At 68.0% G+C, this 43,468-nt stretch carries 25 protein-coding genes and 8 pseudogenes; 16 read left to right on the top strand and 17 right to left on the bottom strand.

Annotated elements, in window-relative coordinates; translation table 11 throughout:
* Nucleotides 1–88: 88 nt before the first annotated feature.
* On the bottom strand, nt 89–442 hold the full coding sequence (locus tag ACWCPM_RS31010) for a hypothetical protein (RefSeq protein WP_450979575.1): 354 nt from the start codon (nt 440–442) through the stop codon (nt 89–91).
* Nucleotides 443–707: 265 nt separating this feature from the next.
* Between ACWCPM_RS31010 and ACWCPM_RS31005 the strand changes: the two genes are divergently transcribed.
* Both ACWCPM_RS31005 and ACWCPM_RS31000 read left to right on the top strand, forming a co-directional pair.
* Complete coding sequence (locus ACWCPM_RS31005; protein ID WP_450979574.1) at nt 708–1,019, top strand: hypothetical protein; 312 nt, start codon at nt 708–710, stop codon at nt 1,017–1,019.
* A 34-nt stretch (nt 1,020–1,053) separates the two neighbouring features.
* Complete coding sequence (locus ACWCPM_RS31000; protein WP_450979573.1) at nt 1,054–1,500, top strand: PASTA domain-containing protein; 447 nt, start codon at nt 1,054–1,056, stop codon at nt 1,498–1,500.
* 67 nt (nt 1,501–1,567) lie between these two features.
* Here the strand turns inward: ACWCPM_RS31000 and ACWCPM_RS30995 are convergent, their stop codons facing one another.
* Complete coding sequence (locus ACWCPM_RS30995; RefSeq protein WP_450979572.1) at nt 1,568–2,107, bottom strand: PH domain-containing protein; 540 nt, start codon at nt 2,105–2,107, stop codon at nt 1,568–1,570.
* A gap of 269 nt (nt 2,108–2,376) precedes the next feature.
* On the opposite strand from ACWCPM_RS30995, the gene ACWCPM_RS30990 reads away from it, so the two are divergent.
* Nucleotides 2,377–2,706, top strand: a complete 330-nt coding sequence (locus ACWCPM_RS30990; protein WP_450979571.1) for a hypothetical protein — start codon at nt 2,377–2,379, stop codon at nt 2,704–2,706.
* Between the two features lie 86 nt (nt 2,707–2,792).
* On the opposite strand, the gene ACWCPM_RS30985 is transcribed toward ACWCPM_RS30990, so the two are convergent.
* Nucleotides 2,793–3,548, bottom strand: coding sequence for a GntR family transcriptional regulator (locus ACWCPM_RS30985; RefSeq protein WP_450979570.1), 756 nt, complete (start codon nt 3,546–3,548; stop codon nt 2,793–2,795).
* A gap of 342 nt (nt 3,549–3,890) precedes the next feature.
* Nucleotides 3,891–4,664, bottom strand: coding sequence for an ISAs1 family transposase (locus ACWCPM_RS30980; RefSeq protein ID WP_450979569.1), 774 nt, complete (start codon nt 4,662–4,664; stop codon nt 3,891–3,893).
* Between the two features lie 44 nt (nt 4,665–4,708).
* Between ACWCPM_RS30980 and ACWCPM_RS30975 the strand changes: the two are divergent.
* Nucleotides 4,709–4,978: pseudogene (locus ACWCPM_RS30975) on the top strand (penicillin-binding transpeptidase domain-containing protein); the annotation flags it as partial.
* 74 nt (nt 4,979–5,052) lie between these two features.
* On the opposite strand, the gene ACWCPM_RS30970 reads toward ACWCPM_RS30975, so the two are convergent.
* Together ACWCPM_RS30970 and ACWCPM_RS30965 are read right to left on the bottom strand one after the other, a co-directional pair.
* Nucleotides 5,053–5,400, bottom strand: coding sequence for a hypothetical protein (locus ACWCPM_RS30970; protein ID WP_450979568.1), 348 nt, complete (start codon nt 5,398–5,400; stop codon nt 5,053–5,055).
* 22 nt (nt 5,401–5,422) lie between these two features.
* Nucleotides 5,423–13,018, bottom strand: a complete 7,596-nt coding sequence (locus ACWCPM_RS30965) for a ricin-type beta-trefoil lectin domain protein (RefSeq protein ID WP_450979578.1) — start codon at nt 13,016–13,018, stop codon at nt 5,423–5,425.
* An 852-nt stretch (nt 13,019–13,870) separates the two neighbouring features.
* Here ACWCPM_RS30965 and ACWCPM_RS30960 point away from each other — a divergent pair.
* Nucleotides 13,871–16,789, top strand: coding sequence for a DNRLRE domain-containing protein (locus tag ACWCPM_RS30960; protein WP_450979577.1), 2,919 nt, complete (start codon nt 13,871–13,873; stop codon nt 16,787–16,789).
* Between the two features lie 82 nt (nt 16,790–16,871).
* Here ACWCPM_RS30960 and ACWCPM_RS30955 read toward each other — a convergent pair.
* A pseudogene (locus ACWCPM_RS30955) lies at nt 16,872–17,092 on the bottom strand (aminobenzoate oxygenase); the annotation flags it as partial.
* On the opposite strand from ACWCPM_RS30955, the pseudogene ACWCPM_RS30950 reads away from it, so the two are divergent.
* The 6 genes and pseudogenes from ACWCPM_RS30950 to ACWCPM_RS30925 form a co-directional block, all read left to right on the top strand.
* Nucleotides 17,083–17,414: pseudogene (locus ACWCPM_RS30950) on the top strand (TSUP family transporter); the annotation flags it as partial. The pseudogenes ACWCPM_RS30955 and ACWCPM_RS30950 overlap by 10 nt on opposite strands.
* A 1,696-nt stretch (nt 17,415–19,110) precedes the next feature.
* Entirely contained in the window at nt 19,111–20,355 is a 1,245-nt protein-coding gene (locus ACWCPM_RS30945) for a DDE-type integrase/transposase/recombinase (RefSeq protein WP_450979567.1), read from the top strand.
* A 30-nt stretch (nt 20,356–20,385) separates the two neighbouring features.
* Nucleotides 20,386–21,189, top strand: a pseudogene (locus ACWCPM_RS30940) (ExeA family protein).
* A gap of 55 nt (nt 21,190–21,244) precedes the next feature.
* Nucleotides 21,245–21,895 (top strand): SMI1/KNR4 family protein, encoded by a 651-nt coding sequence (locus ACWCPM_RS30935; RefSeq protein ID WP_450979566.1) that lies wholly within the window; start codon nt 21,245–21,247, stop codon nt 21,893–21,895.
* Between the two features lie 72 nt (nt 21,896–21,967).
* Complete coding sequence (locus ACWCPM_RS30930) at nt 21,968–22,390, top strand: integrase core domain-containing protein (RefSeq protein ID WP_450979565.1); 423 nt, start codon at nt 21,968–21,970, stop codon at nt 22,388–22,390.
* A 9-nt stretch (nt 22,391–22,399) separates the two neighbouring features.
* Nucleotides 22,400–22,600, top strand: a pseudogene (locus ACWCPM_RS30925) (hypothetical protein); the annotation flags it as partial.
* Nucleotides 22,601–22,876: 276 nt separating this feature from the next.
* On the opposite strand, the gene ACWCPM_RS30920 reads toward ACWCPM_RS30925, so the two are convergent.
* The 3 genes and pseudogenes from ACWCPM_RS30920 to ACWCPM_RS30910 form a co-directional block, all read right to left on the bottom strand.
* Nucleotides 22,877–23,761, bottom strand: coding sequence for a hypothetical protein (locus ACWCPM_RS30920; protein ID WP_450979564.1), 885 nt, complete (start codon nt 23,759–23,761; stop codon nt 22,877–22,879).
* 143 nt (nt 23,762–23,904) lie between these two features.
* Nucleotides 23,905–24,861 carry an IS630 family transposase gene (locus tag ACWCPM_RS30915; RefSeq protein WP_450979576.1) on the bottom strand — a complete coding sequence of 319 codons (957 nt, stop codon included), beginning with the start codon at nt 24,859–24,861 and terminating at the stop codon, nt 23,905–23,907.
* Nucleotides 24,834–24,959 (bottom strand): annotated as a pseudogene (locus ACWCPM_RS30910) (helix-turn-helix domain-containing protein); the annotation flags it as partial. The pseudogene ACWCPM_RS30910 and the gene ACWCPM_RS30915, both read right to left, overlap by 28 nt.
* A gap of 179 nt (nt 24,960–25,138) precedes the next feature.
* On the opposite strand from ACWCPM_RS30910, the gene ACWCPM_RS30905 reads away from it, so the two are divergent.
* Nucleotides 25,139–25,471, top strand: coding sequence for a hypothetical protein (locus ACWCPM_RS30905; RefSeq protein WP_450979563.1), 333 nt, complete (start codon nt 25,139–25,141; stop codon nt 25,469–25,471).
* A gap of 89 nt (nt 25,472–25,560) precedes the next feature.
* Complete coding sequence (locus ACWCPM_RS30900) at nt 25,561–25,992, top strand: hypothetical protein (RefSeq protein WP_450979562.1); 432 nt, start codon at nt 25,561–25,563, stop codon at nt 25,990–25,992.
* Nucleotides 25,993–26,126: 134 nt separating this feature from the next.
* On the opposite strand, the pseudogene ACWCPM_RS30895 reads toward ACWCPM_RS30900, so the two are convergent.
* The 5 genes and pseudogenes from ACWCPM_RS30895 to ACWCPM_RS30875 form a co-directional block, all read right to left on the bottom strand.
* Nucleotides 26,127–27,508, bottom strand: a pseudogene (locus ACWCPM_RS30895) (SMI1/KNR4 family protein).
* Between the two features lie 65 nt (nt 27,509–27,573).
* Complete coding sequence (gene lepB / locus ACWCPM_RS30890; RefSeq protein ID WP_450979561.1) at nt 27,574–28,200, bottom strand: signal peptidase I; 627 nt, start codon at nt 28,198–28,200, stop codon at nt 27,574–27,576.
* Nucleotides 28,201–28,521: 321 nt separating this feature from the next.
* On the bottom strand, nt 28,522–29,442 hold the full coding sequence (locus ACWCPM_RS30885; protein ID WP_450979560.1) for a hypothetical protein: 921 nt from the start codon (nt 29,440–29,442) through the stop codon (nt 28,522–28,524).
* 161 nt (nt 29,443–29,603) lie between these two features.
* Nucleotides 29,604–31,871 (bottom strand): N-acetylmuramoyl-L-alanine amidase, encoded by a 2,268-nt coding sequence (locus ACWCPM_RS30880; RefSeq protein WP_450979559.1) that lies wholly within the window; start codon nt 31,869–31,871, stop codon nt 29,604–29,606.
* A gap of 279 nt (nt 31,872–32,150) precedes the next feature.
* A complete protein-coding gene (locus tag ACWCPM_RS30875) occupies nt 32,151–32,273 on the bottom strand; it encodes a hypothetical protein (RefSeq protein WP_450979558.1) in 123 nt (40 codons plus the stop codon).
* 1,568 nt (nt 32,274–33,841) lie between these two features.
* On the opposite strand from ACWCPM_RS30875, the gene ACWCPM_RS30870 reads away from it, so the two are divergent.
* A complete protein-coding gene (locus ACWCPM_RS30870; protein WP_450979557.1) occupies nt 33,842–34,474 on the top strand; it encodes an RNA polymerase sigma factor in 633 nt (210 codons plus the stop codon).
* A 1,271-nt stretch (nt 34,475–35,745) separates the two neighbouring features.
* Here the strand turns inward: ACWCPM_RS30870 and ACWCPM_RS30865 are convergent.
* Together ACWCPM_RS30865 and ACWCPM_RS30860 are read right to left on the bottom strand one after the other, a co-directional pair.
* Complete coding sequence (locus tag ACWCPM_RS30865) at nt 35,746–36,471, bottom strand: sigma factor (RefSeq protein ID WP_450979556.1); 726 nt, start codon at nt 36,469–36,471, stop codon at nt 35,746–35,748.
* Between the two features lie 152 nt (nt 36,472–36,623).
* On the bottom strand, nt 36,624–39,437 hold the full coding sequence (locus ACWCPM_RS30860) for an ATP-binding protein (RefSeq protein WP_450979555.1): 2,814 nt from the start codon (nt 39,435–39,437) through the stop codon (nt 36,624–36,626).
* A gap of 346 nt (nt 39,438–39,783) precedes the next feature.
* Here ACWCPM_RS30860 and ACWCPM_RS30855 point away from each other — a divergent pair.
* Nucleotides 39,784–41,480, top strand: a pseudogene (locus tag ACWCPM_RS30855) (FAD-binding protein).
* A 222-nt stretch (nt 41,481–41,702) separates the two neighbouring features.
* Nucleotides 41,703–43,109: an IS701 family transposase gene (locus tag ACWCPM_RS30850; protein ID WP_450979554.1), complete on the top strand. Its 1,407-nt coding sequence runs from the start codon at nt 41,703–41,705 to the stop codon at nt 43,107–43,109.
* The last annotated feature ends 359 nt before the right edge of the window (nt 43,110–43,468 follow it).

The raw sequence follows: 43,468 nt of genomic DNA, 5'->3' as shown, positions 1-43,468 counted from the left end.
TTGGAGAAGATCTTCACCCTCGGTGAGAGCTTTCCGCTGCTTGTGGCCTTGTACAGGTAGATGTCACCGGTGGTCGCCTGACGGGCGATCAGGTCTGCCCGTCCGTCACCGCTGATGTCTCCCGTTGAGGTGAGCACGTTGTACTGGTTCCAGCCCGTGCCCAGCGACGTGTGCTGGGCGTGCCGGACGCGTCGACGACCGTGTCGACGCCGTCGTAGGTCGTCCACAACCGGCCGCGCCCGTGCTCGTAGCGGAGGATCCCCGAGGGTCCCGCGCCCAGCAGGCTCGTCCGGGGAAGCAGGGCCGTGGTGGCCGGCACGGCCACGTCTGCGGTGACCGGTTCACCGTGCGCGCTGCCGACTGTCAGCGAGCCGAGGCCGACGGCGAGTATGAGGGAAACGGCGGCGGCGGTGGCGCCTCGTACGAGCGCACGTCTGCCCATGCAGGACATCTCCGGGACGGTAGACGAAGGTTCGGGGGGCTTATGCTGCGCGCCGTCGAGCCGCAGGTCATGAACCCGCGGCATATCCGATGGTCACACTTCCCCAGGCAAGTGGCCGGATCGTGGCAGTTGCCCTGTGCGTCACCGCGATCGCGGTCGGTGCCCACGTAGAGCCTGAGCCTTCCAGGTCTGCCCCACACCAGGCTGCCCCAAGCTCACCGAAGGCGGACCCTGCCCCGACTGCTTCGCCGTACACCATGCGGTAGTGACAGACCCCGCAGCATCACCGCATCCTGTGCCCCTGCCAGAGCATGTGCACCTCCTCGACGGAAAAGGCCGAGACCTGACGATCGAGGAGCTCAAGGAGTTCGTCGACCACGCCGGCAAGAACCCCGCAACCGCCAAGCGCAAGCTGCACATCGACCACGCAGGCAACAGCTCCCAAAAACTGGATCGACCTCTCAAGTCCAAACTGACCGGCGAGCACGACAGCCCCCGACCAGGCCCGATCGGTCAGGGGTTCGTCGTGTCACAGACACGTCACAGCATCTTCACCTCGCCCTCACATACCGCATGATGGCCCCTCAGTAACAAACCACTCAGGGGGGACCATGCGCACCCGAATCATCGTCGCCGCGATCGCAGCTGCCGCGGCGCTCACGCTCACCGCCTGCGAAGGCACCGACGACACCAGCTCCAGCAAGCCGGACACGGCCGGCCAGGACACCGTCGAGCAGCCGAAGACGGACCCGACACCGGAGACACCGGAGGCAGACGCCTCAGAGCCCGACACGGACGCGCCCGCCTCCGAGGCCAGCGCCGACGAGGCCGAGCCGGAGACCAGCGAGGTGCCCGACGTCGTCGGCATGAGCCACGCCGAGGCGCAGAGCCTGCTGCGCAGCAAGGGCTTCATGGTCAACGAGGAAGACGCGTCGCCCGAAGGTCGCTGGATCCTCGACAACAGCAACTGGAAGGTCTGCCGCCAAGACCCGGGGCCCGGCGCCACGGATGCCCTCCGCGTCGCCATCTACTCCGTCAAGCTCGACGAGTCCTGCTGAAATCCCACAAACACACAGCAAAGCCCCGGTCGCCGCTCACGTCCGGGGCTTCGTCGTGCAGTACGGACTACAGGCTGTCCAGGATCTTCCCCCGGCGATCCCGGTACTCCTCATCCGTAATCGCCCCCAACGCCCGCAGTTCGTCCAGCGTCCGCAGCCGTGACGCGACGTCCCGCGTCGAGCCCGCCTCGGGCTCCCCCGGCACAGCAGATCCCGCAACGTCGCCCGCCATCCGCTGACGCAGCAGGTCGGACATCGGTTTGCCCTGGGCCTTCGGCACCTGACTGATCTCAGCCTTGTTGCCCGATGCGAACACCGTCAACGTGCCCATCAGCATCCCGGCCGCCCACTGCACCGAGCTGATCCGGCTGTACTGAAAGTCCTCAACCTGCTGCGACAGCAGACCGTTGTAGTAGAAGACCAGCCGCTGATTCGTCATCGCCAGCAGTCCAGTGCCCTTGCCGTAGGTTCCCGTGGCGAGCATCTCCACCGTCTCGCCCTCCCACAACACCTCAGGCAGCCGCTCGATCTCCCGCTTCGCACCGAGCGTGCTCGCCAGCTTCGCAGCCGCTGCATCAATGTCCGGGCGCACATTGAACGTCGCCATGACGTCCCCCCTCCTGAATCAGTGGACGGATCGTATCCACGACGCCTGTATGCGGGGGTGGAAGTGGGCACCGACCGCAGCGAGCTGACCAGCTACCAGTGGCGCCGGCTCCGCGCCCGCACACTTGCCGCATCTGACATGTGCATCGTCTGCGGCCACGGTGCCGCCTGCACCGCCGACCATGTCGTCCCCGTCAGCAAGGGCGGCGTCCGCCTTGACCCCGACAACATCCCGCCCGCTACATCATCTACGCGGCGCAGAACCGGAACATGGCACGGCAGCACTGGGAGGACGAGTTCTGGGAGAAGATCTCAGACTTCGACCTGGCGAAGCGGGCGCGGATCCGGAATTCGAACGGCAACGAGGAGATCCTCTGGCCAAAAACCGGGTCGCGCATGGGGATCACCGCCAACACCGAGTCGGCTGTCCACGGTCCGATGCTGGATCTCGGGATCATCGACGAGACGTTCAAGCACGAGGACGACCGGTTGGAGCAGGCGTTCTCCCCGGCGATGACGACGCGTCCCATGGCGCACTCGTGCGCGAAGAGCACAGGGCATGTGCTCTCGCGGGGCGGCGGGAAGATCAGGCGTGGCTGAACAAGAAGCGGGCCATCGGACAGGCGCCGGACGCCTCCTGCACGGTCCCAGGTAGGCCGCGCAGGAGGCGTTCTGTCAGTCCAGGGTCAGTCGTCGAGGTCGATGCGGAAGTCGACGATGGTGGTGTCGCCGCGGCGCACGATCGGGTGGGCCACCTCGACGACCCGCCCGGTGTCGGCGATGTGCCGGCGCGTGTATCGCAGGACGGGCACGCCGGAGCCGATACCGAGCGTCGCCGCCTCCACCTCGGTGGGCATGGCTGCGGTGAACGACTCGGTGACCTGGGCGACTCGGATGCCGAGGCTGCCCAGTTGCGCGCGGGTGCCGCCGGGCCAAGGTTCGTTGATCGGGTCGGCGACGGGGGTTCCGGCGACGTCCGACCAGCGCACGTAGCTGGTGCTCGTCTGGGTCGGCTGGTCGTTGTCGTAGAAGACGAAGTGCCGGGCCAGCAGCCGCTCGCCCACCTCGCAGTCGAAGAGTGCCGCCAGTACGGCGTCGGCCTGGACCCGCTCGAACCGCTTGTCGAGCCGGTACTCGGACCAGCCGATCCTCTGGTCCCGGGTGTACGGGGTGGACTTGGTGCCGGGTGTGGAGCGGTAGCGGTCGGCGGCCATGCGGTGGATCGGTGGCCTCTGACGGACACGGGTTCCGGCACGAGCTCGGGACTCGACGAGGCCCTCGTTGCGGAGCAGGTCGAGCGCGTTGCGGACGGTGGTCTGCGACACGCGGTAGTACTCGCACAGCTCGGGGAGTGTCGGGATCTGGTCACCTGGGCCCCACTCGCCGACGGCGATGCGACGCCGCAGGTCGGCGGCGATCCGCAGGTACTCAGGCTGTGCCACCACGGCACCCCCATTCCGAGTGATCGCGTCAATCTGAGTACACATGCTCTGCCCTCCCACTTGACCAGCACCAAACGCTGGACAATCTGAGTACAGATAAGCGCTACCTGTACTCAGATAACCACTGGTGCCGGGGGACAGCTATGCCCGAGTCGGGTCACGCGTGGCAGAGGGCGTTCAAGGGCGAGCCGCTCGAGGCGGCTCACGTCCGACTGTGGACGGCCGGACGCGTGCACCACGCCGACGCCCCGCTCCTCGCGCACGAGCTGTACGTCGCCGTGCTCAGCTCCGGCACACCCGTCATCGAGATGACCCTGTCCACCGCCGGGAGTCGCGTCCGCATCACCGCGCTGGGCCAGGACCCCCTGCCCGTGTTGTCCGCGCACGGCCCCGCCTGGAGGTGCGGCGGAGGGCAGCGGCAATGTTGGTGTGGCCGTCCTGACGGTGGAGCCCGATGGCGAGGTTCCGCAGTCCGGCCATGACGCGGGGCAGGCCGGCGGTGCGGACCTTGGAGTCGTCCTCGCGGAAGGTGCGGTCGCGGACGTGGTGCAGAAGATTTTCGATCTTCCAGTGGCCTCTGATCCAGGCGGCGAGCTGGGCTCCGGTCGCGGCGCCGGGTGGCAGGCTGGTGATCAGGTAGACGCGCTCGATGGTGAGCTTGCCGGTGGTGAAGTCCGCTCTCCAGCGCACGACTTGTAGTGCCTGACGCGCGCCGGGGTAGTCGATGTGGGCGAACGCGGCGGTCTTCAAGCGCCGGATCTCCAGGCGGTGGTGGGCCCGGGTGCGGTCCTTGTGGTCGAGGTCGATGTCGCGCCAGGGCAGATGACGCACGCGGTCGAACAGGCCCGGGTGGTTGGCCTTGACCTGGGCAATGTAGTGGGCTCCGCGGGTTTGCAGGTAGGCGCCGTGGGCGTGTTGGGTGTGCAGCGCGTCGGCGGTGATCAGGGTGCCGGTCAGGTCGAGGCGGTCCAGCAGCGGCGCGAACGCGGGGATCTCGTTGCTCTTGTCGGCGATCTGCCGCTGGGCCAGGACCTCGCCGGTGTGGGTCATGGCCGCGAGCAGGGTCACGGCGGTGCGGGCACCGGAGCGCGAGCCGCGTACGGCCTTGCCGTCCACGGCGATCGGCCGCAGGGCGGACCCGGCGGCGATGGCGCCGGGCGTCGAGCGCCGCCATCCCGGGCGCCGTCGTCGGCGGCAAGACCAGCACCGCCCAGCACGGCTTCGGCAACACCGGCACCCCCTACGCCTGGTTCATCGCCTGGGCCCAGGCCCCCGACTCCGCCCAGCTGGCGGTCGCGGTTGCGGTGGTCGTGGAGGACGCGGAGGCCAGCCGCACCGACATCAGCGGGGGCGGGGACGCGGCGCCGATCGCTCGGGCGGTGATGGAGGAGGGGCTCAGGCTGGAGACGGAGGTACGGGGGCGGTCGTAGCGGAGAAAGCGGGAAGCCCCGCCCGGCAGTGCCTGGCGGGGCTTCCGTTGTGGTGCCGATCGGTCGAGGAGACGTCAGTGGGGCTTGTAGTCGTCCCAGAAGGAACCCGTCCGGCGCCTTTCGTACGAGGCTTCAGCCCTCGCCATCCAGGCGTCGATGTCGGCGACCATCGTGGGGAACTTCTCCTTGAGAGGTTCGGCCAGTTCGACCAGCTCCTCCCAGGAGTCGGCCAGATAGGTCAGGTTCTCCAGTCCGATCGCGACCGCGACCCGGAACGGGTCGTCCGACTTCAGCCACTCCTTCCCGGTCTCGAAGATCTGCGCCCCGTCCTTGGGATCGATGATCCAGGACATGGAGAGCAGCTGCTCCGCGACATACCCGGGGGTGACGTTCGGAGCCCTGTGGTCGACGAGGAAGCTCATGACGTCCTCAACCTTCACTGATCTACAACCTCCGGTACATGCGCCACGCGAACGCGCCCTCGTGCGGTGTGATGACTCGGCCGTCGGTGTACTTCATCGTCCCGAACATGTGGGAGGGGTGAACCCCGACCCCCTCTTCGAGCAGTTCGAAGCCTGACGCGGCCATCTCCTCTGCTGTGGCCTTCCCGAACTTGTTCCGCTTCGCGGCCGAGACGATCAGCAGACCACCTCGCTCCATGACGCGGGCCGTCTCCGCATTGACCGGGTTGAACCCGAACGGGTTGACAGCGTGGACCGTCCTGAAGGTTCCGTCCTCGAACGGCAGATCGCTGTCACTGCCCTGAATGACATCGGGGTGCCGCGGATCCAGGTCCGTGTTCGTCGCGCCGGGCATCGGGTTGTCACCCGCACCGACGTTGAGTGTACGGCCTTCGTCCGATCCGCCGTCCGCCTTGCCGGAACCGCCACCACCGCTGGAGCCGCCACCGCTGCGCGAGGAGCCGCCCGAGTTGCCGCCGGGCTTGGACCCGTCGCCGGAGGCCTTGCTGCCTCCGCCGCCGCCCTTGCCGGCACCGGTCTGGGTGGAGACCTTCGGGGCCGACTTGACCTGGGCGTTCTTCTGTGCGGCGCTACCGGTCTTCTTCTTCGCGGCGGCCGCCGCGTCGGCGAGCCTCTTGGCTTGTTCCGCTGCCTTCTTCTTGGCCCGTTGCGCGGCCTCCTTCTTGGCCTTCTCGATGGCGGCCTTCTTGGCCTTCAATGCCGCGGCCTCTGCGGCCTTGGCGGCCTTGAGGACCACCTCGGCGGCCGCCTTGGCCTTCTTGAACGCCTGGATGGCGTCGATCGTGCGGCTGACGGCCTTGAGGACGGACGGAATCTTGCCCAGCTTGGTCCACGGGATCGCCCCGACGATCATGCTGCCGCAAGACCACATGTCACCGCCGAAGCAGGCCATGGCATCGGTGAGACCGATGAAGTCGCTCAGGATGCCCCAGGCCGCCCCGAGGATCACCGACGTCAGCGACTTGCCCATGGTGGCCTGCGCCTGCGCGACCTGGGCCGCGGACAGGCCCGCGCCCTTGAGGGCCGCGGCCTTCTCGGAGGCGGTCAGCGTGATCGCCAGGCCCGAGGAGTCCGAGTAGGTGACCGGGTTGTTGTGGGAGTACGTGTACCCGTTGGACTGCAGCGGGTCGTTCACGTCCATGAGCGGGTCGGCGGACAGGAAGCGTCCGACCACCGGGTCGTACAGACGCGCGCCGAGCGGCTGGTAGCCGGAGGCGTCGTCCCGGGTGGCACCCAGGAAACCGGTGTGGGTCAGCAGGTTGGCTCCGACGGTACCGATGCCGCGCTGGTTGCCGAACGGGTCCTGCTTGCGGATCCGCACCGCCATGGTGCCGCTCATGGCGACCTCGGCGTAGGTGGATCCCTGGTGGTCGGCGGTGAGGCCGACCAGATTCTCCGTGCCAGTGCCGTGGGCGTAGCGCATGACCGCACCGCCGGGGGCGGAGTACGTGCGCTGGCTGTTGACCAGGACACCGCCCTGCTGGACGGTCACCTCGGTGTCGACGAGGTGCAGCGTGGCCTGCTTGCCCTTGATGGTCAGCAGACGCTCGCCGGAGGGGCCGTAGATGTGACGGGTCTCGTTCTGCGGCGCCCACAGCTGGGCCGCCGAGGCGCTGTCACAGGTGGCCAGGACGATCGGCGTGGAGTTCGCCGAGTTCGCACCCTGCACCGCCAGACACAGGTTCGACTGGCTGTGCGTGAGCTGACCGGCGGCGTTGCGCTTGATCTCCTGCGCGGCCGCCTGGGCGGCCGTGGTGCCGCACTTCTGGATCTGCAGCGCCGACCCGGCCGTGTTGGCGGCCGGCTGGAGGCACCAGTCGTCGTAGACGGAGAGCGTTCCCTTGTTGGGGTCGGTCTGCGTCCCGTCCACGGGCGCCGGTGCGGGGGTGAACTTCCAGCTCTGGGCCACCGAGCCGTTGCAGGCGTAGAGCTGGATCGGCTGGGACGCGGCAGCGAGGCCGGACTTGAGGTCGAGGCACTTGTCGGCCAGACCCACGTACGGGGTCTTGCCGCCGGTGCCCTGACCCGTGATCCGGTCGACCTGACCGTCCCAGTTCCAGCTCAGTGTCTGCTTGTCGCCGTTCTGGATCGAGGTGACCGACTTGGTCTCACCGGTCAGCTCGTACAGACGCTCGACCTCCGCCTTGACCTGCTTGCCCGCAGGGATGCTGAAGGAGGTCTTGGACACCTTGGTGAGGGTGTGCGGCTGGGAGCCGTCCACCTTGCCGTAGACGTAGTCGGTCGTGGCGTCCTTGCCCGTGTCGCCCGACAGGTCCTTCTCGACGAGCTTCTTCCGGTTGCCCAGCAGGTCGTACTCGTACTGCTGCCAGTAACCGGAGCTGTCCGCGCCGGCGGCGACGTTCAGGGTGCCGTCGGTGTTCTTCGGGGTGGTGCAGGCGGTCTGGTCCTTGGAGGTCCAGGCCTCCTTCAGCTGACCCAGCGGGTCGTACGCGAAGCACTGCCGCTCCTCGATCCCGGGGCCGTACTCACGGATGCCCGTGACGTTGCCGGACGGGTCGTAGGCGTACTCACGGTTCGAGACCAGGTTGTTGCCCGGAATCGTGGTCTGCTCGCGGAACACCTGCTGCTTCTGCAGCTCACCGGTCGACTCGTCGTACGAGTTCTGTGCCCACACCCGGTACGGCAGCGCGCCCAGGGTGGAGCGCATGATCTGGCCGTACGGCGAGTAGACGGTCTCGGAGCCGTACCAGTCCTTGCCGGAGATGGTGACCGGCTTGCCGTCCTTGTTGTAGCGGACGACGAGCTTCTCCTGGTCGAACCGTCCGGCCTTCGGAAGAGTCGCCTCTTCCAGCTGACCGGTGTCGGAGAAGCTGTAGTTGTAGGTGTAGTCCGGCAGCAGGCCCCAGGTGCTGGCCAGCGTCGGCGGCAGCGACAGCGTCGTCGACGTCGGCTGGTAGTCCTTGGTGTAGCCGTTGATCTTCTGCGTGTACGCCAGACCGTCCGTCCACCGGGTGGCGGAGGCGGGCAGCCCCTTGCCGCCGGCGACCGTGTCGTAGGCGAAGTCCGCCAGGACGGTGCCGTTGGCGTCGTTCAGGCGCTGCTGCTTCGGCCGGGACAGCTCGTCGTACGAGTTCCAGACGACGACGCCACGGGCGTTGGTGACGGTCTGGACGCGGTCGAACTGGTCGTACGTGGTCCGCGTGGTGCCCGTGTCCGGGTCCGTCGCGGTCTCCACCCGGCCACGCTTGTCGAACGTCCACGACCACGGGTGGGTCGGGTCCGTCGAGCTGATCGCCTTCGACATCTGGCCGGTCGCGTTGAATTCGTAACGCGTCGACGTGAAGCCACCGGGCGCCGCGGGGTTGAACGTGTCGGAGCGCACGGTGCGGCCCAGGGCGTCGGTGTAGACCCGGTAGGAGGACGTCCCCTGCGGGTGGATCACCTTCGACCAGTCGGCGCCGTACTCGTAGCGGGTCGCCTTCTCGGGGACCTCCTGCGAGATGGCCTCGGTCGTGCCCGTGAGCTTGACCTTGAGGACCGGCATCTCCTCGAGCACGCGGCCGAGGCCGTCGTACTTGTAGCGGGTGATGTTCGGGACGGTGGTGTCCGCCAGCGGGGTGAACAGCTGACCGCTCGGGTCGTCCTCGTTGAGGTAGGCGTTGTTGGTCTGGTAGATCTCACCGGCGTTGTTGTACAGCGTGTCGGTGATCAGACGGCCGCCGCCGTCCGCCTCCTCCTGCGACTGCCGCTCGCGGCCCAGACCGTCATAGATCGTGACGGACTTCTCGATCCGGTCCTCGTAGCCACGTGCGTACGTGGTGACGTACGCAGGCTTGCGGATCTTGCCGCCGTTCGGGTCGGTCGGGTCCGGCTCCTCGGCCGGGACGACGTACTCGGCCTTGAAGTCCGGCACACCCGAACCCGGGGTGCGGCCCGGGGCCCAGGCCTCGGCCAGACGGCCCAGCGGGTCGAACAGCGCCTCGCTCACGTGCCCATTGGTGTCCGTGGTCTTGACCGTGGTGGCGCGGCCCGGCTCCAGCTCCTGGATCTGGCTGTGGCCGAGCACATTGGTCGTGGTGACCTTGAAGATCTGGCCCTCGGCCGGTCCGATGGGCTCGTAGCTGATCGTGGAGGACTTCGGAAACGGCTTGGCCAGCTGCTCCGCATTGGTCTGCCGGATCACCCGGCCGATCTCGTCGAAACCGGTGGTGCCGTTGGTCTGGAAGTCGGTGCCGGTGCGGTTCAGCGACCACGACTCGGTGGCCAGGGCGCGGGTGGTGGAGATGAGCGACGTCTGGTTCGCGTCGAACGGCTGGCCGTCGTAGGCCGTACGCTGCGCCCCGCTGAGGGTGGACAGGTTGGTCCAGTTGGCGTTCGCGCAGGTCGTCGGGGACACCAGGACCTGCTTGGACAGACCGATCAGGTTTTTGTCCGTGCGGTGCAGGTACTCCAACTTGGTGCAGGACTCGTCACCGGTCTTGGTGGGATCGGCGTCCCCCAGGGACTCCACCAGCGTCGGCAGACCGTACGTCGACTCGTAGGTCGTGTGGGTCTTGACCGTCCGCAGCGTCCGCGTGTCGTCACCCGTACCCGAGGACTTCGTGTACGCGATCTCCTCGGGCTCCGTGACCCGCCAGGCCTTCAGCGGGGTGAGCCCGTCGCCGAGTTCGCGGCTGGCGAGCTCCGTCGCCTGCGGGATCGTGATGCTGCGGGTCAGCCAGTTGGTGTCCGCGTCCGTCGCCTTGGAGTAGGACAGCTCCTCGGCGATGCGGCCGGCGAAGGCCTCACGGTCGTACACGGGCTGGCCGTTGTACGTGATCGTGTTGCCGTGGATGTCCTTCACGGGGACGGTGTCGCCCATGCCGCGGTAGAAGCGGGTGACGGCCTTGGTCTTCGGGGCCTCGGCACCGGGGGCGTCCTCGGCGGGGTTGGTGCCCTCACCGTTGTCGGCCGCGGCCTTGCGCTCACCGGTGGTGACCGTGGTCTGCTCGAAGCCGGCGAACTGCGAGTAGGTCCGGGTCGACTTCTTGGTGAACTCGGCCTCGGCCAGCTTCCAGCCGGCGTTCTTGTAGTCGTACGCGGTCAGCGTGGAGAACGAGCCGTCGATATTCGGCAGCTCCTCGATCGAGTCGACCACGTACTTGTTGAACCAGTCGATGTCCTCGATCTCGGCGTCCGGGTGCCAGAACACCGGGTAGCAGAGCCGGGTGTTGGACTTCAGCGCGGCGGTCTCGGTCTTGCCGGGCAGGCCGGTGCTGTCGAGGCACTCGGGCGTGCGGGGCTTGTAGGTGACGGCCGTCTCGCCGCCGTACTCGTTGACGACACGGGCGATGCGCAGACGCGAGAAGCCGGGCCGCGGGTCCGTCGCCGGGCTGCCGCGGTAGACGCGGTTCGGCATGTCGTCGGAGTTCGACTCGAACCGCACCGCGTTCAGCTTCACCGAGGCGTCGGTGGAGCCGTTGCGGGCGTAGCCGGTGCGCTGGATCGATTCCAGCCACAGCGCCGTGTTGGCGCCGGTCTTCAGGACCGGGAAGCTCTGCTTGAGCTGGTACTCGTCGACGACCTGACGCGCGGTGGTGTCGGTACGCCGCTGCGCGGAGGTGGTGATCTTGTCCAGGCGCTTGCGGGTCCAGAACGTCGGACCTGCGTTCCAGCACTTGCGGGTGTACGTCGAGGTGACGGCCTTGCAGTTCAGATCGGCTGGGGTATCGTACCAGATGCGGTACTTGCCCGGGTCCTTGTCCGTGAAGTAGTCGGTCGTGTCGTTGGCGTCCGTGCAGGTCAGGCCGGCCTCGGGGAAGCAGCGCTCGGCGACGGTGAAGCCGATGCGCGCCGGGGCCTCCGCGGAGAAGAGCGAGTCCTTGCGCTGGCCGTAGTAGATGTGCTTCAGGTAGCCACCGCGGTGGTACTTGACCGGGCCCTTGAAGTAGAAGTTCTTCGCGTAGTAGTTCTGCTCGCGCGCCCAGAAGAGGGACATGGCGTTGCCGTGGATGTCCTCGACGTAGTCGAGGTTCCAGCGCCAGGCCTGGAGGCAGGAGGAGTTCTTCCAGTCGGCGGTCGTCGAGCCCGCGTAGCAGGGCTCACCCGAGTGGTTGCCGTACACCGGCACCGAGAGGACGGAGTCGGTGTACGGGTCGTCGGCGGCGGTGCCGTTGTCCGACCAGCCCGGGAGCTTGTTCAGACCGAAGTGGTAGCGGGTGCCGTCCTTGGTGGTGACGACCCAGTACTCGCCGTCCGCGTCCTTCAGGCCCGAGCGCGGGTCCTTGGACGTGTCCTTGATGCGCTCGATCTTCGAGCCGTCACCGTTGGCGGTGAACCACTGGCCGACGGGCTTACCGTCCGAGCCGAGCGGACCCTTGGTGTCGTCCCACACCAGCTCGGTGGTCATGCCGCCCAGGGACAGGGTGGCGTTCTCCGAGCCCCAGCACAGGTCGGCGGTCTTGTGGTCCTTGTTGTTGGCCCCGGCCCGCTTGGAGTCCTGGCGGCAGTTGTTGTACGTCCGGGTGATCGAGCCCGCGTTGTAGTCCCAACCGTCACCGATCCAGGAGGCCTGGTTGTTCGATGCCGAGGTGCGGCCGTCGACCGACTGGGAGTTGTACGACAGGTTGACCTTCGGCATCAGGCCGCCGGCGGTCTCCGGGGTCTGCACCTGGTACGAGTAGGTGAAGGCGCCGTTGGAGGAACCCGCGGCCCAGGAGCCGGAGGACAGCAGCGGCGAGGCGGTGAAGTCACCGGACGCCGAGGCGCCGGTGTCCATCGCGCCGACGACCTGGCGCCCGGAGGCGCCCACGTTGGACGAGAAGGCGGCCTTGCGCACCGAGGCGCCCGAGACCTTGGAGGTGTCCTTGTCCGGCAGCAGGTTCGCCACCGGGACCGTGCCGGAGAGGATCTGGCGGACCGCGGCGTTCTTGGTCTTGCCGGACGTGCCCTTCAGCTTGGTCTTGGCCGCCGGCACCTCCTTCACGGTGCTGCGCAGCCGCTCGACGTCGAGGTCCGGCTCGTTCTCGCCGGCCATGGTCTCGACGCCCGTGTCGGGCGCACAGTCGCCGGTATCCGGGGAGTCGACGACACAGCTCGGCAGCAGGACGAGGCCGAAGCGCTCGGCGGCCAGCTGGCCGTAGCGGTCCTCGAAGGCGGTGGTGTCGACGTCGACGAGCACCTGGGCCGCCGGGTCCGCCGTCGCCGGAGGCACGATCTCCATGATCATGCCGGGAACGCCGGTGTCCTCGGACGTGGTGGTCGCCTTGACGGCGACCTGCCAGTCACCGGCGATCGTCGCGGGGTCCTGACCCACGGGCACACCGACACCGACCGGCAGGAGCGCCTGGGTGGTCGTGTTCTTGACCTGGACCGTGGTGCCCGGCGTGGCCGTCGACGGGTTCGCCTGGCCGGCATCCGCCGCCCAGGGGTCCGTGGCGACCGGTGCGTACGGCGTGATCGGGTTCTCCGGCGCCGTGCTCAGCGTCTTCGGAGCCTGCGCATTGTCGGCGAGCGTGGTGCTCGGCGGAATGTCGGGGAGGTCGACCTCAGAGGTCGTCTCCTCACGGGACATCCCGGGCCCGGGCACCGCCAGGGCCTGCGAGCCCAGGCTGGTCACCGTCAACGTCGAGGACAGCAATAGGACGATCGCCGTGCGGCTTCGCCGACGGCGCCGTCGTTGTGACTCTGTCATGGCTGGGCGATGCCGCCCCAGCCATGACAGAGGACCTGAAGCACGCATACGCGTCGACTCCCACCCAGATGAACAAGACAACGGAGGTGCGGAAACACCAAAGAGCACGAGTCTGGATCAGGCGCGTGCGTGCGCACTCTCTGTGCTGTCCGCCGCAGATTCAAGATCGCCGAGAGCGGACCAGGGGGTCGGTAAGTGAGATTCACCACGGCGCATGTGCAAACAGACTGACGCACTGTCGGCTCACGTGGTAGATCGGGAATCAAGTGCAAATCAGATGTAACGTTCCGTCAAATCGTCGTAATGCAGGCGGCTTCACAAGGCAACGGGTTCTTGCATGAAGCTACATAACATATTCATAAATCCTTCAGATATGGACGGCACCTGACGATCGTGTGATCGTGTGCGCTCCCGTGCCCCGTGGTCTCTGCCACGGGGCTGTCTGTGCTGTCCGAAATCCTCTGGTTCTCACGGAAGTAGACCGCCGTGCCTGCGCCGCCTCGTCTTCTCAGCCCATTCGTGCGCACGCGCACACGGCTGAGCATCACTCTCGGCCTTGTCCTGGCCGCCCTCACCGCCGCGCTCCTGCCCTGGTGGCAGCCGAGCGGGCCCACGACCGCCGACGGCGGCACGTCCGCCACCGACGCCCGGCAGGCGTCGACCGGTCCGCGCGACGAGGCCGCTGCCGCGGCCGAGGCCAGGCGGACCGGGAAGAAGGTGCTCGTCGACACGGCGACCACCGAGAACCAGCTCATCTGGGCACTGCCGAACGGCAAGATGCGCACCCAGATCGACGCCCAGCCGCAGCGTGCGAAGAACGCCCAGGGCAAGTGGGCGCCGATCGACACCACGCTGCGCCGGACGAAGGGTGCCGGTGCGCTGAGCATCCGTCCGGTGAACGCGGTCGTGCCGGTGCGTTTCGCCGGCGGTACCCGGTCCGCGGACCGCGCCGACCGTTCGTACGTCCGCGCCCCGCTGGCCGGCGAGACCGTCCTCGCCGAGGTCGACCTGAACGGCCACACCGTCGCGTACACCTGGCCGGGCACCCTGCCCGAGCCGGTGCTCGACGGCCCGCGCGCCCTCTACCCCGAGGTGTTCCCGGGTGTCGACCTGCTGCTGGTCGTGCGCGCCGAGGGCGGCTTCGGCCAGCTCCTCATCGTCAAGGACGAGCAGGCCACGCAGAACAAGGACCTCGCGACCGTCTCGTACGGGCTGCGCTCGAAGACGGCCGTGTTCCGGCAGGACACGAAGGCCAACCGGATCCAGGTCCTCGGCAAGGACGGCAAGGAGGCCGGCAGCATCCCGACCCCGTTCGCCTGGGACTCGGCCGGCCGCGACCCCGAGCTGCCCCCGGGCACGCCGCAGCGCACCTCCGTGGCCACCACGGCCGACGTGCTGAAGCTGTCGGGCCTGACGGGCATCGAGCCGGGCGCGAAGTCCGCCCAGCTCCCCGTCGTCCTCGACGGTGACGGCACCGGCTCCGCGACGCTGAACCTGGACGTCGCGGCCACGGGCCTGTTCACCGACAAGGACACGCAGTTCCCGGTCTTCATCGACCCGCCGCTCAACAGCGACTGGCTCGCCTGGACCGTGGCGTACAAGAAGTACCCGAACTCCAGCTTCTGGAACGGTACGAACTTCTCCTCCGGCACCTCCGACGCCCGCGTGGGCTACGAGAGCGACACCGGCGGTCTGGCCCGCTCCTTCTGGCGGATGAGGTTCTCCACCAGCTACGAGGGCGCCAAGTTCGACTGGGCCACGTTCAAGATCGTGAACAACCACTCCTGGTCCTGCACCGACCGTCAGATGGAGTTCTGGCTGACGGGCGGCATCTCCTCGGGTACGACGTGGAACGCGCAGCCGAGCTGGTCGAGGGTGCTGCAGAAGAAGTCCTTCGCACACGGCTGGTCCTCGTCCTGCCCGGACGCGTGGGAGTCGTTCACCGTGACGTCGGCGGCCCAGGAGGCCGCGGACAAGGGCTGGTCGAACATCACCCTCGGCATGCGGGCCACGTCCGAGACCGACACCCAGACCTGGCGCAAGTTCGCCGCGACCGGTGCCCGGATCGAAGGCGAGTTCAACCGCGCGCCGAACCAGCCGACCTCCGGTACCTCCTCCCCGGGTGGCGCCTGTGTGGCCGGTCCGACGAACAGCATGCTGATCGGCCGGACGACCATCACGCTGAAGGCCAAGGGCTCCGACCCGGACGGCGCCGTTCCCAAGCTGCGGTTCCGTTTCTGGAAGTCGACGGACACCACCAAGAAGGAGTACGTCGCCACCGCGGACAGCACCACCGGGTACGGCCAGATGGTCATCCAGGCGACGGACCCGCTGCTGAGCGGCATCACCACGAACACCCTCTACAAGTGGGACGTGCGCTCCGAGGACTCCACGTACCCGGCCGCGGGCTCCACCTCGTCCTTCTTCCCGAACGGCAGCGAGCCGTGCCAGATCACCGTCGACCCGACCGCCCCGCCGCAGCCGGACATCACCAGCACGGTGTTCACGGAGGCCACCGACGACGGCAAGACGTGGGCATCGGTGAACTTCGGCAAGCCCGGTGACTTCACCTTCACCGCCGCCGGTGCGTCGAAGTTCCGGTACGCCTTCGAGGGCCAGGGCTACGTCGACGCGCCGCCCCCGGTGAACGGCAAGGTCACCATCACCGGTGTCACCCCGCCGCACGCCGGACCCGTCACGATCAACGTCTACGCCTACGACGCCAACGGCAACCAGAGCATCCGCGGCGACTACGGCTTCTACCTGCCGCCGCGTGACACCGCCGACGGCCCGATGGACACGGGCGGCGACAACATCGCCGACCTGCTCGTCCTCTACGCGGACGGCAGGCTGAAGAACTGTGTCGGCGCCCCCGCCGACCCGGCCGCCCCCGGCACCGGCGGTGAGCTGTACAACTGCCTCGCCGCGTCCTACGTCACCGCCGGCAAGAAGATCGACCCGGCGAACCACTGGATCAACGCCGCCGGCACGCCGTCGCTGATCGCGCACTACAACGACGCCTACCCGGGCGACGGGTCGACCGACCTGTTCGCCGTCACCCCGGACAAGCAGTTCTGGCTCTACCCGGGCGACGGCTACGGCACCTTCAACGTCGACCAGCGCATGAAGATCCGGCTGCCGTCCAACGCCCCGGCGCCGTCCACGTGGACACAGATCAAGGCGATCGGCGACATCACGGGTGACAAGCACCCGGACATCGCCCTGCGCGCGGGCACCGCGTTCTGGATCCTCTCCGGCTACACCGGTGGCAGCTTCCAGTCCGCCACGCTCATGGAGGGCACCGCCTGGGCCACCACCGCTCGCGACATCGTCAACATCGCGGACATGAACAAGGACAACACGCCCGACCTGCTGTGGCGGAACGTGTCCAACGGCAACATGTACGTCCGCCACGGCAAGCCCGGCCCGGTCGCCGGCAGCGTCGACCTGGAGTCGATCAAACTCGCGGCCAACTCGGTCAACGGTGACGTGTCGTTCGGCACCAACTGGACCGCGACCAACATCACCGCCGCGATCGGCATCCCCGACGTCAACAAGGACGGAGTGCCCGACATCTGGGCCCGCGACGGCGCCACCGGCAACATGAGGCTGTACAACCCGTCCACCACCAACACCAACGCACCCGTGAAGACGGTCCTGTCCGTCGACTGGAGCACCGTCAAGGCGTTCGGCTGATCCCGGCCGCCCACTGACGCACACCGAGCCCCGGTCGCCTGCCTCGCAGCAGGCGGTCGGGGCTCACCCCTTTCCGGTACGGCTACGAAGCCGCCGCCCCGCTCTCCGCGATCGCCTCCGCCACCCAGCGACCCGCTCCCGCTCCTCGGCTGCGAAGTGCTCCCGGTCCAGGGCCTCGGCGATCTCCTCGTCCTGGGTCATCAGCAGGTCCAGGTTGGAGTCGCCCAAGTCGAAGACGCCCATGTCGAAATATGTCTTCTGAAGGCGCTCGCCCCACGGGCCGATGTCCTTCACTGAACGGACTGCTTCTCGCGAGCGGGTGCGGCGACTACTTCGGCACCGCCCAAGGGATCATCTACCTCTCCTTGATGGGCCTGCTCCTCGACGAGGACCTGCAACGCGTCAACGCCGTCAAGAACATCCTCGGAGCCGTCGTCAACGGCATCGCCGCCTGCTTCTTCCTCTTCGTCGCCGAGTTCGACTGGACGGCGGTCCTGCTGATCGCCGTCGGCTCCGCCCTCGGCGGGCAGATCGGCGCCAACGTCGGCCGCCGCCTCCCGCCCACCACCCTTCGCGCCATCATCTCGTCGGCGTCATCGCGATCGTGCAGCTCCTGCTGCGCTGACTGCAATGCCGGAACATCATGGGAGTGGAATGCGCCCTCCCGGCGCCAACCGCAGGTCACGACGTTTCTGCTGGAGTGGGGCGGGTGGGACTCGAACCCAAACTGGTAACGCGTCTCACCTGCGGAAACGCCACAGAGACGGACATTCACATCCTGCTGGATCCCGCTGCATCCGCCTCGATCCCCGACATGCACGGTGCCGTGCGGTACGTACCGCACGGCTAAAGGGCGGTCTGGAGCATCGAGGCTGCCTGGCCGCGGCGGTTGCATCGCAGCCACCCGCTTCCAGCACCGCCAGGCGCAGACGGCGAGCACGGCGCTAGTGGCGAGGTCGAAGATCGCCGATGCAGTGTCGTTGCGTTCGATTGCGATCACGATGCCCCCAATGGCGAGCGCGGTAAGGAGCAGGGCGGTGAGTAGCCAGACGTACTTCACAGTCCCCCCAGGGTGCGGTGAGGGCGGCACTGTAGGCGGGGCTAGCGTCAACTCGTGTGCCGAATCCCGCTGGCGCTCGTAGGCCGGCATGCCCGCACCAGTCAGCCGTTGATCAGTTGTTGGCTACGTTAATGGTTACCTTGACCGTATCGGTCGCCCCTACTCCGTGATTTTTTACAGTCATCGTGCGCCCGTGACTACCACCCTCGACAACCTCCCTGGTTACCCCAGTAAGCGTGCCGTCGAGGTCAAGATTGTGGCACGACGACTCTTCGTACAAGCGGAGCGTAGGCGTGTACCTGACGTTTTCTGATGCGCGCAGTCGGAATGACACGTCGAGTATCCCTCGAGTCTCACCGCCTGCGCATCCCTCGACTCTGATGGAATTGCTCGTCGAACTGTGCGAGACGAAGGCCGTACGGTTGATGGAGAAGTCTCTCCTTTCGCTAGACGCGAAAATCCCACCACCGTTGTATACCATCATGGTTCCGGTGACTACGACACGGTGACGCGTGCTCGCCACGCTATTCTCCGTCACGCCTACGAACATGACGGGGGTTAATAGGACTGCGGCTGCCGCGACGTTTCGAAGTTTCATTTCAAGACCTCGACGATTTGGGGTGCCTGTCTGAGCGCGTAGCGCGACAAGGTGTACCCTTCGAATTCCCCCATAGCACCAGGATGCCACCGTGGCAATTCTCGTGCATCTCGGCCGGCGATTCCAAGGAAGGCGGAATGTCATTCATAGTTGAATGACGCAGAGTCCTCTCCGCGCGAGCGGAGGTGAGCTTCCCGCCCGCCCCGTACCGCGGGCCCAGCACACTGGCATCGGCCAGGTCCGCGTTCAACCGTCGTCGAGAATACCGGCGTCACCGGAGTGGGCGTCCTCTCCGCGCCCTTGGGTTGCTCCTGGCCTTCGACCAGGGCCCAGATGCTGGCAGCTGCCCGGCCGGCTCGGTTCGTGAAGCAGATGCGGGGCAGGGCGGGGTGCCAGGGTTGGTCCCGGGCCCCGCGTGTTCTACTCGTCGCCACCCGATGAGCCGGGACCGGCATACGCCGATTCCGCCCGATGCTTCCGCCGTGTGGTCTTCTGCTACGTAAGGTCACCACGTGCACCGTGATCGTTGGAGAGGATGGAAGCTCACGAATCCCGTTGCAGCGCAATGGAGCACGCGGCCATGGGTGCCGATCTCCCATCGCTCTTCAGGGTCCGACGCTGTCGCGGCGCCAACGCGGTGTGTTGGTGCGGGAGTTGGCGTCCATGCCCCATATCGACCCGGACGGACGGCCGGTGCGGATCACCCGGTGGACCCTGGACCGCTGGATCTACGAGTGGAAGCGGGCTGGGTTCGAGGCACTGGTGCCCTCGCCGCGGCAGTCCCGGCCCCGCACGCCGCAGGAGATCCTGGACCTGGCGGCGGCGCTGAAGAAGGAGAACCCCTCGCGGTCGGCGGCCCAGATCCGCCGGATCATCGGTGCTCAGCGGGGCTGGGCACCGGACGAACGCACCATCCAGCGGATGATCGTCCGCGAGGGACTGGACGCGCTGAAGGCTCCCACCGCAGCCGCGGTGTTCGGACGGTTCGAGGCCGACGGCCCCAACGAATTGTGGACCGGGGACGCCCTGCACGGGCCGATGGTCGCAGGCCGCAAGATGTACCTGTTCGCGTTCGTGGACGATCACTCGCGGGCTGTGATGGGGCACCGCTGGGGGTTCGCGGAGGACACTGTCCGTCTGGCCGCGGCTCTGCGTCCGGCCTTGGCCGCGCGGGGTGTCCCGCGTTACATCTACGTCGACAACGGGTCCGCGTTCGTGGACTCGTGGCTGCTTAGGGCCAGCGCGAAACTCGACATCAAGCTGGTCCACTCCACGCCCGGACGTCCCCAGGGCCGGGGCAAAATCGAGCGGTTCTTCCGCACCATGAACAGCGAGTTCGTCGTCGAGATCGCCTCCGGCGACGGCCAGGCGGGACGGCAGGTCGACAGCCTGCTGGAGATGAACCGGCTGTTCACGGCCTGGACCGAGAACGTCTACCACCGTCGGGTGCACTCCGAGACAGGAGCCGCCCCGCTGGCCCGCTGGATGGGCGACCGCCCCCTCGTGGTCCCCAACCCCGCCGACCTCGCGGAAGCCTTCCGCTGGTCCGAGCACCGCACCTTGTCCAAGACCGCGCTGGTGTCGCTGCACGGCAACCGCTACCAGGTCGACCCGTTGCTGGTCGGCCAGCGCGTCGAGCTGGTCTTCGACCCCTTCGACCTGTCCTTCCTGCGGGTCCGAGCGAACGGCCAGGATGCCGGCACCGCGCTGCCCTTCCAGGTCAGCCGTCACTCCCACCCCAAGGCCCGGCCCGAGACTCCCGCCGAGGAACCCAGGCCGACCACCGGCATCGACTACCTGGGCCTGATCGACACCGCTCACAAGGCCGAGCTCGCCGACAAGGTCAACTACGCCGCCCTGGGCGAACCCATGACGGCCGTCGACCTCACCGACCTGACCGGTGAATGATCCTGACCCCCAACTCTCGGGAGGAAAAGCATGATTGAGAAGCTCCAGGCCCACTACGGATTCAGCCGCATGCCCTTCGGCCGTGACCTCGCCCCCGGCATGCTGCACCGCCACGCGTCCCACAACGAAGCCGTCGCCCGCATCACCTGGTGCATCTCCGAACGCTCCATCGGCGTCGTCACCGGCGAGGTCGGCGCGGGCAAGACCGTCTCCGTCCGCACCGTCCTGCACGGCATCGACCCGTCGAAACACACCGTGATCTACCTGCCTAACCCCATGATCGGGGTCCGTGGGATCCACTAGGCGATCGTGACCGCCTTCGGCCAGCAGCCCTCCCACCTCGGCTCCCGTCTGACCGCCCAGACCGGCCTGGCGCTGGCCGCCGAACGCGAAGAACGCGGCCGCACCCCCGTTCTGGTCCTGGACGAGGCCCAGTCCTACGAACAGCTCGAAGCGATCCGGATGCTGACCAACACGGCCATGGACCAGGACTCGCCGCTGTCCCGCCTGCTGGTCGGCCAGCCAACCCTGCGGCGGACCATGAAACTCGCCGTCCTGGCCGCCCTCGAACAGCGGACCGCCCTGCGTTACACGATGCCCGGGATGACCTCGGCCGAGACCGCCAGCTACATCAAGCACCACCTCGGCCTCGCCGGCCGCAGCGACCAGCTCTTCACCGACGACGCCGTCACCCTCATCCACACCACATCCCGCGGCTTCCCCCGCGCGGTCAACAACCTCTGCCAGCAATCCCTCGTCGCCACGTTCGCCGCCGGCAAGTCCCTCGTCGACGAGAAAGCCGCCCAGTCCGCCGTCACCGAAGTCCTCGACTGACATTCCACACCCTCGAAACTCGATGTCGGTGGCGCCGGATACCTTGCATCAGTCGATGCGCACCACTGGAGGGGACATGCCGTCTCAAGGAACAGCTCTCGCCGCACTCACGGCGGTAATGCCGCCACATGACGGGGCCGATGAGCAGGTGGACTGGGATGCGATCAGGCAGGCTTGGGGGGTCGGCTTCCCCTCCGACTACATCGCCTTCATGAACACGTACGGAGCCGGCGGCATCGACGGCGCGCTGAGCGTCGTGCCCCCCGAAGCGAGCACGCGGCCGGCCGACAGCCCTGGCCTCGAGGGCATGGCGGCCGAGACAGCCAACATGCGGCACATGTGGGAGTCCGAAGGAGGACCGGACGAGGTCGATGCCGGACCTGATTCTGTCGTCGCTTGGGGTGTCAGCTGCGGAGCCGACATCCTTGGCTGGCTCACCGTTGACCACGACCCCGACAAGTGGCCTGTTGTCGTGTGGGAACGGCACGGCTGGCCCCACTGGAGAATCTACGACTGCGGAATGGCGGAGTTCCTTCGGCGCCTGTTCACCAAGGGCTTCGACGAGTGCCCGTTCAGCGACCTCTCCCGCTGGGGAGAGCCCTCTCCGCACTTCGTCCACTGGCGCGAGGAACGACGACGGTGGGAGGCCGGCGTCGACCCCTACACAGGCGAACCCGACCCGTACTTCGGCATGAAGTTCGACTGATTGTGCCTCGGCGCCTTGCCGACGACCGCGACACCTCGCCGACAAGCGCCCCGCTGGGACCACCCCATTGGGGTGATCTTGTTCTCGGTGATCGGCAGCTTCAGTGCCGGACCCGTCGGCATTTTCAGCGTCGGGCAACAGCAATCGCTGGTCACGATCGTCACCGACAACGGGGGACCGTTCCGCTCGGTCCGCTTCGAGGCATTCATCGTCGCCCGCCCCGAGCTGCGGCACGTCCGCACCCGTGTCCGAACGCCAGGGCAGAACGGCTCACGCGAGCGCGGCTTCGGCTCGCTGAAGTACGAGAAGCTGTTCCTCGAGGAGATACCCGACGCCCTTGACCTGGTCCGCCACGCCGAGGACTACCGGACCGAGTACAACACCGTCCGGCCCCACGAGGCACTCGCCTGGAACCGCTCCTACGACGTCCACACCGGCGGCGCCGACCCTCTCGTCCCCAACTTTCCAGAACCCGAAAACCTGCCAATTACTTGACGCGGGACAGACTTCGATGCCGATCAGCGAGCCTACTTTGGGCAGCCGGTCGGGGTGCGGATGCCGGACGGGCGGATCTGGAACCCACTGGGGAAGGTCCGTAACCGCTTCGAACTCGGGGGACCTGAAGAATCGCTGCAGACCTTCTATCTGACCATGCACGGTCGGGCCAGGCGAGTTATCACACGAGGAGAACCTCGACCGAGGTGATGGTCCTGTTCGCCACCGCACGGCATGGCGCGGGGCGCGGTGGTGCACGCAACGCCGGTGTCATGGTGACACGGTCGAGCACGGTACGACTGGCGGCTGGGGGAGCAGCGCCGCAAGCGTCTGCTGGTCAGAGGGCTGATCGCGGGCCTCGTCGTGGGGCGCTGGGTGGCGTGGCCGTCGCGGCGGCCAAGGGAGCGATCCCTTCGCCGTTCGGCGCCGGGACGGAGCCCGGTCCGGGCAGGCCGCAGCCGACGCAGAGCCGGACGCCGCAGGAGGCTAAGTGGTCGACTCCGCAAGTCCTTCGGGGGTTGACTCCGGAGCCGATGTCGTGCGTCGGGGCACGCGTATGTTGCCGTACTTGGGGTTCGGCTCCTCGTGTACCACCTCGGCCAGAGCGGGCCCGCTGATCTCTCCCGGGCACCCCTGCGGTGGGTGGCCGGGGATGTCGCGAAGCTTGTAGTAGACGCACACCAGCCGGTATTCGCTCGGCCCCCAGGATCCGCCGCCGTACGGCACCATCTGCTCACCGCAGACCGGGCACCGCGTCTGGGACCGCACGAACACCCTGGGTTCGGTGAAGACGTGTGGCAGGCGCCGGGCGGTGATGGCCTGCCGGGGCAGGGTCAGCCCGTAGTGCTCGCCCATGATCCGGTACACGTCCGCCATCGCCACCTCGTCGAACTCTTCTTCTCCGTCAATGTCGTCGGAGGACAGGACGAGTCCGGCCTCGGCGACCAGGCGGCGGGTGAGCGAGTGGTCCGTGTGGTCGGTGCTGTACTCCCAGAACATCCAGTCGTGCCTCCCAGCGACGTTAACGTTGATGATCGGCGGGTCCATGGTGCTGTCCCAGATGTTGACGACGGTGTGCTCGGACCACATGTCCCTGCCCGGGGCGAGCCGGTCGGCGCGATCGCGGGCTGCTGGGGACTCGATGGCGAACGCCCAGCCGTTGCTGGTGTTGCCCAGCATTGCGTAGTCCGGCAGGTCCCACGACCCGGGGGAGAGTTCCAGCATGTCGTGGGCGGTTTCGGGGTCCATGATGGTGCCTGGCTGCGCGCCTAGGTAGACGGCCAGTTCCTCGTAGCTGATGCCCGCCACCATCGTGAGGGAGAAGGCCCAGGCGCCCAGCTCATTGTCTATCCACTCGATTCCGTCACTCATGATCGGGACCCTAGAGGGTAGATACGACAGCAGCGCCGGGTGTTCTTGAGGGCCGTCCGGCAGGCCGCGGGATCGGCCCAGCCGCTGAGGTATCGACAGATGGGCCCTGAAGTGGTCGGCTCCGGGAGTCCTTCGGGGGTTGATCATGCTGTTGGTCGGGCGGAGGATTCTTCCTCGTGATCGGTGGTGTGCCGGTCGAGTCTGGCCAGCAGATCGTCCAGGTCGGAGGTGGTGAACTTCCACTGGAACGGCTGTGCTGTGGCGTTGTAGCGGTCTTCGAAGGCTCGGAGCCGGTCTCCGACCTGGGTCAGGCCGGTGAAGTCGTTGGGCGAGACGACCTTGCGCTGGACCACGGAGAAGTAGATCTCCACCTGGTTCAACCACGAGGCGTGGACTGGGGTGTGGACCATGACCGCGTTCGGGAACGCGCTGGCCAGCCGGTCGACGGCCTTCTGGCCGCGGCGGGAGGAGCCGTTGTCCACGATCCAGAAGACGCGTTTGGCGCTCGCGTAGGGCTCGGTGCTCATGACCTGGGTGACCAGGTTCATGAACGGGTCGATGCCGGTGCGCGGCTCGGTGCGGCCGACCACCTTCGCGTTGTGGACGTCGTAGGCGGCCAGGTAGGCCAGCGCGCCGCCGCGTCCGTAGGTGTGGTTGACGCGCATCGCTCTGGCCTGACCGGGGGCGAGGGTGGGGTGGCAGCGGCAGTGGGCCTGGATGGAGGTCTTCTCGTCGGCGCTGATGACGTACTCGTCCTCGCCTAGCGGTTCGCCCTGCCAGGTGCGGGCGTACAGGTCCAGCACACGATGGGCCTTGGGCCGGAACTGCGGGTCGGTGATGAAGATCCAGGAGCGGTGCTGCCAGGGCTTGAGCGCGTCCTCGGCCAGCCAGCGGCGCACGGTGGAGGCCGACACGAACGCGGCGAGGCCCCGCTCGATGGCCTCGCGGGCCAGCTCCGGGCACGACCAGCGGGCCAGCGGCATCCCGGTCTCGGCGGGCAACTGGCAGGCCAGCGCCTTGACCTGGGCGGTCTGCAACGCGGTGAACACGCGCGGGCGGACAGATCCGGCAGGCCCTGCTCGGCGAACCGGCCGCGCCAGGTGCGCACGGTGTCCAGGTGCAGTCCCGTCTCGCGGGCGATGCGCGCGTTGGAGCGTCCGCGCGCCGCGTGCAGCACGACCTGCGCGCGCAGGCGCATCCGGTACTCGGTCTTGTGGCCGTAGGCCATCCTCTTCAGCCGCTCGCGCTCGGCGGCGGTAGGGGCTATCGGGCGGGCCGGGGGAGCGGGCACGGGAGGCTGGCCGATCGGGAGAAGTGGATCACGACAGACCGCAGCCTGCCGTGCCCGCTCCCGGCCCTTTGGGCAGGATGGCCGTCATGCCCACACCTGCGGAATCGACGAGGCTCTCGCTGGAGCAGCAACTTGGCGAGCACGCCCGTACCGCCTGGCCGCAGCTGACGCGGCTGCACGTCCGCCACTGCGGCGCTTTCGCCTACGTGGCGGGAGAACTGGCCGACGGCGAACAGGTCAAGCTGATGCGCCTGCGCTACAACGGAACCGCCACCCGGTGGGGCTTCGCCCTCTACCTGGCCGGCAGTGACCGCTACGAAGACTCCATCCTGCCCACCGGCGGCTTCGCCGACAGCCCCGCAGACGCCCTCGACTGCGCCTGTGGGGTCCACCTCGCCGCAGCCGCACCCGACATCTGACGAGTCGACACGCACGACACAGATTCCGCAGTCAACCCCCGAAGGACTTCCGGAACGAACCACTACTGATCTTTTCGTAAGTTCGGTGGGTGTGGTGGGTGGATGGTCAGGCCGGTGTGGGCGATAAAGGACCATGGCAGTTGTGGGTTGTGGTTGATGCGGTGGATGCCTTGTTCGGTGGCGTCGGCGACATCGGCGGCCACGTCGCACGAGTCCCGGACGACGCCTACGACAATGTCGGCAGCACGAAGGCCTTCACCGAGCCCAAGGGCACGCTGACGACATCGGGTCTGACGCGGCGCCCCTCCTCGGACGGCAGCCAGTCGCCCGGTGGCGTGAGAGCCGACGGTCGCCGGTTCGTCGCCGGGACCGTACCCCTCGCCACTGACCCGCCGGGCTGGCCGTCGACGCCGGGCTGCGACAACGCCCTCGCCTGGAAGGTCCTGCTGGGACTCATACCGGCGACGCCCTTCGGATCACCGGCAAGGTCAAGGTCATCTGTAGCTGACGGCTCACGATGAGGGAGGGCGATCGTCCTGGCTGAACTTGGTGGGGCGGTGCTTCGCCGAGCTGACGAACTAGCAGATACGGTGAGGCGTCCCCCAATCAGTGCAAGCCTCGTGTCGCTCACGGCGGACGACGCCGAGTAGGGGGCTTACGCAACCGGCCCGAGATCGGCCTCGATGACCCTCCGGGTGATCGGGGGCCTGTTCCACAGCGCGAGGATCTCGTTGGCGAGTTCGATGACCGGCAGGGGGTTCCGCTCTCCCTGCACCTCGATCGCGGCAGCCGACAGGCCGCGCGGCACGGCGCCGGCGTCGAGCAGGACGCGCCAATCCTCCGGAGCGAGCTCCAGGAATTCGAGCCCGTCAAGGCGGGCGATCTCCAATGGGTCGGCGAGGGTGCCCGGGTAGGCGGTCAGGGTCCGCAGGCGCGGAAGCCCGACGAGGGAGCGAGGCTGAGCGGTTCGCCTTCCCACACACCGATGCTCAGGGCCTCCAGCCCTGGGTGAGCCGTAGCCGTCACGCTGGGGATGCCGCTCCTGTTCACCCACGCGACGAGCGGGGGCTGTTCCTCGCGATCCACACCCCGCCCCTCCTCGGGCCGCCGGTCGAGGACGAGGTCGGTGAGGGAGTCGGCGACCAGGCCCGCACCACAGTTCTCCTCGTGGCTCATCACGATGATCTGTCCGAGGTGTCCCCTCGGTCCTGGGGTCAGGTCGACGGCGATCCGGTCACCACCCCCCGTGTCACCGAAGACGATCCAGCCGGGCGATCCGACGAGGCCCTGCACGGCCGCGTCGGGCCCGGTCTCGACGGCGTCCATCGCGGCAAACTCCCAGGGCGCCGGACGGGACGCGGCATCGGCGACGTACACCTCGTCCAGCGCGAGAAGTTCACAGCCGACCGCTTTGGCCATGCGCGTTGCCGCGCTGTAGTCCTCGCCGAGATCCCTCCAGCGTCCCCGGGTGACCCGGTACAGCGCCTTCAACTCCTCGGGCAGCGTGACGCGCAGGCGGGTCTCTGCCGCGGCGAGCTCCTCCTCGGTGGCGCCGATCGCACCGGGCAGCCGTTCCCGGAGCGTCCGCTCCAGCAGGGCCGCGTCCGCTGTCGGGGCGGGCACCGCGTCCGGTGTTGGGTCCGGCAGCCGGCGCCAGGGCTCGGGGACGGCTCCCTCGACCAGGACGAGCGCGCCGAGGTGGTTGCCGACCCCCGACTCGACGGCGGGGCCGTTGTCGAAGAGATGGAGCAGGGCCTTGCCGGACGCCGGCGTCTCGAGCATGAAGGAGACCTCGTCGATGTCCGACTCCTCCAGGACGTCCCGTACGCGGCCGATCGCGTCCCACTCCGTCTGTATGTCACTGACCAGCGCGGCCCGCCCTGGCTGGAACGCCGGCCGGGCCGCGGGCACGCTCCAGCTGCCCCTGCCTATGTGGCCCGCCACATACCCGTCGGGTGCGGAGAGCCGCTCCGCATTGTCCTGGAGCAGGAGCCGCAGCAACGGCTCCCAGGTGGCGACGTCGTGGATCGAGGGCAACTCTTCCTCCGTCGTGTCGTGTGCTGAGCCGGAACCGGAGTGCCGCAGTGCGGCGGTCCGGGTCGTCATCGGATGGGGCGTCTCCTGCGCCCGGCGATCTCCGTCGCGAGCGCGCCAAGGAAGAGGACGAGCCCGAGCAGCGCCGTCAGCCCCGCCCCGACGAGGCCAGAGCGGTCGTCGAGTGCGCGTGCCAGGACCGCGCGCTCACTGACGGTGCCCTCCTGGTCGTCGAGGAAGTACCGGGAGTCGTTGGAGTTCGCCCGGTGGTCGCCGAGCAGGAAGAGCCGTCCCTCGGGGACCACCACGTCGTACGCGGTGGCCATGCCCGAGGGGTCGCCTTCCTTGACGTAGGGCTCGGCCAGCGGTTTTCCATTCACGGTCACCGGGTCTCCGGGCTGCTGCGCGACCCGGTCGCCGCCGATGCCGACGACCCGCTGGAGCACCGCCAGGCCGCCGTAACGGCGGGCGGTCCGCTGGAGCACCACATCGCCACGGCGGACGGATCCGGCCTCGATGCGCTCCAGGAGAACACGGTCGCCCGGCGTGTACGTGGGCCGCATGGCGTCGCTCGAGACCTCAGCGGTCGTGTACCCGGCGCCGACGTGCACGACCGCCCCTACCACCAGAACCAGCCCCAGGGCCGCCCCCAGCACCCGGAAGACCGTTCTCACTGTTCCCTCGCCCCGCCCCATGGTTCTTCCTTTCGCAACCCCAGAGACCCGTGTTCCTCGCCGGTCCTGAGGGATCGATCACCGCGCTCCTGCGCCGACTTCGGACGCAGTCGCGACGGATCTAGAGGTTCATCGCCGCACGCGCCGTCGGCCGCCTGTGTTCCAGGCGCGGCATCAGCACATCACCCACTTGCGAGCACCCCCACGGCGCTGCACTCTCCGACCGTCGCAGGGCTCGAGCGTGTTCGCCGTCCCCGGAAGCGATGGAAGGCGTGCCGGAGACCCTCCGGCTGACTGCGCTGGGCGGGCCCGGCCGCGTAGCGGCCGGGGGCCCTCCTGCGATCAGGACTTGACGAGGGTGATGTCGGCGCTAGGGAAGCCGGTGTCGACGGTGACGGGGTAGTCGTGGTCGTCGGCCCTGCCGACGCCCCGGAGCACGGCGTCGCCGGGCTGGAAGGAGGCGGTGGGGTCGATGTTGCTGGGGAAGGACACGGTCCACGGCACTGGGGCGCCGGGTTCGCAGACGACGACCAGATCCTCGTACGAGCCTGACGCGGTTCCGCGCTTCTGTGTTTGGTAGGCGCTGGCAGTGAGGGTGATGCGGGCCGACTTGTTGCAGGTCACCGAGCCGCCGACGGTGATCTGGCCGGTGCGGGTGTCGACCGTGCCCGTGGTGTTCAGGCCCATGCTGATGGCGAGCTCCGCCGGCGGCTCGGGCATGCGGGCGTGGAGCTGGCCGCGCACGGGCAGTGTGGAGCCGCTGCAGTAGCGCTCGAAGGTGGCGTCGATCTCGCGGATGTAGCCGTAGGGGCCGTAGGCGATGTGCGAGATGGTGAACGAGCCGGTGCCGCTCTCGCAGTACCGGTCGGTCACGCTGAACTGCAACTGGGGGTCTTCCGGCCCGGCGTCGGGCCAACTCGAGGCGTTGGTGTATGTCATGCCGGGGATCAGCTTCTGACCGTACGGGGCTTCCATGTGCAGGAACCAGCGCTCGCCCTCGGGTGTGACGATCGTTGCACCTACGGCTGACTGTGAGACAGGCCCCGAGATGTCGAACATCTCGGTCGTCTCCGGGGTGTAAGTGTGGGACTCACCGCCGGAGATGTATTCGCCCGGCTCACCGCTGAAGCTGAGTGATCCCGTCAACGCCTCGTGGGCCTGCGCCGTGCCCGTCAGTGGGACCGCCGTCACCGCCAGGGCGACTGCCGCCGTGAGGGCGGCCGCCGTACGGGCCAGGCAACGGCCCAGAACCCTGTTTCTCATCAAGCGTCTCCTTCATGGGAGCGGCCCCGGTCCCTGACGGACCAGGCTGAGTCACTGACATGGCCACCGAATCCGAGGTTCGGTCCGATCGGACTGGCACTCGGCGTGATGACGAGCCCTCATACGGCCTCGGGGCAGGTCCCCGAGGCCGCGGTGTGGGACTACTTGATGTAGACGAGGCCGTCGGTGGTGATGGTGGGGCGGCCGCTGGTACCGACGACCACGATCTTGACGGTGTGCTTGGCGCTGCTGGTCCAGGCCTTGGTCCAGATCGCCTGTCGGTAGAGCGTGGTGGAGGACTTCAGGTCGACTGTGCTGACCTTGACGCCGTCGACGTAGACATAGGCCTGACCCGAGGTGGAGGCCCGGGAAACCACCCAGGAGGCGGAGCGGCCGGTGAAGGTCCAGGTGAGGCTCGCACCCTTGGAGCCGCTGGAGTAGGACTTACCGCCGAGATAGCTGGTGGAGGACCGGGTCGTCCAGCTGCCGGACTTGGTGGCAGAGCTCTCTTGCAGGATCACGGGTGTGTAGGCGGGAGACGATGTGGTGTAGTTGCCGGCGAAGTCGTAGGCCCGCATCGACCAGGTGCCCGCGGTGCCGGACGCGGCGGTGCGGCTGGAGGTAGTGATAGTCGGGCCGAAGGTCGCCGTGGTCGGGGAGAGCAGCTTCACCTCGCGCAGCGCCTTCTCGTCAGCGGCCTTCCAGGTGAGGGTGGCCGGGACGGCGGTGGTGTTGACGGTTCCGGTTCGTAGGGCCAGCTTCGGTGTGGTGGTGAAGGTGGGCGCGGTGGCATCGGCCACAACGGTCAGCGCGGCAGTGGTTGTTGTCCTTCCGGACTGGTGCACGGCCCGCACTGCGACGGTGTGGCTGCCCACCGCCAGGGTCGCGTTCGCGGAGGTGGCCGTACCGGCGACGGTGGCCGCTACCTTGCCGTCGACCAGCACCTCGTACTTGGAGATGAGGGCGGCCGGGGTGGTCGCCGTCCAGCGCGGGGTGATGGCGCCCTTGGTGTAGTACGTGGAGCCCGACAGGCCCGCGCCGGTGATCGAGGTGACCTTCAGGCCCTGTACGGGGCCGGCCGCCCAGGCGCGGATGGTCGGCAGCTGGGGATAGAGGGAGTTGCCGGGGCACTCGGTGTTGAAGGCGTCGCGGTGGCCGGAAATACGGTTGAACGTGTACTTGGTGCCCGCGGTGAAGCTGGTGCCGGTGTAGTTCTTCTGGGTCGCCCCGGCGTTGAGCTGGACGGTGCCTGCCGGGTCGGCTCCGTACTGGCCGAGCTTCCAGGAAGCCACGCGGGCGACGGAGGCCAGGGCAGCGTTGGACGCGCCGATGGACGTGTGCTCGCCGAGTACCGCGATGCCGGTGGCCTCACGGTTCCAGCCGTAGGTGTGAGCACCGAGCACCGGCAGGTCCACGCCGCCCTTGCGGCCCTCGAAGACGGTTCCGCACTTGTCGACGATGAAGTTGTAGCCGACGTCGTTCCAGCCGCTGACCTGCGTGTGGTACGCGTAGATGCCCCGCACGAGGGACGCCGACTCGGCGCAGGAGTAGTCGTTGGCTCCGGTCGTGTGGTGGACGAAGACGGCCTTCACGTCGGCGTTGTACTCGGACGGGTCGGGGCTGAGCGACTCGTCCGCGCCCCAGCCGGCACGCGAGGTGATCGGCGGCCTGGGCACAGTCGACGGCGGTGCGGAAGGCGTGGTGGCCGACGGACTCGGGGACGCACTCGCCGAAGCCGACGGGGATGCCGAGTCGGTGGGTGTCGCCGTGGCCGTGTTGTCGGTCGGCTCCGGGGACGTGGGATCGCTCGGTGCCGGGGACGTGTCGGTCGGGCCGTCCGTCGGCGTCGCGGTCGCGCCATCGGACGGTGTGGCGGAATCGGCGGGAGTGGCCGCCGGACTGCTCCCCTCGGCGACGAACGCCGCCGGCTCGGTCGCACGCGCCTCGGCGTCGGTCACCACACCAGGGTCGACCAGGCTGACCTTCAGCCCCTTGGGCAGCGCGCCCGTGGTGCCGTCCTCGTGCACCACCCGGGCCTCGACACCGTTCGAGGGGCCGACCCACAGTGGCTCGGACGCGCCGCGCATTCCGGCCTCGGGGTCCTCCGGTGGGTCGACATTGACTTCGAGATCCCGCCAGGCACTCCACTCACCGCCGTCCAGACCACGCGTGCGGACCTGCGCCGTTCCGTCGAGCTGCTTGACGGCCCCCGTCCAGGAGACACCGACCAGAGAGAACTGCTCCGTGTCCGTACGCGGCAACTCCCGCTTGCCGCCCGCGGTCCCCTTCAGCGTGAGGTCGTAGACCTTCACGGGCCGCTTGGCCCGGCCCTGCGCACCGGGGTCCGAAGGGCTGGCGACGGCGTACGTCACCACACCCCCGCCCCCCACGACCACCGCTGCGAGCGTCAGCCACGTGCGCCGTTTCAAGCTCAGTGGTCTGTACGCATGCGACGTGCGACGACTCACGATGTATCCACCCCACAGAAGGCCCGCGAAGGCCACGGACGAACAAGTCACATGAGGCACACCCCTCACAGGCGGCCCGCATGTCCCAGCGCAACCCGACCGGCAAACATCACGCGGGAACCGGCTGCGGTGACGCAGATCACTTCGGCTGCGAGGTGTGGATGCCGCCTGTGCACGTCTGCCTGAGTGGCACAGCCAACGAACGCCAGCTGGTGCTCAAGCCAAGGATGTTGCTCCGGATCAGGGGTTGTGCTGCGTGACGGTGCGCGAGCGGACGGTCCGGCGCGGGCGGAAGGTCACGCTGAGCCCGTCGCACGACAACGCCGAGGCCAGGCCCATCGCGAGAGCATGATCCAGCGTCACGCTGAGACCGGACCAATCCGGGTGTGCGGCCCGATGAGAGCTCCGACGCGGCCCGCTGACCCGGGTCGGTCGCCGTCAGCCGCTTCTGGCCGGCTCACAGGGCTCTGATCTACGCAGTCGGCATGGGACGGCCGGACAGCTCGCCGATCCCTCGCACCTGGCCACCGCATGATCCCGAGTGACCGGCCGCGTTGGCGAGATACAGCCGCCGACGGCATGCGTCGAGGTGCGCCAGCAGTTGATCGAACATGTCGTTCAGAGCCACGACGGAGATCTGGCCGACCCACGCGAAGCCATGCCCGCGGTGTTCCTTCAACGCCCGCCCACCCCGAGCACTCATTGCACTACGACCCCTGGAGGTGTCGGACATTTTGCTACGAAACGGTGTCGTCGAGGGTCAGCGACTGCGTCACGTGTCTTGCCTTGCCTCTAGTATCACCAGCCATGTCATGGCAAGAGCAGGCCAACGGCGCGGCGCCGGGCACGCCAAAGGTGTACCGCCCGTCCGTCGAGACGGAGCCCGATTACCAGCGGTTTGCCGATCCGGCGGCCGCTCACGGCTGGGAGAACGCATACGACGAAACGCGTGAACTGCCAGTGATCCTTGGCGCCCATGATCCCAAGGGGCCTGATCAGGGGCGGGGGGCGCGGCGACGAGCACGGCCTGCGCGGGGCCCGCGGGTGCCCCGCCAGGCGGTCGCCGTCGGCGTTCTCGGGTCCGTGGGTCTTGCCGTCGCGCTCGCCGTGGGCCTCACCTCCGGTTCATCCGGGACTCAGGGAGGGGTCCAGGAGCCTGCGCAGCCGAACACGGCTCGGTCCGTGTCGCCAACAGAGGGAGGCGCTTCTTCCTCCGTCGCCGGCGAGCCGTCCGGCACCAGCGCCCCGGACCTCGGCGTCAAGGAGCCTCCCCCTGCAGGAGCACCCCGGAGTGACTCCCCCGCGGACAGCGGGACCTCGGCGCCCTCCTCCGCCTCATCCACGGCCCAGGAACCCACCGCAACCACGACCGGGCCGGGCAACATCAACGGAAAGCCCGCCCGGGGGCGCGGGGCGACCAAAGGCCCCAAGTAGGTGAACTGCCGGGCACCCGGCGCTGAAGGGCTGGTCCTGTGTACGTGTGCGCGAGGTGTCCTCCGGCCCGACGTAGGCGACGCGCCACTCCTCCCGTTTCGCTCGTCAAAGCGAGACGGCCGAACACCCTGCCCCCGGTTCACCACTGCAGCAACACCGGATGGTCCACGTGACGCAGCGCAGTTCGCGCTGCTAGCGACGGCTTTGACCTGGCTCCGTCGGTGGCTGGCGTGGCGTTGTCGCTGATTCATTGGCCGTGGATCGCGAACCTGCGTGGTCACTCTCCGTGTTGGCATCCAGCGGGACTCCCACCGCCCTTGCCATCGTCACGACCTGGGGGCGATCGCATCCGGACCGGCTCACGAACGCTCGACCCGATCACCGTCAACCACGCTTGTGTTGGTGAGGCGTGACATTCTGTTTGCTCCTGTCGCTGGCATGGATGGGTGTTTACATTCGGCACCTGTGTGTCGTGGGAGCGGAACGAAGAGGGACGCGTGGCCAAGGGTGGGGACGGCGGGCGCAAGCCGGAGGCGTACGACGATGAACTCGGAGCGGCAGTAGCGCGAGCGCAGAGCGGTGACGAGGGTGCCTTCTCGATGGCGTACCAGCTTGTTCAGCCGCCCCTGCTGAGGTTCCTGCGGGGAATGGTCGGAGAGGATGCCGAGGACGTGGCTTCCGACGCGTGGCTCGAGATTGCACGCGACCTGAGCCGTTTCCGCGGCGACGGAGCCGGCTTTCGGGCCTGGACTGCAACCATCGCCCGCCACCGGGCTCTCGATCACCTCCGCCGGCTCAAGAGCCGTCCGCGCTCGGCCCATCTGGAACATGAAGACGTCGCAGGCCTTCCGGCGCGCCAGGACACAGCCTCCGAGGCCTTCGAGAGGCTCTCCACCGAACGGGCCCTCGCTTTGATCCATACGCTGCCCCGTCAGCAGGCTGAGGCCATACTTCTCCAGACCGTGATCGGCCTTGACGGACCCTCTGTGGCGCGCGTCATGGGCAAACGCCCCGGCGCAGTCCGCTCCGCGGTGCACCGCGGCCTGAAGCGGCTCGCCCGGGAACTCGCGGCGCCCAGCCGCGAACATGTGACGAATTCCGACTCCCGACCGCTGGGAGATGCAAGATGACCGCCAACCGATCTGGAGACGCCGTGCGCCGCGAGGAGGAACAGCAGTCGGCAACAGTGGACGATGTCCTGACCGCCGCCGCTCGTACGGCTCCCTCTGCTCCGCAGACACCCGACCACATTCTGGCCGCGTTCCGTGCGGCACGCGACGAAAACACCCTTAGCCTCCCCACCCGCCCGGCTGACGACTGGCGTGCCGCCGAGCCCTCGCGGCGCAGGCGCTGGATCAGAGCCGGAGCCGGTGCTCTCGTCGGCGGCGTGCTGCTGGGCGGCGTGGCCATGGCCACCGGAGCCGTTCCCGCCCGTTCAGAGAAGCCCACCCAGCCACCTCCAAGTCAGTCATCATCCCCGTCACCTGTCTTTTCACCACCGACGGCCGAACCCAGGAGCGGAGTTGGACCATCCGGTCCGCCCGCCGGGGACGGCAAAGCCGCCATCAAACGACCGCTCACGGCAAAGGACCAGGTGGCCCACTGTCGCGTCTATGCGAAACAGTCACAGCGTGACACCTCGGCAGACAGCGCCGTACGACAGCGTCTGGAGGAAGCAGCCGGCGGCCCCGCGATGGTGGCCTCGTACTGCGCCGGAGTGCTGGCGCAGTCGACGCGCGCGGCCGCGGCCCCATCGCCCGAGGTGAAGAAGCCCGACCCCGTTACTCCAGAGAGATCCAGGAAGCCGCAAAAGGACCCAGCCGGCAAGGGGAAGCCGCCGAACGAGCCGCACTGAGGCCCCTGCGGAGCCATCGTCAGACTGGCGCGTCATGCCGGGCACATGGGTGACGTCGAGTTCCTCAACCGTAGGGGTGAGACATGAAGTGGGTCGGGGACGCGCGGCTGGCAGCCGGGCCTGAGGCCACCTGGTACTTGGAGACGGCTTTCACGCCCGGTGCCCACTTGGGGACGGTGTACGACGATCCGGCAACACCCGTCGTTGTGACGAACATCGAGGAGGTGACGTCCATCCGTGTACCCAGCGGCCGTCTAGTGGTCGATGCGCCGTGGGACGACGACGACACCTGGAGATATGAGCGCGGGTTGCCGACGAGGCCCCCGCGGGAGCTGGCGGTGCGTATTTCCCCGGGCGTCTACCGAGTGGAGATCGCGTGGACGGCGGGCCCGTACGCTTTCTGGACCCGTCGGCGGCGGTGTCGGCGGCCTGACGGATACTGCTCGCCCGTGCCGCGAGGTGCTGTTCCACCTGATCAGCGCCACGCGGCAGGACGCGCAGTCCAGCCTGTGACGGCTCGTTTTGCACAGTCCGCTCACGCATCGCTCACGCAGCCGGTCGGTGACACGGACGAGGCGATCGAGGGGCTGGCGACGGCAAGCGGTGTACATGGCCCTCGGGGGCGAGCAGTTGCGTGAGGCCTTCGAGGTCACCGGTGCTGGCCGCGGTCTGGAACGCGGCAACGAGGCGACGGTGTGACTCAACGGGGACTGGCCGGTCGCGGTCACGCTCGAGGCGGGCATGCGCGCGGTGGACCAGCACCCGTGCGTTCTGGACGCTGATCCGAAGCAACCCCGCAAGATCGGCATAGCTGTAGTCGAAGCCGTTCCGCAGTACGTAGGCCGCCAGCCCATTCGGCGTCAGCCTCGCCATGAGCAGGGCCAAGGCCGTCTCAAGCGCCACGGCTTGCTCGGCGCGCAGCACGGGATCCTCGGCGGCCCGGTCGACGACACCGACCAACTGCGACTCGGTCGGGGTTTCGCGGCGGTGTCGCGCGGACTGGATGACGTTGATCGCCAGATTGGTCGTGGCCGTGGTCAGGTACGCGGCCGGATTCTTGATCTTCGTGCGGTGGGTGAGCTGCCAGCGCAGCCACACCTCCTGGACCAGGTCTTCGGCTCCCGAGACGTCGCCGACAATTTGGTGGGCGATGCGGAACAGTCGTGTCCGTTGGGCTAGGAAGATGTCAAGGGCGAGGTCCAGGTCGTACTCGGCCGACGGGGCGACCGGGGGTTCGGCTGGCGTCGTCGTCTCCAGGCTGGGCGCGGACATCGGGGACTCCTCTTCGTGGACGGCGCCCATCGAGGGCGACGGCTCCACCCTCAGTCCGCGGCACAGCTCATCGCGCCCTGGAAGTCCGTGGTCGAGTCCGTGGTCGAGTCCGGGGGGACCCCGGGGGCCCCGAAGTTTGCCCGCACCGGCTCTCAGCCGGATTGCACCGTACCCGCGCCCCTGGTGTCCGCGGCCGGGGCGATCGCGAGGGCACCCGGCAGCGAGCGACGTGAGCTGACCCCGAGCTTCTTGTACACCTTCCGCAGGTGCCACTCCACGGTGTGTGGGCTGATGAACAGCTCCGAACCGATCTTCGCGTTCGTCAAGCCGCCGGCGGCGAGCGTCGCGACCTGCAACTCCTGTGAGGTCAGGGCACTCGCCGACTCGATTTCCCGCACCCGGACGTGCACGCCACTGGCGAGCAGCTCGCGGCGAGCTCGCTCGGCGAACGCGTTCGCCCGCATTCCGTCGAACATCTTGTAGGCCGTGCGAAGGTGCTCTCGGGCCAGCGAACGGCGGCCGGTCCGGCGCAGCCACTCGCCGTACAGCAGGTGGGTGCGTGCCACCTCCACGACCAGGCGGCAGCGGCCGAACTCTTCGATCGCGCTCCGATACAGACCATCGGCCTCCTCAGCGTCGTCGGTGAGGAGAGCCTGGCTGCGAGCGCTGGCGCCACGGGCCCATCCGGAATCGGCAGCGCGGGTGAGTTCGACCAGCCGGCCAAGCGAGACGCGGGCCTGGCCGAGCTCGCCGCACCGGGTCGCGGCCTCGACGTGTTCGACCAGCGACAGGCCGGTGAAGATGAACCCGTCGTGCTCGATACCCGAGCGGGCGGCTACCAGCGCCTGGTCGTAGCGTGCCAGGCCGTTGTACAGCACGCCTTGGGCATAGCTCGTGACACCCAGGAGGGACACTTCGCCACCTTGCGCGGCGCTCGCCTTGACGGCTTCGACGATGCCGGCGGCAGCGTTCTCGTCACCTCGCCACCCGGCCAGGGCAAGCTTCGCGTATTTGAGCGGCGCGTGGCCGGTCGCGGCGGCGATCGCGTCGGCTTCGTCGACTATTCGGGCTGCCTCGGCGAAGTCGCCGCAGCGGAGGTGCACCCCAGCGGTGTAGTTCAGTGCCAGTAGCAGCGCGCCGGGCGCTCCATTGTCGCGAGCCAGGCGCACCGCACGAGTCGCCAGCGTGTCCCACGCGTGCAGGTCCCAGGCCTGGTGAATGAACGCCTCGATCGCGACCGGGACCAGGAGAAGCCAACGCATCGTGGCTTCCCGGGTGCCTAGGTCCTCATGCGCAAGAGGCTCCAGCGCGCGACGCAGTGCCGGGACACCGGACTCGTAGCCGTCTGCGAGGAGCGTGGCTACACCGTCCAGGAGCAAGTCGGCGGCCTTGGAGCCTGACGAGGGCGCTCCGGATGCGCGGGCCGCGATCGCCACGGCACGGGCACCTGTCGGCCCCTGGATCCTGCCAGCGAAGATCGTCGCGCTGATCGCCTCGAGGTAGGTCTCGCGCGCCAGTGGCGACCCGGCGGCAGCAAACTGTGCAGCGGCGTCGAGGAACAGAGATGCCGCTTCGTCGCTGCGGCTGCGGGCGAAGACAATCCTGGCACGCAGGCGCGCCAAGCGGGCGCGGTCCAAGGGGCTGAGAGGGCACAATTCGGCCAGCGTCGCCAGTTCCGTGGCGCGGCCAGGCGATGCGGCCGAGAAGTGCGCCTCGGCGGCCGCGAGGGCTCGGCGCCCCCGCCACAAGGAGTCCGGCGTCACCTCGGCTGCGCGCTCCAGCAGTACCGCTTCTGCGGCCATGCCGCCGCGCTGCCGCGCGCGGCCAGCGGCCTGCTCCAGCCCTGCGGCGACCTCCTCGTCCGGCCCATCGGCGGCCTGCGCGGCATGCCAGGCGCGCCGGTCGGGATCCAGGACCGGGTCCGTGGCCGCGGCCAGGGCCCGGTGCACCGCTCGGCGTTCTTCGGGGTCGGCTTGTTGGTAGACCGCCGAACGGACCAGCGGGTGTCGAAACCGAACGGACTCACCGAGCTCGATCAAGCCGGCCGCCTTGGCCGGTGCGCTATTAATAGTGACCTTTAGGTAGGCCGCTGCACGGGACAGCAAGAGCGCGTCACCGACGGGTTCCGCCGCAGCGATCAGCAGCAGCGTCCGGGTCGGCGCCGGCAGCGAACCGAGCCGGCTGGCGAAGTCCCGTTCGACGCGGCTCGACACCGTCCCTTGGGCAGTCGGGGAACTCGAGTCCAAGCCGTATGCCAGCTCGGCGGCGCTACGGCCGCGGGAGAACTCGAGCAGTGCGAGTGGGTTGCCGTTCATCTCGGCAACGAACCGGTCTCGAACCCGCTTCTCCACCCGCCCGCCGACGGCGGCCTCGAGGAGTTCTCCGGCCGAGGCGGCATCGAGACCGCCGATCTGCATTTCCGGCAGACCGGCGAGTGCGGCCTGCCCTTCAGGGTCGCATACCGCGAACACCATCGCTACTGCCTCGGCGAGGAGTCGTCGAGCCACGAACTCCAGTGTCTGCAAGGACACCTGGTCCAGCCACTGGGCGTCATCGACTATGACGAGCACCGGTCGGGACTCTGAGGCGCGGGTGAGTAGAGTCAGCACGGCGAGACCGACCAGGAAGCGGTCAGGCGGGTCTCCGGCCGCCATCCCGAACGCCACGCGGAGGGCATCGCGCTGGGGTCCCGGCAATGCTTCGACCTCGGCCAGGAACGGCGTACACAGCTGGTGCAGGCTCGCGTAGGGCAGCTCCATGTCGGCCTCGATGCCTCGCGCTCGGGTCACCGTCACCCGTGACGCTTGTGCGGCCACATACTCCAAAAGTACCGACTTCCCGATGCCTGCTTCGCCACGGATTACCCATACTCGGGACCCACCTTCACGCAGGCCGACCAGCAGGTCATCGAGCGCCGTGCACTCGCGATACCGGCCAACCAGGACGGCAAGCGGGCTGTCGGTCATGCGAGGCAGACTCCTAGAGGACTCCTGGGACGACCCCCAGGGCGATTGTCGGACAATCGACGAAATGATACCTGGGAGGGTTCCCTCCCTCTATTTCGGACCACCGTGAGGCATGGGATGAATGAGTCCTTCCGTGAAAAACAGGACGGGGTGAACCCTCAAAAGCCACCAGTCACCACAAACCGCGCAGGCAGCCGGACATCTCAACGGCTGTGACGGACTGCACACCGTGCAACGCTCCGGGAGTGCCACAGCCGGCGCCGCTATCCGGTCGAGCATCGCCTATCGTCCGTCCGCCGCTACAGGAGGTCCCGTGTCATCGCTCGGACACCAACTCGCCACATCCGTGCTCGTGGTGGGAACCGGTGGCTCAGGCCTTCGCGCAGCCATCGAAGTCGCCGAGGCTGGTGTCACGGTCATCGCGGTGGGCAAACGCGTGGCTGACGATGCCCACACCGTCATGGCATCCGGTGGTATCAACGGGGCGCTGGCCACCACCGACCCCGCCGACACGTGGGAGCAGCATGCGGCTGACACGTTGCAGGAGAGCTGCTTACTGGCCGACCCACGCGCCGTGCTGGTTGTGACCCGCCACGCCGCGCAAGGAATCTCCGACTTGGAGCGCTACGGCATGCGTTTTGACCGTCAAGGCGACGGCCGGATCGCCCAACGCTACTTCGGCGCCCACACCTACCGACGCACCGCGTTCGTCGGCGACCACACCGGATCGGAGATGCAACGAGTGCTCGGCGAACGCGCGAACGAGCTCGCCATTCCCGTCCTGTCGAGCTTGTACGTCACCCGACTGCTGGTCGACGATGGGACAGTGTTCGGTGCCTATGGATTCGACCTCGTCAACGGCTCGCGCTACCTCGTGCATGCAGACGCCGTGATCCTCGCGACAGGAGGGCACACTCGTATCTGGCGGCATACGTCCTCGCGTCGTGACGAGAACACCGGCGACTCCTTCCGCCTCGCCGCCGAGGCCGGTGCCCGCTTGCGTGACGCCGAGTTGGTGCAGTTCCACCCCTCCGGGCTGATCAAGCCGGAGAACGCGGCCGGCACGCTTGTCAGCGAGGCTGCACGCGGCGACGGCGGGATCCTGCTCAACAACCTCGGTGAGCGGTTCATGACCCGCTACGACTCCGAGCGAATGGAGCTCTCCAGCCGGGACAGGGTCGCGCTGGCGTCCTATACCGAGATCAAGGAGGGCCGCAGAACCCAGGCCGGCGGCGTGTGGCTCGACCTGTCCCACCTGCCGCGTGAGACGGTTTTGACGTGGATGCCGCGGGTGCACCGGACCCTGTTGGACCTGCAGATGCTCGATGTCACCCGCGACCCGATCGAGGTCGCACCGACTGCCCACTACTCTATGGGCGGCGTATGGGTCAGGCCTGAGGACCACGGTACCGATGTCAACGGGCTCTTTGTGATCGGGGAGGCTGCCAGTGGTCTGCACGGCGCGAACCGGCTGGAGGGAAACTCGCTGATCGAACTACTCGTCTACGGCCAAATCGCTGGCCGGGCCGCGGCGGAGTACTCGGCCAAGCTCACCAGCCAGCAACGGTCGCCAGGAGCGATTCGCGACGCAGAGGCGGACGTGAACCGGCTTCTGGCCGCTGACGGCGACCAAAACGTTCGCGCACTGCAACGGTCGGTGCGCCAACTGATGACGGAGCATGCCGGTGTCGTGCGAAACGAGGCCGGCTCGCCGCCGGGCTCGCCGGACTCGGCGAGATCGAGACCCGAATGGTGGACGTGGGCGTATACGTCGACGTCAGCGGCTTTCAGGACCTTGCGTGCGCCTTCGACCTCAGGTCCACCGTACTCGCCGCTCGAGCGACACTCGAGTGCGCGTTGGAGCGGCGGGAGACACGAGGCTGTCACAACAGGTTCGATTACCCCGATCTCAACCCGGACCTGAAAGTCAACCTGGTGTGGTCGCCAGAGACCGGGGTGCGCCGCGAACCTGTCCCACCAATCCCCAGCGACATCGCTGAGTTGATGCACGGCGTATCAGCCGACGGCAAGTTGCTCGAGTAGAAGCACTCTGCAGGCGCTGCTACCGGATCGTGACTCTCGGGATCGGTACGCCGCGTCAGGGGCAGCGTCCAACTTCGCCCGGCAGCAGGTGGTCTGGTGCGGCTACGAGGGCGAGCGCCTGTTACCGGTAGTTCGTTAAATTCGGCGGTGGGGTGGGTTGACGGCAGGTCGGCTCGGTCGTAGGCCGGTGGTAGGAGTCAACTGCTTTGCTGGGGACTGAAGATGACTGCTCGCCGTCCGTGTCCGCCTGCGCCGGGTTGGTTGGAGGAGTACGCGGCCCGGTTCGACGACATCTTCTTCAGCCTGGCTCAGCGGCGGGGTTTCCGCGAGTCCCTGACCGGGTTGCTGGCGCCGCGGGACCGGAACAAGACGATCACCTGCCTGGCAGGATCGGAGCCGGTGGCGGGTGCGGGGATGCCGGGGGTGCAGCGGCTGCAGTTCTTCCTGTCCGAGTCGCCCTGGGAGGCCGAGCTGGTCAACGACCGGCGCCTCGAGCTGCTGTGTGAGGAGCCGGCGACGGCTCCGCACGACGGCGGGGTCATCGTGATCGACGACTCCGGGGACCGCAAGGACGGCACGACCGCGCATGTGGGCAGGCAGTGGCTGGGTCGGCTGGGCAAGACGGACAACGGCATCGTCACGGTGACCACGGTGTGGACCGACGGCCGTGTGTACTACCCGCTGCACGCGACTCCCTATACCCCTGCCCATCACTTCGCCCGCGGCCGGTCCGATCCGGCCTTCCGTACGAAACCGCAGCTGGCCGCCGCCCTCGCGGCCCGCGGGAAGAAGGCGGGCTTCGGCTGCCGGGCGGTGGTCGCCGACTGCGCCTACTCCGTCAGTGACGACTGGTACCTCGCACTGCGCGAGGCCGGCCTGGCCCACGTGGTCGCGCTCAAGCCGCACCGCGGCACCTGGGCCCCGGCCGACCAGCCGCACACCCCCATCGAAGCCGCCCAGGCCCTGACCTGGCGCGATGCCAAGCGACCCGGCGACTGGACGCCCGTGGAGCGTCACTTCCGCGACGGGCACACCGAGACCTGGTGGGCCGCTGACGCCCGCCTGGGCGGCTACGGCCCCGACTCACCCTGCCGGCTGGTCGTGGCCACCACCGACCCGGCAAGTCTGCCGGAGAAGGCAACCTGGTACCTGGCCACCAACCTGCCCCACCCCGACGCACCCCACGCCACCACCGGCTCGCACCCGCCGGCCGTCCTCGCAGAGATCGTCCGCCTCTACGGCCTGCGGCCATGGATCGAGCAGAGCTACAAACAGATCAAGGACGAACTCGGCTGGGCCGACTTCCAAGTCCGCTCCGACCGAGCCATCCGCCGCCACCAGACCCTGGTCAACTGCGCTTTCTCCTTCTGCTGGGACCAGTGGTTCACTCCACCCGGACCGCTCGATGCCGCCGCACCGGACCCGTGCCCCGACGAAGGGCCAGAGAGGGGGACCGGCCTTGTCCCACCGGCCCCAACAGCCCTGCTGGCCCAAGGCATTCCGCGCCATCCGTTCCTGGCTCACCCCCGCCATCACCCTGAACCGGTGGTGGCGAGCCTGGACGGACACGGACCCACCCTTCGAGCTCCAGGCCCTGATCGACGCGGTCACCACCGGACACGGCATTGACCTCTACCTCCGGATTTAACGAACTACCGGTAGATACGCGAAGCAGCTGCGGTGTCCGACGCATCGGTCGAAGTCTGCGAGTGAACCCTGCTCTTGATCGTGGACACCTAGAGACTGGAACCTGAGATTCCAGAGGAAGTAGCACCAGGTGGGAAGCAAGTGCACGAAGCGGTACATCGACCAGTTCGCTATGCCGAGTGCCTTGTCCATCGATGGATGTAATGCTTTCAACAGATGTCTTGTCGTAAGGGGGAAAGTCAAGATCCGAGGAGTGAAGTGATGACTCAGCCCATCCTTGAGCCTGCAGCTCTGGAGCTCGCGGAGGCGACGGCCAATCCGCCGTTCCTGTATGAGCTCGG

The organism is Streptomyces sp. NPDC002309 (assembly GCF_053593375.1).
The sequence above is the reverse complement of the archived record's forward strand: the minus strand, read 5'-3'. Positions and strand labels throughout refer to the sequence as shown.

Excerpts from the sequence above, each read along its gene's own strand:
- ACWCPM_RS31010 (WP_450979575.1), bottom strand. The coding sequence starts at position 442 with ATGGGCAGACGTGCGCTCGTACGAGGCGCCACCGCCGCCGCCGTTTCC.
- ACWCPM_RS31000 (WP_450979573.1), top strand. The coding sequence starts at position 1,054 with ATGCGCACCCGAATCATCGTCGCCGCGATCGCAGCTGCCGCGGCGCTC.
- ACWCPM_RS30995 (WP_450979572.1), bottom strand. The coding sequence starts at position 2,107 with ATGGCGACGTTCAATGTGCGCCCGGACATTGATGCAGCGGCTGCGAAG.
- ACWCPM_RS30990 (WP_450979571.1), top strand. The coding sequence starts at position 2,377 with ATGGCACGGCAGCACTGGGAGGACGAGTTCTGGGAGAAGATCTCAGAC.
- ACWCPM_RS30970 (WP_450979568.1), bottom strand. The coding sequence starts at position 5,400 with ATGAGCTTCCTCGTCGACCACAGGGCTCCGAACGTCACCCCCGGGTAT.
- ACWCPM_RS30960 (WP_450979577.1), top strand. The coding sequence starts at position 13,871 with ATGCGCACCCAGATCGACGCCCAGCCGCAGCGTGCGAAGAACGCCCAG.
- ACWCPM_RS30945 (WP_450979567.1), top strand. The coding sequence starts at position 19,111 with ATGCCCCATATCGACCCGGACGGACGGCCGGTGCGGATCACCCGGTGG.
- ACWCPM_RS30935 (WP_450979566.1), top strand. The coding sequence starts at position 21,245 with ATGCGCACCACTGGAGGGGACATGCCGTCTCAAGGAACAGCTCTCGCC.
- ACWCPM_RS30920 (WP_450979564.1), bottom strand. The coding sequence starts at position 23,761 with ATGAGTGACGGAATCGAGTGGATAGACAATGAGCTGGGCGCCTGGGCC.
- ACWCPM_RS30905 (WP_450979563.1), top strand. The coding sequence starts at position 25,139 with ATGCCCACACCTGCGGAATCGACGAGGCTCTCGCTGGAGCAGCAACTT.
- lepB (WP_450979561.1), bottom strand. The coding sequence starts at position 28,200 with ATGGGGCGGGGCGAGGGAACAGTGAGAACGGTCTTCCGGGTGCTGGGG.
- ACWCPM_RS30885 (WP_450979560.1), bottom strand. The coding sequence starts at position 29,442 with ATGAGAAACAGGGTTCTGGGCCGTTGCCTGGCCCGTACGGCGGCCGCC.
- ACWCPM_RS30865 (WP_450979556.1), bottom strand. The coding sequence starts at position 36,471 with ATGTCCGCGCCCAGCCTGGAGACGACGACGCCAGCCGAACCCCCGGTC.
- ACWCPM_RS30860 (WP_450979555.1), bottom strand. The coding sequence starts at position 39,437 with ATGACCGACAGCCCGCTTGCCGTCCTGGTTGGCCGGTATCGCGAGTGC.
- ACWCPM_RS30850 (WP_450979554.1), top strand. The coding sequence starts at position 41,703 with ATGACTGCTCGCCGTCCGTGTCCGCCTGCGCCGGGTTGGTTGGAGGAG.